This window comes from Mycobacterium sp., assembly GCF_049278535.1.
Taxonomy (GTDB): domain Bacteria; phylum Actinomycetota; class Actinomycetes; order Mycobacteriales; family Mycobacteriaceae; genus Mycobacterium.
Map to the genome: position 1 here is coordinate 1 of NZ_JBAPMI010000326.1, position 43,282 is coordinate 43,282.

42 protein-coding genes are annotated in these 43,282 nt (G+C 66.6%); 18 read left to right on the plus strand and 24 right to left on the minus strand.

The annotated features are described in order from the left end of the window. The coding region (gene disA / locus WAO18_RS21430; RefSeq protein WP_422208241.1) for a DNA integrity scanning diadenylate cyclase DisA at window positions 1-1,069 on the plus strand (1,069 nt) is incomplete at its 5' end. A 16-nt stretch (window positions 1,070-1,085) separates the two neighbouring features. Here the strand turns inward: disA and WAO18_RS21435 are convergent. Genes WAO18_RS21435 through WAO18_RS21445 form a run of 3 tightly spaced genes read right to left on the minus strand, consistent with a single transcriptional unit; the run spans window position 1,086 to window position 5,129 of the window. Further along, window positions 1,086-1,874 (minus strand): hypothetical protein, encoded by a 789-nt coding sequence (locus WAO18_RS21435; protein WP_422208242.1) that lies wholly within the window; start codon window positions 1,872-1,874, stop codon window positions 1,086-1,088. A gap of 20 nt (window positions 1,875-1,894) precedes the next feature. Next, entirely contained in the window at window positions 1,895-4,783 is a 2,889-nt protein-coding gene (locus WAO18_RS21440) for an RND family transporter (protein WP_422208243.1), read from the minus strand. Beyond that, a complete protein-coding gene (locus WAO18_RS21445) occupies window positions 4,776-5,129 on the minus strand; it encodes a hypothetical protein (RefSeq protein ID WP_422208244.1) in 354 nt (117 codons plus the stop codon). The genes WAO18_RS21440 and WAO18_RS21445 overlap by 8 nt, the downstream gene beginning before the upstream one ends. A gap of 133 nt (window positions 5,130-5,262) precedes the next feature. Between WAO18_RS21445 and WAO18_RS21450 the strand changes: the two genes are divergently transcribed. After that, window positions 5,263-6,465 (plus strand): sensor histidine kinase, encoded by a 1,203-nt coding sequence (locus WAO18_RS21450; RefSeq protein WP_422208245.1) that lies wholly within the window; start codon window positions 5,263-5,265, stop codon window positions 6,463-6,465. A gap of 1 nt (window position 6,466) precedes the next feature. After that, a complete protein-coding gene (locus tag WAO18_RS21455; protein ID WP_422208246.1) occupies window positions 6,467-7,138 on the plus strand; it encodes a response regulator in 672 nt (223 codons plus the stop codon). Here WAO18_RS21455 and WAO18_RS21460 read toward each other — a convergent pair. Further along, window positions 7,135-7,764 carry a carbonic anhydrase gene (locus tag WAO18_RS21460; protein ID WP_422208247.1) on the minus strand — a complete coding sequence of 210 codons (630 nt, stop codon included), beginning with the start codon at window positions 7,762-7,764 and terminating at the stop codon, window positions 7,135-7,137. The two genes, WAO18_RS21455 and WAO18_RS21460, sit on opposite strands and share 4 nt — an antisense overlap. A gap of 25 nt (window positions 7,765-7,789) precedes the next feature. Between WAO18_RS21460 and WAO18_RS21465 the strand changes: the two genes are divergently transcribed. Further along, complete coding sequence (locus tag WAO18_RS21465) at window positions 7,790-8,671, plus strand: A/G-specific adenine glycosylase (RefSeq protein ID WP_422208248.1); 882 nt, start codon at window positions 7,790-7,792, stop codon at window positions 8,669-8,671. Here the strand turns inward: WAO18_RS21465 and WAO18_RS21470 are convergent. Then, on the minus strand, window positions 8,668-9,426 hold the full coding sequence (locus WAO18_RS21470; RefSeq protein ID WP_422208249.1) for an alpha/beta fold hydrolase: 759 nt from the start codon (window positions 9,424-9,426) through the stop codon (window positions 8,668-8,670). The genes WAO18_RS21465 and WAO18_RS21470 overlap by 4 nt on opposite strands. A 109-nt stretch (window positions 9,427-9,535) precedes the next feature. On the opposite strand from WAO18_RS21470, the gene mhuD reads away from it, so the two are divergent. Both mhuD and WAO18_RS21480 read left to right on the plus strand, forming a co-directional pair. Further along, window positions 9,536-9,853 carry a mycobilin-forming heme oxygenase MhuD gene (gene mhuD / locus WAO18_RS21475; protein WP_422208250.1) on the plus strand — a complete coding sequence of 106 codons (318 nt, stop codon included), beginning with the start codon at window positions 9,536-9,538 and terminating at the stop codon, window positions 9,851-9,853. Next, complete coding sequence (locus tag WAO18_RS21480; RefSeq protein ID WP_422208251.1) at window positions 9,828-11,189, plus strand: serine hydrolase; 1,362 nt, start codon at window positions 9,828-9,830, stop codon at window positions 11,187-11,189. Before mhuD ends, WAO18_RS21480 begins: the two co-directional genes overlap by 26 nt. Before the next feature lie 47 nt (window positions 11,190-11,236). Here the strand turns inward: WAO18_RS21480 and clpC1 are convergent, their stop codons facing one another. The 14 genes from clpC1 to ftsH form a co-directional block, all read right to left on the minus strand. Then, entirely contained in the window at window positions 11,237-13,783 is a 2,547-nt protein-coding gene (clpC1, locus tag WAO18_RS21485; protein ID WP_422208252.1) for an ATP-dependent protease ATP-binding subunit ClpC, read from the minus strand. A gap of 250 nt (window positions 13,784-14,033) precedes the next feature. Then, window positions 14,034-14,372: a histone-like nucleoid-structuring protein Lsr2 gene (lsr2, locus tag WAO18_RS21490; protein WP_422208253.1), complete on the minus strand. Its 339-nt coding sequence runs from the start codon at window positions 14,370-14,372 to the stop codon at window positions 14,034-14,036. A gap of 120 nt (window positions 14,373-14,492) precedes the next feature. Further along, complete coding sequence (gene lysS, locus WAO18_RS21495; protein WP_422208254.1) at window positions 14,493-15,992, minus strand: lysine--tRNA ligase; 1,500 nt, start codon at window positions 15,990-15,992, stop codon at window positions 14,493-14,495. Window positions 15,993-16,035: 43 nt separating this feature from the next. Then, window positions 16,036-16,851, minus strand: a complete 816-nt coding sequence (locus WAO18_RS21500) for a type III pantothenate kinase (protein WP_422208280.1) — start codon at window positions 16,849-16,851, stop codon at window positions 16,036-16,038. A gap of 13 nt (window positions 16,852-16,864) precedes the next feature. Next, window positions 16,865-17,272: an aspartate 1-decarboxylase gene (panD, locus tag WAO18_RS21505; protein WP_422208255.1), complete on the minus strand. Its 408-nt coding sequence runs from the start codon at window positions 17,270-17,272 to the stop codon at window positions 16,865-16,867. Further along, complete coding sequence (gene panC, locus WAO18_RS21510; RefSeq protein WP_422208256.1) at window positions 17,272-18,216, minus strand: pantoate--beta-alanine ligase; 945 nt, start codon at window positions 18,214-18,216, stop codon at window positions 17,272-17,274. The genes panD and panC overlap by 1 nt, the downstream gene beginning before the upstream one ends. After that, window positions 18,213-19,124: a Rossmann-like and DUF2520 domain-containing protein gene (locus WAO18_RS21515; RefSeq protein ID WP_422208257.1), complete on the minus strand. Its 912-nt coding sequence runs from the start codon at window positions 19,122-19,124 to the stop codon at window positions 18,213-18,215. Before WAO18_RS21515 ends, panC begins: the two co-directional genes overlap by 4 nt. A 111-nt stretch (window positions 19,125-19,235) precedes the next feature. Then, window positions 19,236-20,882, minus strand: a complete 1,647-nt coding sequence (locus WAO18_RS21520) for a DUF6779 domain-containing protein (RefSeq protein ID WP_422208258.1) — start codon at window positions 20,880-20,882, stop codon at window positions 19,236-19,238. 121 nt (window positions 20,883-21,003) lie between these two features. Continuing rightward, window positions 21,004-21,480, minus strand: a complete 477-nt coding sequence (locus WAO18_RS21525; protein ID WP_422208259.1) for a DUF3180 domain-containing protein — start codon at window positions 21,478-21,480, stop codon at window positions 21,004-21,006. Beyond that, window positions 21,480-22,022: a 2-amino-4-hydroxy-6-hydroxymethyldihydropteridine diphosphokinase gene (gene folK / locus WAO18_RS21530; RefSeq protein ID WP_422208260.1), complete on the minus strand. Its 543-nt coding sequence runs from the start codon at window positions 22,020-22,022 to the stop codon at window positions 21,480-21,482. The genes WAO18_RS21525 and folK overlap by 1 nt, the downstream gene beginning before the upstream one ends. Window positions 22,023-22,074: 52 nt before the next feature. Continuing rightward, the gene (gene folB / locus WAO18_RS21535) at window positions 22,075-22,476 is read right to left on the minus strand and encodes a dihydroneopterin aldolase (protein ID WP_422208261.1); all 402 of its coding nucleotides are present in this window, start codon (window positions 22,474-22,476) and stop codon (window positions 22,075-22,077) included. Next, complete coding sequence (gene folP, locus WAO18_RS21540) at window positions 22,469-23,311, minus strand: dihydropteroate synthase (RefSeq protein WP_422208262.1); 843 nt, start codon at window positions 23,309-23,311, stop codon at window positions 22,469-22,471. Before folP ends, folB begins: the two co-directional genes overlap by 8 nt. Further along, window positions 23,308-23,916 carry a GTP cyclohydrolase I FolE gene (folE, locus tag WAO18_RS21545; protein ID WP_422208263.1) on the minus strand — a complete coding sequence of 203 codons (609 nt, stop codon included), beginning with the start codon at window positions 23,914-23,916 and terminating at the stop codon, window positions 23,308-23,310. The genes folP and folE overlap by 4 nt, the downstream gene beginning before the upstream one ends. Window positions 23,917-23,934: 18 nt before the next feature. Next, window positions 23,935-26,247, minus strand: coding sequence for an ATP-dependent zinc metalloprotease FtsH (gene ftsH / locus WAO18_RS21550; RefSeq protein ID WP_422208264.1), 2,313 nt, complete (start codon window positions 26,245-26,247; stop codon window positions 23,935-23,937). 265 nt (window positions 26,248-26,512) lie between these two features. Here ftsH and WAO18_RS21555 point away from each other — a divergent pair, with 265 nt between their 5' ends. The 7 genes from WAO18_RS21555 to WAO18_RS21585 all read left to right on the plus strand — a co-directional run bounded on the left by WAO18_RS21555 (window position 26,513) and on the right by WAO18_RS21585 (window position 34,392). Further along, entirely contained in the window at window positions 26,513-27,502 is a 990-nt protein-coding gene (locus tag WAO18_RS21555) for an alpha/beta fold hydrolase (protein ID WP_422208265.1), read from the plus strand. After that, on the plus strand, window positions 27,499-28,692 hold the full coding sequence (locus WAO18_RS21560) for an LLM class flavin-dependent oxidoreductase (RefSeq protein ID WP_422208266.1): 1,194 nt from the start codon (window positions 27,499-27,501) through the stop codon (window positions 28,690-28,692). Before WAO18_RS21555 ends, WAO18_RS21560 begins: the two co-directional genes overlap by 4 nt. Continuing rightward, entirely contained in the window at window positions 28,692-29,708 is a 1,017-nt protein-coding gene (locus tag WAO18_RS21565) for a zinc-binding dehydrogenase (protein ID WP_422208267.1), read from the plus strand. The genes WAO18_RS21560 and WAO18_RS21565 overlap by 1 nt, the downstream gene beginning before the upstream one ends. 387 nt (window positions 29,709-30,095) lie before the next feature. After that, the gene (locus WAO18_RS21570) at window positions 30,096-30,872 is read left to right on the plus strand and encodes a polysaccharide deacetylase family protein (protein WP_422208281.1); all 777 of its coding nucleotides are present in this window, start codon (window positions 30,096-30,098) and stop codon (window positions 30,870-30,872) included. Between the two features lie 323 nt (window positions 30,873-31,195). Beyond that, the gene (locus tag WAO18_RS21575; protein ID WP_422208268.1) at window positions 31,196-32,644 is read left to right on the plus strand and encodes an APC family permease; all 1,449 of its coding nucleotides are present in this window, start codon (window positions 31,196-31,198) and stop codon (window positions 32,642-32,644) included. Between the two features lie 10 nt (window positions 32,645-32,654). Further along, on the plus strand, window positions 32,655-33,374 hold the full coding sequence (locus tag WAO18_RS21580) for an SIMPL domain-containing protein (RefSeq protein ID WP_422208269.1): 720 nt from the start codon (window positions 32,655-32,657) through the stop codon (window positions 33,372-33,374). A gap of 58 nt (window positions 33,375-33,432) precedes the next feature. Then, the gene (locus WAO18_RS21585; protein ID WP_422208270.1) at window positions 33,433-34,392 is read left to right on the plus strand and encodes a hypothetical protein; all 960 of its coding nucleotides are present in this window, start codon (window positions 33,433-33,435) and stop codon (window positions 34,390-34,392) included. 4 nt (window positions 34,393-34,396) lie between these two features. Here WAO18_RS21585 and hpt read toward each other — a convergent pair whose 3' ends face one another. The 4 genes from hpt to dacB are packed head-to-tail and all read right to left on the minus strand — an operon-like array spanning window position 34,397 to window position 38,453. After that, window positions 34,397-35,014, minus strand: a complete 618-nt coding sequence (gene hpt / locus WAO18_RS21590) for a hypoxanthine phosphoribosyltransferase (RefSeq protein ID WP_422208271.1) — start codon at window positions 35,012-35,014, stop codon at window positions 34,397-34,399. Between the two features lie 12 nt (window positions 35,015-35,026). After that, window positions 35,027-36,046 (minus strand): tRNA lysidine(34) synthetase TilS, encoded by a 1,020-nt coding sequence (gene tilS, locus WAO18_RS21595; RefSeq protein ID WP_422208272.1) that lies wholly within the window; start codon window positions 36,044-36,046, stop codon window positions 35,027-35,029. Further along, window positions 36,025-37,077: a zinc-dependent metalloprotease gene (locus WAO18_RS21600; protein ID WP_422208282.1), complete on the minus strand. Its 1,053-nt coding sequence runs from the start codon at window positions 37,075-37,077 to the stop codon at window positions 36,025-36,027. The genes tilS and WAO18_RS21600 overlap by 22 nt, the downstream gene beginning before the upstream one ends. Continuing rightward, window positions 37,065-38,453 carry a D-alanyl-D-alanine carboxypeptidase/D-alanyl-D-alanine endopeptidase gene (dacB, locus tag WAO18_RS21605; protein WP_422208273.1) on the minus strand — a complete coding sequence of 463 codons (1,389 nt, stop codon included), beginning with the start codon at window positions 38,451-38,453 and terminating at the stop codon, window positions 37,065-37,067. Before dacB ends, WAO18_RS21600 begins: the two co-directional genes overlap by 13 nt. A 112-nt stretch (window positions 38,454-38,565) precedes the next feature. On the opposite strand from dacB, the gene WAO18_RS21610 reads away from it, so the two are divergent. Together WAO18_RS21610 and WAO18_RS21615 are read left to right on the plus strand one after the other, a co-directional pair. Further along, entirely contained in the window at window positions 38,566-39,054 is a 489-nt protein-coding gene (locus WAO18_RS21610; RefSeq protein WP_422208274.1) for an inorganic diphosphatase, read from the plus strand. Between the two features lie 71 nt (window positions 39,055-39,125). Continuing rightward, window positions 39,126-39,815 (plus strand): hypothetical protein, encoded by a 690-nt coding sequence (locus WAO18_RS21615; RefSeq protein WP_422208275.1) that lies wholly within the window; start codon window positions 39,126-39,128, stop codon window positions 39,813-39,815. Between the two features lie 6 nt (window positions 39,816-39,821). Here WAO18_RS21615 and WAO18_RS21620 read toward each other — a convergent pair whose 3' ends face one another. Continuing rightward, window positions 39,822-40,784, minus strand: a complete 963-nt coding sequence (locus WAO18_RS21620; RefSeq protein WP_422208276.1) for a TerC family protein — start codon at window positions 40,782-40,784, stop codon at window positions 39,822-39,824. Window positions 40,785-40,985: 201 nt separating this feature from the next. Here WAO18_RS21620 and WAO18_RS21625 point away from each other — a divergent pair, with 201 nt between their 5' ends. From WAO18_RS21625 to WAO18_RS21635, 3 genes are all read left to right on the plus strand, one after another. Next, entirely contained in the window at window positions 40,986-42,254 is a 1,269-nt protein-coding gene (locus WAO18_RS21625; protein WP_422208277.1) for a hypothetical protein, read from the plus strand. A 34-nt stretch (window positions 42,255-42,288) separates the two neighbouring features. Then, a complete protein-coding gene (locus WAO18_RS21630; RefSeq protein ID WP_422208278.1) occupies window positions 42,289-42,981 on the plus strand; it encodes a glycosyltransferase family 2 protein in 693 nt (230 codons plus the stop codon). Next, window positions 42,978-43,282: DUF2304 domain-containing protein (locus tag WAO18_RS21635; protein ID WP_422208279.1), on the plus strand; the 305-nt coding region annotated here is incomplete at its 3' end. The genes WAO18_RS21630 and WAO18_RS21635, both read left to right, overlap by 4 nt.

Genomic DNA, 43,282 nt, shown 5'->3' on the forward strand with positions numbered 1-43,282 from the left:
ACGCCCCACCCTGCGTGAGGCGGTTGCCCGGCTGGCGCAGGGCACCGCACTGCGCGACGGCCTGGAGCGCATCCTGCGCGGCCGGACCGGTGCACTGATAGTCCTCGGCTGCGACGACAGCGTGGAAGCGATCTGCGACGGCGGGTTCTCCCTCGATGTGCGGTACGCGCCGACCCGGCTTCGAGAGCTGTGCAAGATGGATGGCGCCGTGGTGTTGTCCACGGACGGCAGCCGAATCCTGCGGGCCAACGTGCAACTGGTGCCGGACCCGTCGATACCCACCGACGAATCCGGAACCCGGCACCGCTCGGCCGAGCGGGCCGCCAGCCAGGTCGGCTATCCGGTGATCTCGGTCAGCCACTCGATGAGCATCGTGACCGTCTACCTCAGCGGCGAGCGCCACGTGCTGGCCGATTCGTCGACCATCCTGTCGCGGGCCAACCAGGCCATCGCCACGCTGGAACGCTACAAGGCCCGGCTCGACGAGGTGAGCAGGCAGCTGTCGCGGGCGGAGATCGAGGACTTTGTCGCGCTTCGCGACGTGATGACGGTGGTGCAGCGACTCGAGCTGGTCCGGCGGATCGGCGTCGAGCTGGATTACGAGGTCGTCGAGCTGGGCACCGACGGCCGCCAACTGCGGCTGCAGCTCGAGGAGTTGCTCGGCGGCAACGATGCCTCCCGCGAGTTGATAGTGCGCGACTACCACGCCAACCCCGAGCCGCTGTCCAAGGCGGAATTGGCGGCGACGCTCGAGGAGCTCGATGCCATGTCGGACGCCGAGCTGCTCGACTTCACCACAATGGCAAAGGTTTTCGGCTATCCGTCGACGGCAGAAGCTCAAGACTCTGTGGTGAGCTCACGCGGCTACCGCGCGATGTCGGAGATTCCGCGGCTACAGTTCGCCCACGCCGACCGGTTGGTCCGCGAGTTCGGCTCGCTGCAGGGCCTGCTGGCGGCCAGCGCGGGCGACTTGGAAGCCGTGGAAGGGATCGGCGAAATCTGGGCCCGCCATGTGCGAGAAGGGTTGTCGCAGTTGGCCGAATCGACCATCGGCGACCCGATCGGCTGAGTCAGCCGAGTAACGGTCAGCCGCCGGGAGCGGGCGGCGGACCGGGCAGCGGCCCAGGTCCCGGCAGGCCGGGAAGTCCGGGCGGAGGCGGCGGCGCGGCCCCCGGGGCTAGCGGCGGAGCCAGGATGAAGGGAACCGCAAGCGAGCGCAGGTTGCCCAACTGCACGACGAGGTTGTAGGTGCCGGGCCCGATCGCCGGCCGCGGCAGCGGGCAATGTGGAGCCGAGCCCATGCCGGTCCAGGTCACCGAGGTGGTCACCTGCTCGCCGGGCGCAAAGGTCTTGACCAGAGTCTCGTTGGACGGCGCGCAGTCCAGGTTCGACCACAGCCGCTTGTTGTCCAGCGAGTAGACGTAGGCCGCCAGGACAGCGGCTCCGACATCGCGCTTACAGGCCACCAGCCCGATATTGGTGACGACCATGACGAATTTCGGCTGGTCGCCGGTGGCGTACTGCGGGGCGTTGGTCAGACCCTTGACCGCCAGCGTGGAGTCGGGGCAGTCGTCGCCCTCTTTGAGTATCGGCGGCGGCTGCACCGCCGCGGTCGGTGTCCCGGCCGGCTGGTCGGTGTTCTCGGCCGCCGGCGGCTGCACCTGAGTGTTGACCTCGGGTCCCTGGTTCTGCTGGCCTTGTGCGGCAGGCTTTTTCGCGGTGCCGGAGGTGTTGGCACCGGCGTTACCGCTCAGAACGGCAACCAAGATCGCGACGACGATGGCGACCACGACGACCGCGATGCCTATCGCCAATCCCCGGCGTCGCCAGTAAATCTCCGGCGGCAGCGGGCCTCGTGGTTCCAGATCCAGCACATTCACACGGTAAGGCCAGGTCACGTCGATAGGGTCGACCCAACCCGGCGTGTCGCCCAGTTAACCGAGGATGTCGATCCAACGGCGACCGGTTGGCTGCGCGGCGCGTCCACCGCTCGGGCGGGCAGACGGGGCCACCAGAACCAGCGACCGAGCAGCGCGACCAGCGCCGGCATCAGAAATGTCCGCACCAGCAAGGTGTCCAGCAGCAGGCCGATCCCGACGGTCAAGCCAACCTGCTCGATGCTGAGCACGGTGCTGCCGGCCAGCGCGAACATCGTGATTCCGAATACGATGCCGGCGGTGGTCACCACGCCACCGGTGGCCGCGAACGCGCGGATGACGCCGGTGCTGATTCCGGCGCGCAACTCCTCCCGGATCCGCATCGCCAGCAGCAAGTTGTAGTCGGCACCGACGGCTACCAATGCGATGAACGCCATCGGCGCCACGGCCCAGTGCAACGGTTGGCCAAACAGGTACTGACTCACCAACACGCTGACGCCCAGCGCCGACGCGTACGACACGATGACGGTGCCGACCACCGCCACCGCCGCGACCGGACTGCGCAACATCATCGCCACGATCACGAAGATCAACGCCAACGTCGCGCCGACCAGCAGGACGATGTCACTGTGCACAAATTCCTGCAGGTCGCGGGTCGCCGGGCCCACGCCGGCCAGGCCGACCGATACCGGGGTCAGCGTCCCCTCCTTGGTCGCCTCGGCGATAGCGGTCTGGATCTGTCGAGCGCGCTGCGCTCCCTCGGGCCCCCACTCGTGTCGATCGCCGTAAGCCAGCAGATACGTCACGCGGCCGTCCGACGAAACCAGATCGTTCAAGGCCTGCCGATACCGCGGGTCGGATAGCGCCCGGTCGGGCAGGTAGAAGCCGCCTGCGGCGCTGCCCCGGAAGCCGGCATCAAGCTCGCGCAGATAGTCCGACACCTGACGCACCTGCGGAGCGATCGAATCGGCGACCCCGCGCAGTTCACCCGTTGCCGCTTTGGCCTGGCTCAGCACGTCGCGCATCGACTGCAGCGTCTGCGGCATCCCCGCGAATGCAGTCGTTGCGGCACCCGATCCGGACGTGAGTTTTCCTGCGCCGCTGGATAACTCGCTCGTGCTCCGGATGACACTGTCGACGGGTTGCACGACACGGGACACCAGTGCGCAGATCGCGTTGGCCGGGCAGTCCGGCGTGCTGTCGACGAAGTTCCGCAACGGGGCCAGGTACCCCGACACCGCGTCGACGTTGTCACGGATGCCGTCGATGCCGGCACGCATATCGTCGGCGCCTGAACCGATCTGACGCAGACCGCCGGCGCTTCCCTGCATCCCCCGGTTGAGCTGATCGAGCGCGCCGGTCATCTGCGACAGGATCGCGTCCAGATCGCCCACTCGGCGGAATCGCTGCACGACAGCGTCCATGTCGTCGCCGAACTGCCGGCCGATCAACCCGGCCTGATAACTCAGCGTGGCCTCCTCGGGAACCGTGCCGGCCGGCCGACTCGCCGACTGCACCATGCGAATCCCGGGAATGGCCATGATCTGGCGGGTGATTCGCTCGACCGCGATAAGGCCGGCCGGATTACGCAGATCGTGGTCGGCCTCCACTGTCACGACGTCGGGCAACAACCGATTTGCCGGAAAGTGTTGAGCCATTGCGGTATAGCCGTCGTTGGATTCGGCTCCGGCCGGTGTGGCGGCCGGCTCGTTCCAGCCGGTATGCATACCGGCCAGCGGCAGGATCAACACAGCGATCAACCCGCCGCTGACCACCAGGACAGGCCCGGGCCAGCGGGCCACGACGACGCCGATGCGTCGCCAGCGGCGGGCAATCACCGACCGCCGCGGCTCCAGCATGCCGCGCCGGCCGGCCAAAGCGATGAGTGCCGGGGTAAGAGTGAGAGCAGCGGCCATCCCGACTAAAACACCTATCGCACAGGGTATTCCGGTGCTGCGGAACATTCCCACCTTGGCCAGGCTCAGGCATGCCAAGGCCGCTGCCATGGTCAGCGCCGAGCCGATGACCACCGGTGCCACACCGCGGTAGGCGTCAACCAGCGCAACGGCCCATTCGGTTCCGCGGCGTCGGCCCTCGTGATAGCGACCGATCAGGAATATCGCGTAATCGGTTCCGGCGCCGAGGATCATCGCCGCAACCAATGCGACCGAAAACAGCGACACCTCGACCACGCCGTGCTCGCCCAACAAGGCGACCAGCGGGCGGGCCACCGCCAAAGCGAGGCCGACCGAGATCAACGGGATGGCCGCGGCCACCGCCGAGCGGTAAACGAGGAGCAGTAGCAGCATGATCACCAGGACCGTCGCCGCGGTGATCAACAGCATCTGATGATCGATCGCGGCGAATTCGTCGGTGAGCGTGCCGCCCGGCCCGGTGACGTAGACGTGCAGGCCCGGCGGCGGGCCGAGCCGATGCACCGTGTCGCGGACGACGGCGACGGAGTCGCTGGCCTGCGCGGTGCCCAGCATGCCGGACAACCGCACCATCAGATCCGCGGCCCGTCCGTCATTGCTCTGCGCCGCCGACCTGGTGATCGGGTCCGCCCACAGGTCGGTGACCGAGTAGACATGTTCGGTGTCGGCCCGCAGGGCCGTCACCACCTTGTCGTAATAGCCGCGGTCGGCCGGCTGCAGCTGCTGATCACGTTCCAGCACAACGTAATCCAAGTTGTTGCTGGGTGCGCCGCCGAAGAGTTCGGCAGAGCGTTTGGCCGCGACCGCACTGGCCGCATCCGTCGGCATGAACGACCGGGCGTGCGTCGCGACGACGCGCTCCAACTGTGGCACCGCAAGGTTTCCCGCGGCGGCCGCGAGTATCCAGCCAAGCACCACGATGACGCCGTAGCGGCTGACGAACCGGGCCGCGGCCGCAAGCAGCTCAGGCAACGGTCTGCTCGCCGAAGACCGCGTCGATTTGCTGCTCATCGCGTTGCAGAGCACGAACCCGGACCGAACGCCGCGCGGCGGCATCGAGTACCGCCCGTAGCCCCGGCTCGCGGGCGGCAAGGTCGGCACGGGCTTGTTCAGCGGGAATATCGTCGTCCAGCCTTGCCGTCAGCGCTGTCAGCCAGCGCTGCTGCAGCGAAAGCAACAAACCCTCCTCGCTGCCGAACAGTCGCTGTACGTCGGCCATGTGGCCGTTGAAATCCAGTGCGGCGTCTGGGTTCTCGACGCCACGACCGATCAGGTCCGCCATGAAAGCCATTCGCTCGTGGTGCTGTGCCCATGTCATGCCAATGACAGTAGGAAGCTTTGGCGGCTCCGACATCGTGCCGCAGTTCGGTTTTCGGCCTGCTACTACGGTCGGAGTAGAACACCGCCCACAGCAGGATGTTTTCGGTGCCGATGCCTTCTACGATGGGCCGATGACGCGGGCCGGCGAGTATGCGCGCAACTGGTTTGAGCGACGCTCAGAGCTGATCCCGGAACCGTACTCATGGCTGTTCGTCGTAATGATCCAGTCGGCGTTGGTACTCACCCTGATCGGGTCGACTTTGCAGCGCGACCAAGCCGACTTGACGGCGGCCGGGGTCGCGGCAGTGTTGGCCCTCGGTCAGCTGGCGCTCTTCGTGCTCGTCGGCGTCAAGTTCAACCCGCCTGTGGTCGCCCTGACGTGGTGGGCATCCACCGCGATCCTGCTGTTCGCGACGTCGACGCCGATTGCAACCGACTTCGCCCCGCTGCTCCTTGTGCTGATGGTCGGCTGTGTCGCATCGCTGACCCCGCCCCGATGGGGCGCATTCGCGTTCGCGTCAGCGGTGTCGCTGTTGGTGGCCGCCTCGGTCACGCACCATCTCGACGGGGTAGCGCTGTACCTGGGGTTCGTCGCGCTGGGCTGGCTGGTCGGCTATCAGATGCGGACGCAACACCAATTGCTGATCAAACAGCAGAAGATGCAGGCCGAACTTGCCGAGCACGCCGCTGCCGTCGAGCGGCGCCGCATTGCCCGCGAGGTGCATGACGTGATCGCGCACTCGCTGTCGGTGACGATGCTGCATGTCACCGGTGCACGGCGGGCGCTGCAGCAGGACAGCGATATCGACGACGCGGTCGGTGCACTCATCGACGCCGAGCGACTGGGCCGTCAGGCGATGGCCGACATCCGGCGCACGGTGGGCCTGCTCGAAGCCGGCCCGACCAAGATGGCCCCCGAACCCGGCATCGCCGATATCCCAGATCTGGTCGACGATTTCGTGTCAGCCGGGCTACCCGTCAGGTTCCACACCGAAGGCCGGCCAGAGCGGGTCTCTGCCGCGGTGGGCCTGGCGCTGTACCGCATCACCCAGGAATCGCTGGCGAATATCGCCAAACATGCTGTGTCCTCTAAAACTGATGTCGGACTTACTGTTTCGGCATCGGTGGCATCTTTGTCGGTGATCAACGAAATGCCGGTAAGCGTTGCGTCGGCGCCACTGTCGCAGAGCGGACGAGGTTTGGCCGGGATGCGCCAACGGGTCGAACTGCTCGGCGGGATTCTCGACGCCGGGCCGTGCCGTCAGGGATGGTCGGTACGCGCCGAGATCCCGCTCAACGATTCGAGCCCACAAACCTGGCGGTGTGCACGCTGAGATGACCGCTCCCGACATCGCGGTACTGCTGGTCGACGACCAGGAACTGGTCCGGTCCGGGCTGCGACGGATTCTGCGCCGCAAGGACGGATTCGTCATCGTCGCCGAATGCGGCGACGGCGACGAGGTCCCGCATGCGATCGCCGAGCACCGGCCCGACGTGGTGGTGATGGATCTACGGATGAAGCGGGTCGACGGCATCGAGGCCACCCGCAGGCTTTCCGCGCCAGACTCGCCGCCGGTGCTTGCCCTGACCACCTTCAACGACGACGAGTTGCTGTCCGGCGCGTTACGCGCGGGCGCATCGGGATTCGTGCTCAAGGACTCCTCGGCCGAGGAGCTGATCCGGGCCGTGCGCGCGGTCGCACAGGGTGACAGTTACCTCGACCCGGCCGTGACGTCACGGGTGCTGACCACCTATCGCCGGGTGGCCGGCGAGCATCGATCCGATCCGGTGGCCGAGGTGACGGCGCGCGAGTGCGACGTGCTGCGGCTGATCGGCCAAGGCCGCTCCAACACCGAGATCGCCGACGAGCTCTGTATTTCCGAGCTCACAGTGAAAAGCCACATCGGCCGAATCTTCGTCAAACTGCAACTGCGCGACCGCGCGGCGGCCATCGTCTACGCCTATGACCACGGCCTCGTCACGCCGCGGTATTCGGCGGAGCGTTAGGCGTCGACCGTTTCGCCGACGTCGCCGATGACGTTGCGCATTACCACCTGCCCGTCGGCGAGGTGATACGTGGCGCCAACGATCGCCAAGTCTCCGGCGGCAACGGCTCGGGCGATGGCCGACGAGCGCTCGTGCAACTGCGTGCCGGTCTCGACCACATGGCGTGCCTCGAACTCGTCGGTACGAGTGAGGCCTTCACGACGGCCCAGCAATATCGACGGCGCCACCCGCTCGACCAGGTCGCGCACGTAGCCGCCCGGCAAAGCGCCGTCGTCCAGCGCCGCCAGCGTCGCCTTCACGGCACCGCAGCTGTCGTGGCCGAGGATCACGATTAGCGAGACACCGAGCGCACCCACCGCGAATTCCAGTGATCCCAATACCGCGGAGTCGATCACGTGGCCGGCTGTCCGGACCACGAACATGTCGCCCAAGCCCTGATCGAAGATGAGTTCGGCGGCCACCCGGCTGTCGCCGCAGCCGAACAGCGCCGTGGTGGGCTTTTGACCTTTGGCCAGGCTGGCCCGGTACTGGACACTTTGGCTCGGGTGCTCAGGCTGGCCCGCGACGAAGCGCTCGTTACCCTCTTTGAGTGCTTTCCACGCAGTTGCGGGATCGGTATTCGGCATGGCGGTCATTCTGCCGTAGCTGGCTATGAAGCTCTCACCAACTCAGCGTGAACTTCTGGACTGGTACGACTGGTCGCGACGCGACCTGCCGTGGCGGGATCCCGAGGTAACCCCGTGGCAGATTCTGGTCAGCGAATTCATGCTGCAGCAAACGCCGGTGTCACGGGTCGAGCCGATCTGGCGCGACTGGATAGTGCGCTGGCCGACGCCGTCGGCCACAGCGGCGGCCAGCGCGGCTGATGTCGTCAGGGCCTGGGGCAAGCTGGGCTATCCGCGGCGGGCCAAACGGCTGCATGAATGTGCCACCGTCATTGCCCGCGATTACGCCGGCGTCGTTCCCGACGACGTCGATATATTGCTGACCCTGCCCGGAGTCGGCAGCTACACCGCGTGCGCGGTGGCGTGCTTCGCCTACCAGCAGGCGGTGCCGGTGGTGGACACCAACGTGCGCCGGGTAGTGGCCCGAGCCGTACACGGGCGGGCCGACGCCGCGGCAGCGTCGGCCGTCCGCGATCATGCCGATGTATCCGCGCTGTTACCCAAAGATGGCTCCGCGCACAGGTTTTCTGCGGCACTGATGGAACTCGGGGCCACCGTGTGCACCGCGCGGAATCCGCAGTGTGGGCTGTGTCCGCTCAGCGTGTGCCGATGGCGCGAAGCCGGCTTTCCTCCTTCGGAGGGTCCGGCTCGCCGGCCACAGGGCTATGCCGGAACCGACCGGCAGGTTCGCGGTCGGCTGATGGATGTGCTGCGCGGCAGCGAGATTCCGGTCACCCGCGCCCAGTTGGACGTTGCGTGGCTCAGCGACACCGTGCAGCGCGACCGGGCGCTGGACTCATTGCTTGCCGACGGGCTGGTGGCCAAGACCAGCGACGGACGCTTCGCCCTGGCCGGCGAGGAGGGCTAGGACGCCGCCAGGAACGACTCCACCGCCCGGCGATACACCTGCGGCGCCTCGTCGTGAACCAGATGCCCGGCGCTGGCCGCATGTAAATAGGTTGTGCGATAGCCGTTTTCGCCCATTGAACGCATTTGACCTGCAGGTGTCACCGAGTTACCGGCCTCGATGAGTAGCACCGGCGAGCGCACCGCCCGCCATTGCGCCCAGTAGTCGCGGGTGCCCCACTCGGCCGCGATCTCGATCCACCTCGACGTATGCCCGTGCAGCCGCCACCCGGTGGCGGTCCGGTCGAAGGCCTCCAGGAAATACCGGCCGGCGAGCTCGCCGAATTCTGCGAATACCTGTTCAGCAGAGTCGAATTCGGCTGGCAAGCTGTGTAGCCACGGCTCCCACGGGCCGGTCGTGCGACCGCGGAAGTCCGGCGCCATATCCTCGACGACCAGCGCCGAGACCAACTCGGGATGCTCGGCAGCCAGACACCAGGAATGCAGCCCACCCATCGAATGCCCGACCAGGCGTACGGGGGCGCCCAGCGCGGTCACGGCGTCACCGAGGTCTTGGACAAAACGTTCGGTGCTGATCGGACACGGATCGGCGACATCGCGACCGCGGTGCCATGGCGCGTCGTAGGTGTAGACAGCGCCCAGCTCGGTCAGCCACGGCAGCTGACGCGACCAGGTGGTCCCACGGCCCATCAGACCGTGCACCAAGACCACCGGCTCACCTCGTCCACCATGATGGGTTAGCAGATCAGCGGCCATGCACCTATCTTTGCGTGCTTTAGGTCGCCAACGGGTTGATTGCTCGGCTCCTCCTCGGGCCGCTAGCGGCCCGCATCGTCGCCTTCGGGCGGCACGGTAGCCTAGCGCCATGCCAGTGGTGAAGATCAACGCGATCGAGGTGCCGGCGGACGCAGGCCCCGAGTTGGAGAAGCGGTTCGCCCACCGCGCGCATGCGGTGGAGAACTCGCCGGGTTTCCTCGGCTTTCAGCTGCTTCGTCCGATCAAGGGCGAAGACCGGTACTTCGTCGTGACGCAGTGGGAATCCGAAGAGGCGTTCCAGGCGTGGGCGACCGGGCCTGCCATCGAGGCGCACGCCGGTCACCGGGCCAATCCGGTGGCGACGGGCGCGTCGCTGCTGGAGTTCGAGGTTGTGTTAGACGTTGCCGGATCCGGACACACGGCGTAGTCCGCGCCAGGGCCGACTCCGCGTCGCGGCACTGACTTCCGCCGCCGTATTGGTCGCCGCCCTGAGCCCGGGTTGCGCACCACCGCCAGCGCCGTCCGCTAACGCGGCGGGCGCCGGCCGGCAGATCAACATGAGTACGCCGGCCGGTCTGCGAGCTCAGCAGACCCTGGACATGTTGAACTCTGACTGGCCGATCGGCCCCGTCGGGGTCGGTACCCTTGCCGCCCCGAAGATGGTCAACCAAGTCCAGACCATGATGGAAAAGCTGTGGTGGGACCGACCGTTCACGTTCCGCGGAGTCGACCTCAAAGCGGGTGTCGCCACCTTGCAGTTGACGACGTCGTACGGTGCGCAGCAAGAGATTCGGATACACACCGCCGATGACACCTTGGTGGACGGGTTCGATCTCACCACGCTGGCCCCGAAAATCTCGTCATGGCGTGACGTCGACACGACATTGAGCAAGACCGGCGGCCGCTACTCATGGCAGGTCTCCAAGATCGATGACGGCCAGTGCGATCGGGTCGCCGGCACCAACTCCGATTTATCACTCCCGTTGGCGTCGATCTTCAAGTTGTACGTGCTCTATGCCGTGTCGGATGCCGTCAAGGCCGGCACGGTGTCGTGGGACGATCAGCTGACCGTGACCCAAAAAGGCAAGGCCGTCGGTTCAAGCATGGATTTGCCGGTGGGAGCGAATATTTCGGTACGCACCGCGGCCGAGAAGATGATTGCCACCAGCGACAACATGGCCACCGACATGTTGATCGGGAGGGTCGGCCCACAGGCCGTCGACAACGCGCTGGCCAACGCCGGCCACCATGATCCGGCCGCGATGACGCCGTTCCCGACCATGTACGAACTCTTTTCGGTCGCGTGGGGCCGACCGGACGTTCGCGAGAAGTGGAAGCAAAGCAACCCGCAGGAACGCGCTGCGATGCTAGAGGAAGCGAACTCCCGTACTTACCAACCGGATCCGTGGCACGCTCACGTGCCCGCCTCGATATACGATGCGGAATGGTATGGCAGCGCCGAAGACATCTGTCGGGTGCACGTGGCACTGCAAGCCGGCGCGGTGGGCGCAGCCACACCCGTCAAGACGATCTTGGACGCCTCCCCGGGTGTGAACCTCGATCGCAACAAATGGCCGTATATCGCCGCGAAGGCCGGCGGCCTGCCGGGTGACCTGACGTTCAGCTGGTATGTGGTGGACCGGGCCAGGCAGCCATGGGTAGTCAGTTTCCAGTTGAACTGGCCTCGCGATCACGGGCCGAGCATCACCGGTTGGATGCTGCAGGTTGCCAAGCAGGTCTTCGCACTGATACCCACCCAATAGCAAAGGGGCGAACACCCGATTGGTGACCGCCCCTTTGTTTTGTCGATTTACTCGGTGGTGGCCGCCGGGCTGCCGGCGGCATGGGCTCCTGCGTTCGCCAGGTCGGCCTGCTCGGCGGGCTTGCGGGCACCGGTGAAGGTGAACACCGCATCCTCGCCGGAACCCTCCCCGTCCCAGTTGTCCACGTCGACGGTGACAATCTGGCCCGGGCCGACCTCTTCGAACAGGATCTTCTCGGACAGCTGGTCCTCGATCTCCCGCTGAATGGTGCGCCGCAGCGGACGAGCACCCAACACCGGGTCGAAGCCACGCTTGGCCAGCAGTGCCTTGGCCTTGTCGGTGAGCTCCATGGCCATGTCCTTGGCCTTGAGCTGCTTGCCCACCCGGCCGATCATCAGGTCGACCATCCGGATGATCTCGTCGCGAGTCAGCTGGTGGAAGACGATGATGTCGTCGATACGGTTGAGGAACTCGGGCCGGAAGTGCTTCTTCAGCTCGTCGTTGACCTTCTGCTTCATCCGCTCGTAGTTGTTGTCGCCGCCCCCCTGAGTGAAGCCCAGCCCGACCGCCTTGCTGATGTCGGACGTACCCAGGTTGGACGTGAAGATCAGCACCGTGTTCTTGAAATCGACGGTGCGACCCTGCCCGTCGGTGAGCCGGCCGTCCTCGAGCACCTGCAACAGGCTGTTGTAGATCTCCTGGTGCGCCTTCTCGATCTCGTCGAACAGCACCACACTGAAGGGCTTGCGCCGCACCTTTTCGGTGAGCTGGCCGCCCTCCTCGTAGCCGACGTACCCGGGAGGGGCACCGAACAGCCGCGAAGCGGTGAAGCGGTCGTGGAACTCACCCATGTCGATCTGGATGAGCGCGTCGTCGTCGCCGAACAGGAAATTGGCCAGCGCCTTGGACAGCTCGGTCTTACCCACACCGGACGGGCCGGCGAAGATGAACGAGCCGGACGGGCGCTTGGGGTCCTTCAACCCGGCGCGGGTACGGCGGATCGCCTTGGAGACCGCCTTGACGGCGTCGCTTTGGCCGATGATCCGCTTGTGGATCTCGTCCTCCATCCGCAGCAACCGGGTGGTCTCGGCCTCGGTGAGCTTGAACACCGGGATACCGGTCCAGTTGCCGAGCACTTCGGCGATCTCGTTGTCGTCAACCTCGGCAACAACGTCGAGATCACCTGAGCGCCACTGCTTTTCGCGCTCAGCACGCTGGCCTACCAGCTGCTTTTCGCGATCGCGCAGGCTGGCCGCCTTCTCGAAGTCCTGCGCGTCGATCGCGGACTCCTTCTCCCGGCGGGCGTCGGCGATCTTCTCGTCGAATTCGCGCAGGTCTGGCGGAGCCGTCATCCGGCGAATCCGCATCCGGGCGCCGGCCTCGTCGATCAGGTCGATCGCCTTGTCAGGCAGGAACCGGTCGTTGATGTAGCGGTCGGCCAGGGTGGCCGCGGCAGTGATCGCGGAGTCGGTGATGGACACCCGGTGGTGCGCCTCGTAGCGGTCCCGCAGACCCTTGAGGATTTCGATGGTGTGCTCCACCGTGGGCTCGCCGACCTGCACCGGCTGGAACCGTCGCTCCAGGGCGGCGTCCTTCTCGATGTACTTGCGGTACTCGTCGAGGGTGGTGGCACCGATGGTCTGCAGCTCGCCACGGGCCAGTTTCGGCTTGAGGATCGATGCCGCGTCGATCGCGCCCTCGGCCGCTCCGGCACCGACCAGCGTGTGCAGCTCGTCGATGAACAGGATGATGTCGCCGCGGGTGTTGATCTCCTTGAGCACCTTCTTGAGGCGTTCCTCGAAGTCACCGCGGTAGCGGCTGCCGGCCACCAGAGAACCCAGGTCGAGGGTGTAGAGCTGCTTGTCCTTCAGCGTCTCGGGAACCTCGCCGTGCACGATCGCCTGCGCGAGACCTTCCACGACCGCCGTCTTGCCGACGCCGGGTTCGCCGATCAACACCGGGTTGTTCTTGGTGCGCCGGGACAGCACCTGCATGACCCGCTCGATTTCCTTCTCGCGGCCGATGACCGGGTCGAGCTTGCCCTCCATGGCCGCAGCCGTGAGGTTGCGACCGAACTGGTCGAGCACCAGCGACGTCGACGGGCTGCCCGACTCGCCGCCGCGGCCACCGGTGCCGGCCTCCGCGGCCTCCTTGCCCTGGTAGCCGCTCAGCAGCTGGATTACCTGCTGGCGAACCCGGGTGAGCTCGGCACCCAGCTTGACCAGAACCTGCGCTGCGACGCCCTCACCCTCACGGATCAGACCGAGCAGAATGTGCTCGGTGCCGATGTAGTTGTGGCCGAGCTGCAGCGCCTCGCGCAGGCTCAGCTCTAAGACCTTCTTCGCGCGCGGAGTGAACGGGATGTGGCCGGACGGAGCCTGCTGGCCCTGTCCGATGATCTCCTCGACCTGGCTGCGGACACCCTCGAGCGAGATGCCCAGTGATTCCAGCGACTTGGCCGCTACCCCTTCGCCTTCGTGGATGAGACCCAGCAGGATGTGCTCTGTGCCGATGTAGTTGTGGTTGAGCATCCGGGCCTCTTCTTGCGCCAGGACGACAACCCTGCGGGCACGGTCCGTAAAACGTTCGAACATTGGCGGTTACCTGCTCTCCATCACCATCGGTACTTCGTCATTCTCGGCTCAGGGGCCGACACCGCGTACCTGTCGTCCACTGTAGTGCGCGACCGGCCGGGCCACCTACCTCGCGGTTGGACTACCCCGTCCCGCAGTTCCCGGCTACAACGCCGTTGCACCAGTGCAACGCGGGAAAACTGAGATTCGTTTCCCGCTTGAGTGATCGATCAGTTCGCCACCAGCGAAAGCGCGTCCACCCGCGCTCGGCCTAGGTCGCGGCGTGGAATGCGTCGATCACGTCGGCCGGGATCCGGCCCCGGGTCGAGACGTTGTGGCCATTACGACGGGCCCAGTCCCGAATTGCCGCGCTTTGCTCGCGATCGATGGCTCCACGGCCGCGACCGGAGCTGGAACGTCCACGCCTACGACCGCCCACCCGACGGGAGGCTTCGACCCACTGCTTCAGGTCGTGGCGGAGTTTCGTCGCATTCTTGGCCGACAGGTCAATCTCATAGGTCACGCCATCGAGTCCGAATTCGACTGTTTCATCGGCGGCCCCTTCGCCGTCGAAATCATCAACAAGGGTGACGGTCACTTTTTTCGCCATTGGCTGAGCCTTCTGCTTTCTTCTTAGACACTTGCCATACAGGACAAGTGGTCGGACCGCCCCCGTCGCACTAATCTGCCATACCCCGACGGGTTATTCAATACAGCGCGTCAACCGTGCTCAGTTGCTATGCGGGCGGACAATAGGAAACAATACAGTCTCTCTAATTGACAGGCCGGTCAAAGCCATCAGCAAGCGATCGATGCCCATTCCGGTTCCCGTGCACGGCGGCATAGCGTGCTCCAGGGCAACAAGAAAATCCTCATCGAGCAGCATTGCCTCGTCGTCGCCGGCCGCCGCGGCCCGGGCCTGCTCAGCGAACCTTTCCCGCTGCACCACCGGATCGACTAATTCCGAATATCCGGTGGCCAGTTCGAACCCGCGAATATACAGGTCCCACTTCTCGGTAACACCGGCGATGCTGCGGTGCTGACGCGTCAAAGGCGTTGTCTCGACCGGAAAATCCTTCACAAACGTGGGCGCCGTCAGCCCGTCGCCGACGGTGTGTTCCCAAAGTTCCTCGACCAGCTTGCCGTGCCCATACCCACGATCGGTGGGTACCTCTACTCCGAGTCGTGCGGCGACAGCAAGCAAGTGATCGACGCTGGTGTTTGGTGTGATCTCTTCGCCAAGAGCCGCCGATAGTGACGGATACATTTCAATCGACGCCCATTCTCCGTCGATGTCATAGACGCTGCCGTCGGGTAGTGGAAGTTGTCGTGTACCGATCGCGTCGTCCGCCACCTGTTGAATAAGCTCGCGGGTTACAACAGCGGAATCGTCATACGTTCCATACGCCTGATAGGTCTCCAACATGGAAAATTCAGGCGAATGCGTGGAATCGGATCCTTCGTTTCGGAACACCCGATTAAGTTCGAACACCTTGTCAAACCCGCCGACGACGCAGCGCTTCAGGAACAGTTCCGGAGCGATCCGCAGGTAGAGGTCGATGTCGAGCGCATTGGAGTGCGTGACGAACGGGCGCGCGGCCGCACCGCCTGCCAATGTCTGCAGCATCGGCGTTTCGACTTCCAGAAAGCCGCGTTGCTCCAGAGCATTGCGTAATGCGCGAATGACGGCAATCCGCTGGCGGGCGACCGTGCGGGCCTGCGGGCGCACAATCAGGTCGACGTAGCGTTGCCGGACCCGCGACTCTTCGCTCATGTCCTTGTGTGCCACCGGCAGCGGTCGAAGCGCCTTGGAGGCCATCTGCCAGCTGTCGCCGAGCACCGAAAGCTCGCCGCGCCGCGAGCTGATCACCTCGCCGTGGATGCCGACGATGTCGCCGATGTCGACGTCGGCCTTCCATTCGTCGAGGGCTTCCTGGCCGACGCTGGCTAGGCTGAGCATCACCTGCAGCTGGGTGCCGTCGCCTTCTTGGAGGGTGGCGAAGCACAACTTGCCCGAGTTGCGGGCGAATACCACGCGGCCGGTAACCGCGACGATGTCACCGGTGACCGAATCTGCGGGCAGATCGGGATATGCGGCGCGGATCTGCGCCAGGGTGTGGGTGCGCCCGACTTCGACGGGGTAGGGGTCGCGGCCCTCGGCGGCAAGGCGGGCGCGTTTGTCCCGGCGTATCCGGAACTGCTCAGGGATATCTGCGTCGCCGGCGTTCACGACCTGCCAGCTTAAAGGACTGAAGATCGCCTCCAGTGCGCGGTCAGCGTGCCGTCTTGAGCCGTCCCCGCTGGCTATCGCGGTTGCGCTCGAACACCAGCCTCAGACCCTGCAAGGTCAGGTGCTGGTCGTAGTGATCGACCGAATGCAACTCGGCCAGCAGCAGCGGCGCCGTGTGTCCGGTCGCGACCACCGTGACGTTGTCGCCGGCGAACCCGTCGACATCGTTGCGGATCCGGCCGACCAGGCCGTCGACCAACCCCGCGAAGCCGAACACCGCACCGGCCTGCATGCATTCGACGGTGTTCTTACCGACCACGGAACGAGGGCGGGCCAACTCGACGCGGCGTAAAGCGGCCGAGCGCGCCGCGGCGGCATCGGACGACACCTGGATGCCCGGCGCGATCGCGCCGCCCAGGAACTCACCTTTGGCGGACACCACGTCAACGCAGATGGAGGATCCGAAGTCGATCACGATCGCTGGGGTTCCGTACTTCTGAAAAGCCGCCAGACAGTTGACGATTCGATCGGCCCCAACTTCTTTCGGGTTGTCGACCAGGAGCGGAATGCCAGTGCGAACACCCGGTTCGATCAGCACGTGCGGCACCGTCGGCCAGTATTGCTCGAGCATCAGCCGCACCTCGTGCAGAACGGATGGCACCGTGGACAGCGCTGCCGCGCCGGTGAGCTGATCCGAATCGTCGCCGATCAAACCGTCGAGGGTCAGCGCAAGCTCGTCTGCGGTGATCTCGGATTCGGTGCGAATCCGCCACTGCTGCACGACCTTCGCCTGTTCCTTGGAACCGGAGATCAGCCCGATCACGGTGTGGGTATTGCGGACGTCGATGGCCAGCAGCACGACTAGAAAGCCTTCATCGCGGCGAGACCAACTCGCCCGCATCGGCAGGAACGAACGCCGGGTCACTGCCCAGATCGATCGCCCGGTTCTCGGCGTCGACGAACACGATCTTCGGTTGGTAGCTGCGCGCCTCGGCATCTTCCATCTGGGCGTAGGCGATCAGGATCACCAGGTCGCCGGGGTGCACGAGATGTGCGGCAGCCCCGTTGATTCCGATCACACCACTGCCGCGCTGACCGGTGATCGCGTAGGTGACCAACCGCGCGCCGTTGTCGATGTCGACAATGGTCACCTGTTCGCCCTCGAGCAGGTCGGCGGCGTCCATCAAGTCGGCGTCGATCGTCACCGAGCCGACATAGTGCAGGTCCGCCTGCGTGACGGTGGCCCGGTGGATCTTCGACTTGAGCATGGTTCGTAACATCAATTCCTCCAATGTGATTCGAGGGAATCAGCCGAGACGGCGGGCACTCGCCCGTCGACGCCGACGGTAGTTCCGATTTCTATTGCGACGTTGTCGAGCAGCCTGGTTTTGCCGAGTCGGGCGGCGACCAGTAAGCGTCCGGCGCCGCTGACCGGGGCCGGCCCCAGGGCGCTGTCGCGGACCTCCAGGTAGTCCACGTCGATCGCGGGTACCGCCGACAGCACCGCGCGGGCCGCGTGCAAAGCGGCGTCCGCGCCACCGGGGGCGGCGTGCGACCCGGCCAGCAGGGCTGCCGACAGGATGCCGGCCAGCTCGCGGTGCGCGGCGCTGAGATAGCGGTTGCGCGAAGACATCGCCAACCCGTCGGTCTCCCGCACGATCGGCACACCGACCACCCGGACGTCGACGTTCAGGTCGGTGACCATCTGGCGAACCAGCACGAGTTGCTGATAGTCCTTCTCCCCGAGGAAGATTCGGTCAGGTGTCACGATCTGCAGCAACTTCAAGACCACGGTGAGCATGCCGGCGAAATGTGTAGGACGGGCCGCACCCTCGAGCTCGGATCCGAGCGGGCCGGGATACACCGTGGTACGCCGGCCGTCCGGATACATCGCCGCAGCGCTTGGGGTGAAGGCTATTTCGACCCCCTCACCACGCAGCAGCGCCAAGTCATCGTCAAGGATCCGCGGGTAGGCGTCCAGATCCTCGTCGGCGCCGAATTGTAAGGGGTTGACGAAGATCGAGACCACCACCACCGACCCCGGGACTCGCTTGGCCGCACGGACGAGCGCGAGGTGTCCGTCGTGCAGTGCGCCCATGGTCGGCACCAGCATCACCCGTCGACCGGTGTGCCGCAGGGCGCGGCTGACCTCGCCGACATCGCTGAGGTCGGCGTAGACGTTGAGTTCGCCGGCGTTGAACTTCGGCGGCCGTTGGATACTCACCGGGCAAGCACCTCGAGCACCTCGTCGGGTGCGTGCACCCGCTCGGCGGTGCGCATCGCGTTGACCCGATATGCCTGTGCCAGTTGCGGATCGACCGCCTCCAGCGCGCTCAGGTGATCGGCCACAGCGCCGGCATCACCGCGCGCGATCGGGCCGGTCAGCGCCGCCTCGCCGCGCTGCAGCGTGTTCTCCAGGGCCGCGCGCGCCAGCGGTCCGAGAATGCGCTCGGCGATGCCACCGGGCTGATTGTCGACGAGTTGCTGGCCGAGCAGTTCGGTGCCCGACACCGCGGCCCGCAAAGCGTCAAGAGCGTCGGCGACCACCGTGACGATGTGGTTGCCGGCGTGGGCCAACGCGGCGTGGTAGAGCGTGCGGGCCCGCTCCGGAACGCGGAACGGCTCGCCGCCGATCTCGAGCACCAGCGACTGCGCGATCGCATAACCGACCTCGTCGGCGGCGGTGATCCCGAAGCAGGTATCGGCCAGCCGCGCGATGTCCTCGTCGGAGCCGGTGAACGTCATCGCCGGATGAATGGCCAGCGGTATGCAGTTTTGGGCGCTCAGCGGTGCCAGCACGTCGACGCCGTTGACGCCCGAGGTGTGCGCGACGATGGTGCCCGGTCGCACCGCGGATGTTGCGGCCAGGCCCGAAACCAGGCTCGCCAGCTCGGTGTCCGGCACGGCTAACAGCAACAACTCTGCGTTGCCGGCGACGTCGGCAACCGGCGCCACCGGAGTGTCCGGTAGCCATCGGTGGGCACGCCGACGGGATGCGTCGGACACGGCGCTGCACGCGACCACCACGTGGTCGACACGCTCGAGCGCGACACCCAGCGCGGTGCCGACCCGGCCAGCGGAGATGATCCCCACCTTGAGCCGGGCGGGCCGTAATCCGTCGAACTGCACCATCGCAGACGACCCTCACAAGTCTCTTGTTTCGTTCCAGTCCCGCGTAGCGGGTACCGGACGGTCGTAAAGACTTTACCGCGGCACGGCAGCTATGAGGCTGTGGTGTTCGCCTCAGTCTTCGCGACGCCGGCGCCGGCCGCCCTCAGATGGGGCGCTTTGCAAACGTGCCAGCAGGTCGGCGACCGACTGGCCGCCTGACTGTGGCTCGTCGGTCTCGGAGAACTCGTCGTTGCTGCGATGGCGGGCGCTCGGCGGCGGCGACATCGCAGGCTCCTTGTCCTGCGGTGGCGGCATCGACGGTGGTGGCGGAGGCGGAGGAGGCGACATCGTCGGCGCCGGAGTCGCCGGTCCGTCCACGCCGGGGTCGGGGTAGTCGGCGGAATGACGGGATCGGGCCCGGCGGCCTGACTCGCCCCAGTCGGCTGCGGGCTCGCCGGACGGGGAATCGGCGGGGCCGCCGGAATGCCGTCCACGCCGTTCAACCGGCGAGGACGGCGGCACCGACGGCGGTTCGCCGATGCTCGGCGAGCGATGTGAAGCCCTGTCGCGTGATGGCGCGTTGTCGTACGCCCACGAGGCCGACCCCGCGCTGTCGGCCGGGCCGGCGTTCCAATTGCTGCCGGGCGCACCGGGCGGCAACCACTGCCCCTCGGAACTGACCGGCTGCCAGGACGGCTGCTCCTGCGGGCGGGGCGCTTCCGGGGACGGCGGCCAGGGAATCCGCGCCCTTACCGGGGGCGGCTCGGGCTGTGGGGGCGGCTCGGGCTGTGGCTCGGGCTGTGGCTCGGGCTGCGGGGGCGCCTCGGCCCGGCGATGCGAACGTCGCGGGGGCGGTGGCTCGGATCGCTCAGGCCGGGGGGTGGACGCAGGGGGCGCCCATCCGCCGGGCTGGGGTTGCAGGTCCGGTGGCGGCCAGCTCTGGCCTTCGTGCGGACGCTCGGCGGCAGGAGCGGGCGGCGGGCCCGGTGCGGCCCAGGCACCCGGCTGTCCGGTGTCGCTGCTTTGACGCCAATGCGCACCCCGTTCCGCTTCGGGGGGCTGCTGTGGCTCGGGCGTCCGGTTCTGCCGGTGCTCCGCATACGCGTCGACGGGCTGCTGCTGGGCGTATGTCGGCTGATAGCTCTCCGCCGCGGGCTGTCGTGGCGGGGTCGGGACCAGCGGCTCCTCGTGCACGTCGATGATCGTGTCGTCGACGCGCCGAACCGGCTCTTCGGCCCGCACCGACGCGACCCGGTTGACTCGTTCGCGCGCGCTCTCGTGGTCGCGTTCCCATTCGCTATAGCCGCGCACGGTCTTGCGTTCGCTCTCCAACGCCGGACGCTCGCTGAGCTCGGCGTCGAACAGGATCTCCAGGTTGGTACGCAGCGCGGCGAGCTCGGCCCGCAACTCCGACACCTCGTCGGAGGCCTGCGCCCGCAGCTCGCTGGCCAGCTCGCGGCGCAGCTGGGACTCCACGGTGAGCTCATACTCGCGACGGGCGGAGATCTCCCGGTCCAATTGCAGGTCGTAGACCAGCTTCAGGTCGCGGGCCCTTGCCTGATCCACATCGCTCTGCCTGCGGTAGAGCACCGATACGAACGCGGCAACCACGGCGGCCCACAAGGCGAGGATCACCGCCAGCTTGAGGAGCTCTACCCGGCTGGTGAAAACCAGCGCGGAACTGGCACCGATCGCCAGGACCAGCAACGTGGTCAGTAGCACCCAACCCGGCCTGCGGCCGCCGCGCCGAACGCGGACGCCGCGGGACAGATCGGTCATGGCCCAAATGTACCGGCCCGAGGTCGCTCCGCGTGTCGCCGTGCTTCGGCGTTTCTCACCTGGACTAATCGCCTTTCGGGCCGTCGGATCGGGGCACGATGCCGGCCGTCAACCGACCGGGCTAATTTTCCGCGGCCTCGCCGTCGTCGCTCGGATCCCCCGGCGATTTACAGCAATGCTGCAACCACAGCCCGGCAATCACCAGAGTCAGCGCGCTGATCGCCGCGACAGCAGTCCCGGCGGTGTCCTCGGCCGCAACCCTGAGCCATGACCGCCTGGGCAGCAGGTAAATAAGGACACCGACCCACCAGCCCAGCGCCAACGCCCCGACCCAGGCCGACGCCTGGGCGATGACCAGGCTGCGGGCCACCGAGAGCGGATGCAGCCAGCCGGGACCGTCACCGATCTCGCCGTCGCCGATCTTGGTTCGGACGTAGCGCCCCCACCCAGCCTCGGCAACGCCGACCGCGAACAGCGACAGCCCCGTCCAGATCGTGATCGGCGGAAACCACCGGTAGAGCATCATGACCAGCAGGTATCCCGCCAGCGCCGTGCCAAGCACCGCGCCGGTCAGGTCACGTTTTCGGGTGGGGCCCATCAGTTTTCCGGCGTGCGCCGTTGGAGTACCGAATCGGTGAGTCGCACGCCGGCGCGATCGGCCACATCCAATTCGGCAAGCAACTCGGCGAGCGGCCGTTTTCCGCCCGCCACCGTCAACGCCGCGTCGGGGTCGACGGCCAGCCACGGAATCAACACGAAGGCGCGCAGGTGGGCCAGCGGGTGCGGCAGCGTCAGGCCATCGTCGAGGGAGAACAGCTCGGCATCACCATCCAGCGACGTCAGGTGGCAGCTGACCAGGTCTACGTCCAAAGTGCGCGGGCCCCACCGCTGTCCCCGCACACGATCCGCGGCCACTTCCATCTCCTGAGCAAGTCGTAGCCAGCCGTGACCGTCAAGCGTCGGGTCCTCCGCGATCAGCACCGCGTTCAGAAACGGGCCCTGTTCGACGCCACCCCAGGCCGCCGTCTCGTAAACCGGGGAGACCGCTTGCACCGTGTCGCCCAACCGGTCGAGCACCGACTGCAGCCGGGCCAGCCGGTCGCCGAGGTTGGATCCGATCGACAGCACCACCCGAGTCATTGGCGCCACTCCTCCACCCCGGCTTCGCCGGCGTCATCGTCGTCGGCGCGCGTCATAGGGCACCTCCCGCGGGAACCACCTGACCCCGACCGCCGCGACGTGAGCGCCGGGCCACCACGGCGACATCATCGAATTTCTGCGGAATCGGAGCTTGCGGCTTGTGCACCGTCACCTCCACTGCGTGCACCCGTTGGTCTTTCATGACGTCCTCTGCGATCTCACCGGCCACTGTTTCGATCAAATCGCGGGCCGGACCGGCGACGACCGCCGCTGCCCGCTCGGCCAGTACGCCGTAGTCGTAGGTGTCAGCCAAGTCATCGCTGGCCGCGGCGTCCGCCAGGTCGATCCAGACGGTGATATCGACGACGAAATCCTGGCCGGCGGTGCGCTCATGGTCGAACACCCCATGGTTGCCGCGAACTGTCAAGCCGCGCAACTTGATTCGATCAGCCATCCGAGCCTACCGCCCCACCTCTCGTCCACGCCTCGACGACTTTGACCGCGTCGATGGAGGCCCGCACGTCATGTACCCGCACGCCCCACGCGCCATGCAAAGCGGCCAGCGCCGACACCACCGCGGTTGCCGTCTCACGACCATCCGGCGGCCGGACCGCACCGTCGGCGCCGGCCAACAAACTACCGAGAAACCGCTTTCGCGACGCCCCGACCAGCACCGGGATGCCGCCGGCCACCAACTCCGGCAGCGCGTGCAGCAACGCCCAATTATCTTGACCGGACTTGGCGAATCCCAGACCGGGGTCGACGATCAGCTTCGACGGATTCACGCCCGCGGCGACCGCGTCGTCGACGCAGGCCAACAGCTCGGCGCGTACTTCAGTCACCACATCGCGATAGTCGGGCAACTCATGCGGCCGATCGGCCGATACCGAACGCCAGTGCATCAACACCCACGGCACGTCGGCCTCGACGAGCAGGTCCGCCATCGCCGCGTCGGCGCGTCCGCCGGACACATCGTTGACCATCGACGCGCCGTTTTCCAGCGCGGCCCGCGCCACGCCGGCGTGCATCGTGTCAACGCTGACGATAATTCCTTGGGATGCAAGATCTTTGACGACGGGAACCACACGGGCGATCTCCACCCGTGGATCGACGCGGACCGCGCCGGGACGGGTCGACTCGCCTCCGACGTCGATGATCGACGCGCCGTCGGCGGTCAGCGCCAGGCCCTGCTCGACGGCACGATCCGTGTCCAGGTAGCGCCCGCCATCCGAGAACGAGTCGTCGGTGACATTCACCACCCCAATGACCCGGAAGTGCGAGGTGCTCACTTGCGCAAGATCAGTTCGAGCGCCTCGGCTCGAGATGCGTTGTTGGACTTGAACTGTCCGCGCACGGCCGAGGTCGTGGTGATAGCGCCGGGTTTGCGGACGCCCCGCATCGACATGCACAGGTGTTCGGCCTCGATTATGACGATGACACCGCGTGGATCGAGTTTGCGTGTCAAGGCGTCGGCGATTTGGGCGGTGAGCCGCTCCTGGATTTGTGGCCGCTTGGCGTAGAGGTCAACCAGCCGGGCGATCTTGGACAGCCCGGTCACCCGGCCGTCGTGACCGGGGATGTATCCGACGTGCGCCACACCGTGGAACGCGACCAGGTGATGTTCGCAGGTGGAATACAGCGGAATATCTTTGATCAGCACCAGTTCGTCGTGCTGTTCGTCAAACGTGGTGTCCAGCACGGTGTCCGGGTCGGTGTAGAGGCCGGCGAACATCTCCTGGTAGCTGCGGGCGACGCGGGCCGGGGTGTCCACCAACCCGTGCCGCTCCGGGTCTTCGCCGATCGCGTAAAGCAACTCGCGGACAGCCGCTTCGGCGCGAGGTTGATCGAAGACTCGTCCGTTCAAGGTCGCGGATTGAGAATTCGGCCGCACCATCGCAGGACTCCGTTCGTTTCAGCCGTGTGTCGACGGGTTGGACGGGCTCGGGTCGCCACCCTGAGGGTCGGCGGCCTGGCCTGCCTCCGGTGCGGGTGTACCGGGCGGCGGGTACGGCGGATACGGCGGGTAGGGCTGACCCGCGTGGTGCTGTGGCGGTGCCGGCCAGTGCGGCGGCGGCTGACTCGGCGCGGGCGGCGGGTACCAGTAGCCCGGCGGCGGCTGTTGCGGCGGCGGCCATCCCGGGGCATGCCAGCCGGCTGGTGCACCGTAGTCGGGTTGGGTGGGTTGCTGCGCAGCGCCATGAGAACCGTTGTTGCCGTTGCTGGTTCGCTCAGCTTCAGCGGCATCGCGCGACGCCGCGGCGATGGCCGCCTTGAAAGCGGGCTCGGGCTGCGGCTTGGGCCACGGTTCGCCACGCTCGATGGCCAGCTCGCCCGGGGTCTTGATCGGCGGTTTGTCTGAGGGGATTCGGCCACCGAAATCGTCGAAAAGCGTTAGCCGCGGCCGCTTTTCGACGTCAGCGAAGATCGCCTGCAGCTCGGCCCGGTGCAGGGTTTCCTTCTCCAACAGCTCGCCCGCGACGGTGTCCAGCACGTCGCGGTACTCGGTGAGAATCTCCCAGGCTTCGGTGTGCGCGGCCTCGATGAGCTTGCGGACTTCCTCATCGATTTCGCGAGCGACCTCGTGGGAGTAGTCCGCCTGATTGCCCATGGTGCGACCCAGGAACGGGTCAGCGGCCTCGGAGCCGTACTTGACCGCACCCAGCTTGGAACTCATCCCGAATTCGGTGACCATCGCCCGTGCAATTTTGGTGGCCTGCTGGATATCTGACACCGCTCCGGTGGTGGGCTCGTGGAACACCAATTCCTCGGCAGCGCGCCCACCCAGTGCCATCACCAGCCGGGCGATCAGCTCCGAGCGGGTGTGCGTTCCCTTGTCGTCTTCGGGCACCGCCAGCGCGTGACCGCCGGTGTTGCCGCGGGCCAGGATGGTCACCTTGTAGACCGGGTCGACACCCGGCATCGCCCATCCGGCCAGCGTGTGCCCGGCCTCGTGGTAGGCGGTGATCTTCTTCTCTTGCTCGCTGATGATCCGGCTCTTGCGCCGCGGACCGCCGACCACCCGGTCGACTGCCTCCTCCAGGGCGGCGCTCGTGATCACCGTGCCGTTCTCGCGGGCCGTCAGCAGCGCCGCCTCGTTGACCACGTTCTCCAGATCGGCGCCGGTCATGCCGACGGTCCGCTTGGCCAGCCCGTCGAACTCGACGTCGGGGCCGAACGGCTTGCCCTTGGAGTGCACCCGCAGCACCGCACGCCGGCCGGCCAGGTCGGGGCTGGACACCGGGATCTGGCGGTCGAAGCGGCCGGGGCGCAGCAGCGCCGGGTCGAGGATGTCGGGGCGGTTGGTGGCCGCGATCAGGATGACGCCGGTGCGGTCGCCGAAGCCGTCCATCTCCACCAGCAGCTGATTCAGCGTCTGCTCGCGTTCGTCGTGACCGCCACCCAGCCCGGCGCCGCGCTGGCGGCCGACCGCGTCGATCTCGTCGACGAAAATAATGCACGGGCTGTTCTGTTTGGCCTGCTCAAACAGGTCGCGCACCCGCGATGCGCCCACACCGACGAACATCTCGACGAAATCAGAGCCCGAGATGGTGAAGAACGGCACGCCCGCCTCGCCGGCGACGGCCCGCGCCAGCAGTGTCTTACCGGTTCCAGGCGGGCCGTAGAGCAGCACGCCCTTGGGGATCTTCGCTCCGAGAGCCTGATATCGCGATGGGTTCTGCAGGAAGTCCTTGATTTCGTAGAGCTCTTCGACGGCCTCGTCGGCGCCGGCCACGTCGGCGAACGTGGTCTTGGGCATGTCCTTGTTCAGCATCTTGGCCCGCGATTTACCGAAGCCGAAGCCCATCCGGGCGCCGCCCTGCATGCGGGAGAACATCATGAACAAACCGACCAGCAGCAGCAGCGGCAGCACATAGATCACCAGCGAGCCGATGATGCTGCCCTGGTTGACCACGGTGCTGACCTGCGCGTCCTTGCTGTTCAGCTGGTCGAACAGCGGGACGGCATAGCCGGTCGGGAAGTGGGTGATGATCTTGTCGGAGCCCTCGGTGCCGGTGGCGGCACTTTTCAGGGTCAGCCGGACCTGCTGCTCGCGGTCGTCGATCTGGGCGCTCTTGACGTTGCCGCCCTTGATCTGGGTCATCGCCACCGACGTGTCGACCGGCTTGAAACCCCGGGTGTCGTTGCTGAAGTAGAAGAAGGACCAACCAAGCAGCAGCACGACTGCGATGGCCGTGAGCGTGCGGATTACATTTTTCCGGTTCATCAATCATCGGCCGTGGTCGGCCAGGTCCTTCCCGATACACGCAGCTGGAATAGTCCAGGTTACCGCCCGTGGTGATCGCAAGCTCGGCCGCAGCCGAGCGCAGCGGGTCACCACCATCCGGCCCCGTGACGATCGCCGACTCGGCCGCAGCCGTGAGCCGTGAATCGCCTCGGTCATGACAACGAACCGCGGTTCCCGAGATCGTCACCTGCACACCCGGTCGAACACCTATCGGGCGGAGGCGGGGTTGTGCTTTGGTGAGACTGTGTCGGACAGCCCCCCAGTTACCGAGCGCGTCATCGAAACCAATGGCGTGCAACTGCACACCGTCGAAGCCGGCGAGCCCGGCGCACCGGTCGTGGTGCTGGCTCACGGCTTCCCCGAGCTGGCCTACTCGTGGCGCCATCAGATCCCGGTGCTGGCCACCGCCGGCTACCACGTGCTGGCTCCGGACCAGCGCGGCTTCGGCCGCACGACCCGACCGGATGACATCGCCGCCTACAACGTCGCCGACCTGTCCGCCGACCTGATCGGTCTGCTCGACGACGTCGGCGCCGACAAGGCGGTGTTGGTCGGCCACGATTGGGGCTCTTCGGTGGTGTGGGGTTCGGCGCAGCTACACCCCGACCGGGTGGCGGCCGTCGTGGGCATGAGCGTTCCGCCGGTACCGCGCGCCCAGGTCCCGCCGACCAAGGCGTTCCGGGCGATCTTCGGCGACAACTTCTTCTACATGCTCTATTTCCAGGAGCCCGGGCCGGCCGACGCCGAACTGTCCGGCGATCCGGCCAAGACCATCACCCGGATGTTGGGTGGCCTGACCCGATCCGACGACCCGGCGGTGGCACTGCGGATGATCCAACCGGGGCCGGCCGGCTTCATCGAGCGGCTACCCGAGCCCGAAGGGCTGCCCGACTGGATCAGCGCAGAGGAAATCGACCACTACGTCGCCGAATTCACCCGCACCGGATTCACCGGCGGACTGAACTGGTACCGCAACCTGGACCGCAACTGGGAGATCATGGCCGACCCGCCGGCCGCCACCATCGACATGCCGGCCATGTTCATCGGCGGTACCGCCGACCCGGTGCTGAGTTTCATGCGGCCCGACCGGGCGCCCGAGCTGGTGACCGGCCGCTACCGCGAGGAGCTGATCGACGGCGCCGGGCACTGGCTGCAACAGGAAAAACCGGACCGGGTCAACGAGTTGCTGCTCGACTTCCTATCGAGCCTCAAGACCGGCGTCCAGCCATCATGAGTCGCCCATTGAACTTCGGTGTCTTCATCACACCGTTCCACCCGACCGGCCAATCCCCCACGGTGGCACTGGAATACGACATGGAGCGCGTCGTCGCCCTGGACCGCCTCGGCTTTGACGAGGCGTGGTTCGGTGAGCATCACTCCGGCGGTTATGAGCTGATCGCCTGCCCCGAGGTGTTCATCGCCGCGGCCGCCGAACGAACCCGGCACATCCGGCTGGGCACCGGTGTGGTGTCGCTGCCCTATCACCATCCGCTGATGGTGGCCGACCGTTGGGTGCTGCTGGATCACCTGACCCGCGGGCGGGTGATGTTCGGCGCCGGCCCGGGCGCGCTGCCCTCCGATGCCTACATGATGGGTATCGATCCGATTGAGCAGCGCCGGATGATGCAGGAATCGCTCGAGGCGATCCTGGCGCTGTTCCGCGCCGCGCCCAGTGAGCGGATCAGCCGCCAATCGGACTGGTTCACCCTGCAAGACGCGCAGCTGCACATCCGGCCCTACACCTGGCCCTATCCCGAAATCTCAACGGCGGCAATGATTTCGCCGTCCGGCCCCCGACTGGCCGGGTCGATGGGCACCTCGCTGCTCTCGCTGTCGATGTCGGTTCCCGGCGGCTACGCCGCCCTTGACAACACCTGGGAGGTGGTCGAAGAACAGGCCGCCAAAGCCGGCCGAGACGGGCCCGATCGCGCTGACTGGCGAGTCTTGTCGATCATGCACATCGCCGACACGCGTGAGAAGGCGATCGACGACTGCACCTACGGCCTGCAGGACTTCGCCAATTATTTCGGCGCCGCCGGGTTCGTCCCGCTGGCCAACTCTGTCGATGGATCGCAGACACCGTACGAGTTCGTCGAAGACTATGCGGCCAAAGGCAATTGCTGCATCGGCACTCCTGAGGACGCGATCGAACACATAGAAGACCTGCTGGAGCGCTCCGGCGGGTTCGGCACACTGTTGATGCTCGGCCACGACTGGGCCTCGCCCGAGGCTACCCACCATTGCTATGAACTGATGGCGCGCAAGGTCATTCCGCACTTCAAGGGCCAGCTCGAAGCGGCCCGGTCATCGCACGAGTGGGCCAAGGACAAGCGCGACGATTTGATCGGGCGGGCGGGCCAAGCCGTCGTGAAGGCGATCACCGAGCACGTCGGCGAACAGACGGCGGAAACCGGGACGAACTGATGCGCGCTTCGGTATTGCGGGAAGGCCGCATGGTGTACCGCGACGACGTGCCGGACCCGGTGCCCGGCCCCGGCCAGGTTTTGGTTGCGGTGCGCTCGTGCGGAATCTGTGGTACTGACTTGCATTTCGCCGCTCACGGTGCCGAGGTGCTCTCGCTGACTGGCCAGATGTCGAGCGGGGCCGGCGAAGGAATGAGCGTCGACCTGGGCCACGACGTCTTCATGGGCCACGAGTTCAGCGCGGAGATACTCGAAGCGGGGCCCGACACCGAAACCCTGCCGACTGGAACCCTTGTCACGTCGATCCCGGTCCTGCTGTCAGGCAACAACATCGAACCGATCGTCTACAGCAACCGGACGCTGGGTGCTTACGCCGAGCGGATGCTGCTGTCGGCCCCGCTTCTGCTACCCATTCCCAACGGACTGAGCCCGCAACACGCCGCGCTCACCGAGCCGATGGCCGTCGGGCTACATGCCGTGCACAAATCCGGCGCCCAGCCCGGCGAGACCGCGCTGGTGCTCGGCTGCGGCCCGATCGGCATCGCCGTCATCGCCGCGCTGCGGTCCCGCGGAGTCGAGTCGATTGCGGCAGCAGACTTTTCACCGATGCGGCGCGAACTCGCCAGCACGATAGGCGCGCACCAGACCGTGGACCCCGCGCAGGGGTCCCCATTCGACACCGTTCGCCCGTCGGTGGTGTTCGACGCGGTCGGCGTGCCGGGCATCATCGACGACGTGATGCGCCGTGCCCGGCACGGCACCCGGCTGGTCGTCGTGGGCGTCTGCATGCAGGCCGACGCCGTGCATCCGTTCTTCGCCATCGCCAAGGAGATCAGCGTCCAATTCGTGCGGGCCTACGACCCGAACGAGTTCGGCGATTCACTGCGGGCGATCGCCGAGGGTGACATCGACGTCACGCCGATGATCACCGGTGACGTCGGCCTCGAGGACGTCGGCGCGGCGTTCGACGATCTCGCCGACCCCGAACAACACTGCAAGATACTGGTGACCCCCTAAGGCAATGAAATAGCCGAACTCGGCCAGAAAATCGACCCGCCGCGGCCCGTCATCCTGTTTGGGAGCTCGCATCGCATGGACGGGTGGCTGCCTGGGTACCGGGGGGTGAATCGTTTCGGTTACAGCATGGAACGACGCGGCGGGCCGTTCACGGATTGTGCAGTTGCCCGTGGCACCATGTAGTGCTGTGTGTCAGAACGATCGACGACCTGGTGAGGTCGCGTCCCTCCCTCCCAAGGGTCGGCGAACACGGCGGCGCAGTGACGAGGCTGGCTTTGAGCTCCGCGTAGGGTCGACCACCACCGTCCTCCGACACCGCGGCGCGTGGTGTCCGACCTAAACCGGCGCCGCTTTCTCGGGGCTGTTTCTGCCGCCGTTCTCGGCGGTATGGGCATGGCGTCCGGCGTACCCGGCGATCCGCCACACACACCCACGGCCGCGGCTGCTGCCGCCTCGCCGCCCCCAGCGAGCGGCAAGGTTGCTCCTGCTGGGTTGTTGTCGCAGCCCGCCCCCATCGCGCGGGTGCCGCTGCCCGGTGGCGGCGTGCTCAACAAGCTGCCTGGGGACGGCAATCTGCTGGCACTGACCGTTGATGACGGCGTGAACACCGACGTAGTGCGCCTCTACACTCAGTTCGCCAAAGATACCGGCGTTCGGCTGACCTATTTCGTCAACGGCACGAACCGCTCGTGGACCGACAATCTGGCATTGCTGCGGCCGTTGGTCGAATCCGGCCAGATTCAGCTGGGCAACCACACCTGGTCGCATCCGAACCTGACAAAGGTGCCAGTAAGTCGAGTGGCCCAAGAGATCTCCCGCAACGACGATTTCTTGAAAAAAACCTTCGGGGTGGACGCGAGGCCGTACCTTCGGCCCCCCTACGGCAGGCACAACTCGACCGTTGATGCTGTGGCCGCCGATCTCGGCTACACCGCAATCACGTTGTGGTCGGGTTCGCTGTCGGATTCCACCGTGATCACCGAGGACTACATCGTCCAGATGGCCCGGCAATACTTTACTGGGCAGTCGATCGTGATCGGACATCTGAACCACCTGCCGGTCACCCACGTCTACGGGCAACTCTGCGATCTGATCCGCGCCAGGAACTTACGCACCGTCACCCTGAACGATGTCTTTTTCGCACCGCAGCAGGCCACGCGTTGAGAGCAACAGAGTTTCATCGGGTGACCGGTGCCCTGGCTTGAGCAGCCCGGCCGGCAGCGGCGGGCTCCAACTGAGTTAGGGGCTCCCCAAACTTACACACCGCGTGCGGCACCGATAAGCGCGCCTTCATGCAAGCGCGTACTACGCTAAAGCCATTGTGCCACAAAGTAATAGACCCGTTTGGCAGGCGTCACGGCCCTGCGCTGGTATATCTTGATCCAAGCTGGCTAACTCACCACGCCCGTGCATGACGTGGAACAGCTGTCGGCCAAAGCAGTCCACCGTCCCGGCGTGGCGACCACAGATGCTCTCGAGGAGGCACCATGCCAACGCCGGCGCTGAGCCTGCCACAGCAGATGTTCCGGCGCCGCCCGGTGAGCGGGGCCCCGGTCGCCGGCGGCGCCTCCGATCAACTACAGCGCAGCCTCGGCGTGTTCCTGCTGACCATGTTCGGTGTCGGCGAGACCGTCGGATCCGGGATCTTCATCGTGCTCTCGCAGTCGGTACCGCAAGCCGGGCCGGCGGTGGTCATCTCGTTCATCATCGCCGGCGTCGCAGCGGGTCTGGCCGCAATCTGCTACGCCGAACTGGCCTCGGCGGTACCGGTTTCCGGGTCGGCCTATTCGTACGCCTATGCCACCCTCGGGGAATTCGCAGCGATGGGGGTCGCGGCCTGCTTGCTGCTCGAGTATGGCGTGTCCACCGCCGCTGTAGCGGTCGGCTGGAGCCAGTACCTCAACAAGCTGCTCGGTAATATCTTCGGAGTTGCTCTGCCACAGGCTATTTCGGCGGCGCCGTGGGATCCCGCACCAGGCATCATCAACCTGCCGGCAATTGCGCTGGTGGCCATGTGCGCACTGCTGTTGATCCGCGGCGCAAGCGAATCCGCGAAAGCCAACGCGGTGATGGTGGTGATCAAGATAAGCGTTCTGGTGTTGTTCTCGGCCATCGCGTTCACCGCTTTCAACGCCGGCAACTTCAAGGATCTGGCGCCTTACGGCGTATCCGGCATCAGCTTGGCCTCTGGCACGATCTTCTTCGCCTATATCGGTCTCGACGCGGTATCCACCGCAGGCGACGAGGTAAAAGACCCGCAACACACCATGCCGCGCGCGATCATAGCCGCCCTGCTGATCGTCACCGCGATCCATCTGCTCGTCTCGGTGGCCGCCGTCGGCGCTCAGCGGTGGCAGGATTTCAAAGGCCAGGACGCGGTGCTGGCGGTGATCCTGGATCACATCACCGGAAATACCGCGGGCAGCACCATTGTCGCTGCGGGAGCAGTGATTTCGATCTTCTCGGTGACGCTGGTGACGTTGTACGGCCAGACCCGCATTCTGTTCACAATGGGTCGCGACGGGTTGTTGCCGGCGACGTTCGCGAAGGTGAGTCCGCGCACGATGACGCCGGTGCGCAACACCATGATCGTGGCGTTCGTGGTGGCGGTGCTCGCGGCGGTGGTGCCCTTGGACCGGCTGGCGGAAATCGTCTCGATCGGCACGCTGACGGCCTTCATCGTGGTGTCGGCGGGCGTGATCATTCTGCGAATCCAGGAGCCGGATCTGCCTCGCGGCTTCCGGGTACCCGGATACCCGGTGACCCCGATTCTGTCGATCGCCGCCTGCGCCTACATCCTGGTCAGCCTGCATGGATACACCTGGATCGCGTTCAGCGGATGGTTGGCGGTGGCGCTGGGCTACTACCTGATGTGGGGCCGCCGGCACAGCGCCCTCAACGGCGAGGCCACCTCGACGCCGATCAGCCGCGACTAGGGTGCCAGGCATGCCCGTCAGCCAACGCGCCAAAGCGCCGGTCCGTCTCGTGCTCGCATTGGGTCTCGCCGCAGCGGTATCCGCGTGCGACCACAGCCCGGAACGGGTCGGCGACAATCCGCGCCAGGTGACCGTCGTCGGCTCCGGCCACGTGCAAGGCGTGCCGGACACGCTCACCGCCGATGTCGGCATCGAATTCACCGCCCGCGACGTCACCGCGGCGATGGATCAGACCAACACCCGCCAGCAGGCGGTCATCGACGCGCTGGCCAACGCCGGCGTCGACCGCAAGGACATCAGCACCACCGACGTCAGCCTGCAACCGCAATATGACAATTCGGGCGCCATCATCAGCGGATATCGCGCCGCCAACTCGATCCGGGTCAAGATCCACCCTGCGGGCACGGCGTCGCGCCTGCTGGCGGTCATCGTCGGTGCCGGCGCCGACGCGGCCCGGATCAACTCGGTCAGTTACTCCATCGCCGACGATTCTGCGCTGGTGAAGGACGCGCGGGCACGCGCTTTTCAGGACGCCAAGGACCGGGCAGCGCAGTATGCGCAGCTCTCCGGGCTCGGGCTGGGCAAAATCATCTCGATCTCGGAGGCATCGGGCGGGGCAGCACCGGCCCCGCCGCCGATCCGAGGGGGCGCGATGCCGTCGATGGTGCCGCTGGAGCCCGGCCAGCAGACGGTGAGCTTCTCGGTGACCGCGGTGTGGGAACTGCGCTAAGAGCGGCACCCATGACGTTCTTTACACACGAACCCGCCGACCAGCGAACGCACGCCTCATGAAGGTCCGGTTCCCTGAGGTCGCCATCGCACGACCTCACTACGAAAGCGTCTACTGCACCCTCGTCCACCCCACTGAACCCGAAGCCCTCTGGATCCGGACCACCGTTCAAAAGCGTCCCGGCAAGGGGCCGACCGGAGCGCTCTGGGTCACCTGGTTCAGCCAGGCGGGAGTTCTTGCCACCAAGATCAACGACCTCCCGGTCAGCCCGGGCGGTCACGGTCTCAGCTGCGGGCCAGCCACCCAGGGACCAGCGGGCACCCGCGGGTCAGTCGAGTCCGATCAGCTCTCCGCGCGGTGGGACCTTGGCTTCGCTCCCCGGACACACAGTCTCGAGCACCTTCACTCCGCGGTCCTCTACCGCGCGCCCCTCCCACGCACCAAGGCGACGTCACCCGTGCCCGACCTCGACGTCGAGGGAACCCTGGTCGTCAACAACAAACCCGTCGACCTGACCGGGTGGACTGGCATGCTCGGCCACAACTGGGGTACCGAGCACGCAGCACGGTGGATCTGGCTGCGGGCAAGCGGTCTCGGCGACGACGGCACCGGCTGGCTGGACGCCGTTCTCGGCCGGGTGCGCGTCGGCCCTGTGCTCGCGCCGTGGACCTCCTTTGGTGCCCTCGAGCTCGACGGCACCCGCCACCATCTTGGCGGGCTGCTCGCCAGGGGCACATCCGTCGCCTTATCCGACAACGGCGCCACCATCGGGCTCAGCGGTTCCGGTCTCTCGGTACACATCCGGGCCGACGTCTCACTCGCGGCGACTGTCGGCTGGGAGTACTCCGACCCCGCGGGCCATCGCCACGAGGTCGTCAACAGCTCCGTTGCCGACATCTCGCTCGCCGTCGACCGCGGACGGTCTCGGGCCGCCTTCCACCCGACTCGGCGTGGGGTCCTCGAGATAGGAGGCGACCGACGCGCCCTCGACGTCCCGTTACAGGCCTACCCGGACTGACCCGCTAGTCCTGGTAGACCCGCGGGTCCAGCGTTCCGATGTAGGGCAGGTCGCGGTAGCGCTCGTCGTAGTCCAGCCCGTACCCGACCACGAACTCGTTGGGGATGTCGAAACCCACGTAGGCGATGTCGGTGTTGGCGCGCAGCGCGTCGGGCTTGCGCAGCAGCGTGCACACCCGCAGCGAGTGCGGATGCCGGGTGTTCAGGTTGCGCAGCAGCCAGGACAACGTCAGCCCGGAGTCGACGACGTCCTCGACGATCAGCACATCGCGGTCGTTGATGTCGCGGTCGAGGTCTTTGAGGATCCGCACCACCCCCGACGAGGACGTCGACGATCCGTAGGAGCTAACGGCCATGAACTCGAACTGGGTCGGCAGCGGGATCGCGCGGGCCAGGTCGGTGACGAACATGACGGCGCCCTTGAGCACGGTGATCAGCAGCAGGTCCTGATCATCGGTGGCGGCCCGCTCGCGGTAGTCGGCACCGATCTGTGCGCCCAGTTCGGCGATGCGGCTCTGGATCTGCTCTTCGCCGAGCAGGACTGACTTGATGTCCCCCGGGTAGAGCTCCGGCGATTCCGCTGCCACGAGCACAGCGTGCCATGCCGTCGAGCCGGAAACCAACGGTGGCCGGGCTCAGGTTTGATTGCCCGGCTTCTTCTCATCGCGCTGCGCGCTCTGCATCGTCGCCGGGCTTACCGGCTCCCGGTGTAGCGTCAACAGCCTGCCGCTGCGGCCGGCGACCAACCGCTGATTACGCAACGACGAGCCGACCGCCACTCCGCCCTGGCCGCGCCAGGCGATGACCAGTGTGTCCACCCCGCGGATCTGCTTGTCGGTCAACCCGATCGCCCCGCCGGCAAGCAGCCAGCTGCGGATGACGCCGCGACGCACCGGATCGGGCAGCGCCGTCAACGCCTCCGCGTCGAGCCCGTCTGCGGTCGCCGCCGCCGACATCGCCTGCGCGATCAGCGAATCGATCAGCTCGGTGTCAGCACGCAACGAGGTCGCCGTGCGAGCCAGCGCCTCGGTAACACCGCCGCCGAGCACCTCTTCCATCAGCGGCAGTACCTCTTGGCGCAGCCGGGTCCGGGTGAAGCGGCGATCGGTGTTGTGCGGGTCATGCCAGACGTTGAGCCCCAGCTCCGCGCAGGCGGCATGCGTCACCTCACGTCGCACACCCAGCAGCGGCCGACACCACGGCGGGTCGTTGGGGCGCATGCCGGCAATCGACCGGGCACCGGAGCCCCGGCCCAATCCGAGCAACACCGTTTCGGCCTGGTCGTCGAGGGTGTGGGCCAGCAGCACCGGACGATTGTGACGAGCAGCCTCCAGCGCGCCGTAGCGGGCGGTGCGGGCGGCGTTCTCCGGACCACCGTCACCACCTACCTGCACGCAAAGTACTTGAGCATCAACACATCCCAAGTACTTGGCCTGTCGCTGCGCGGTGGCGGCCACCGCGGCCGAGTCGGCCTGCAAGCCATGGTCGACGATCAGCGCAGTGGTCGGCAGTACCGTCGCCGCGACGCCGGTGAGCGCCAACGAATCCGGTCCTCCCGATAACGCCACACACCAGTGATCGGCCGTGCCGAGGTATTCCGCTGCGAACGCCGCCACCGCCACGCGGAGTTCGGCTACAGCACCCGGTCGATCCATCGCTGCGGGTATTCGATCTCAATCGGCCGGGGCAGGGTTTCCGGACTCGTCCAGATGGTGTTGAACCGTGCCATCCCGACTCGGTCCACCACATGGTCGACGAACGCCTTACCCCGGGTGTACTGGCTCAGTTTGGCGTCGATGCCCAACAACGCGCGCACCAACCGTTGCAGCGGCGGCTGTTTGCGGTTCCGTCGCTCGTCGAACCGGGCTCGGATGGTAGAAACCGTCGGAATCACCACGGGCCCAACGGCATCCATCACGTGATCGGCATGGCCCTCCAACAACGTGCCGAGCACCAGCAGCTGATCTAGCGCTTCGCGCTGCGGGTCGGACTGCACGGCACGCAGCAGACCGAGGATCCCACTCGAGTTCGGATCGCCCATCGACGAGTCGCCACGACCGCGAGCGAATTCGGCCAGCCGGCCCACCACCTGGGCAAGGTCGTCGCTGCCCTCCCGGGTCAGCACGCCCAGCGCTTGGGACATGTGGCCGGACAGCCACGGGTTGGCGGTGAACTGCACCCGGTGGGTGACCTCGTGCAAGCACACCCAAAGCCTGAAATCCGAAGGGTCGAGCCGTAATTGGCGTTCAACCGCGATGACGTTCGGGTAAACCAGCAGCAGGCAACCGCCGTCGTTAAACGGGTCGTATTGGCCGAGGATGCCGGAGGCGACGAAGGCCAGCACCGCGCCGGTCTGCGCACCGGTCACCCGTCCGCTGATCGCGCCGCGCGGCTTGTCGGTGCCACCCGTCATCACCCGCATCGACTCGGCCGCCGCCTTGATCCAGCCCGGCCGGTCGACAATTCGGGCCTCGGGCACGGCGCCGTCGGTGTGCAGACCGGTGACGTCACGGACCGGCGGTTCAGCGGCCTTGGCGGCGCTGGCCAGGTTGTCGATCACCTGGCGCCGGGTGTAGTCGGTCGACGGCGGACCCGGGCGGGCCAGCCACTGGCCGACCGTCGCCGCGAATCCCCAATCGACCGTGCGCCCGACCGTCAGGTCCGCCGGGGCGGTCACGCGACGCATCCGCACGACCACAGCGTCGCGGCCACCGCGTCGATTGCCGTGCGGCCGGACATCCCGGCGTCGTTGGAGATCAGCGCGAAGCTCAACACCCGCCCACTGCGGTCAGTCACCACCCCAGCTAACGCGTTAATAGCGGTCAGCGAGCCGGTTTTGGCCCGCAACCACCCGGCCGGTCCTGAGCCGGCGGGGGTGCCGTCGAGGAAACGGTCGGACAGCGTGCCGCTGCCTCCCGCGATCGGCAACACGTCCAGCAGCGGCCGCAGCGTCGGTTGATCGGGCCCGGCTGCCGCCTGTACGACGGACTCGAGGGTCTTGGCGGTCAGGCGGTCCTCCACCGACAACCCGCTGGAGTCCCGCAAGATCGCACTGCCGGTGTCGACGTGCGCGGTGCCCAGCCGATTAATCACCGCGTCGACAGCACCGCTGAAGCTCCGCGGCCGCTGCATGGAGTCGGCCACCTCGCGCGCGATGCACTCGGCCATCACGTTGTCGGAGACGTTCATCATCTCGTTGAGCCGGTCGATCAGCGGGGCCGACTGGACCGCGGCCAGTTGTCGCGCGCCGGAATCGACGGAGTCACCGTTGACGGTGACCTGCTGCGGGTCGATGCCCAGCGCGGTGGCCAGCGCGCGTCCGGCGTCCAGAGCCGGCGTCACCGACCGTCGCGACTCGTCGGTTGCCGGCTGGATGCGTCCGGCGTCGAGCATGACCGATTCGATCGGCGCGATGTCGCCGCCGTCGATGTCGGCCGGGTCCCAGCCGGGCGCGAAGGTCGGACCGCTGAACAGCGAGGTGTTCACCTGGATGGCGCTCGCGGTCACTCCGCTGCGGCGGACCTGGTCGGCGAGGTCGCTGATCCGCGCTGCGCCGTGATACCAGGTGCCCTGGCCGGGAGCGGCCCCCGACAACGTCGGATCGCCGCCACCGACCAGCACGATGGTCCCGGGCTGGGCGCCGGCGACGACGCGGGTGGTCACCCGCGCCTCACGGTTTAACGCCAACAGGGCAGCAGCGCTGGTCAGCGTCTTATTGGTCGATGCCGGCTGCAGCAGCACGTCATCGAACTGCTGCCAAAGTTCTTCCCCGGTCATCGCGTCGGTGACCCGAGCGCCAAGCTTGCCCAGGTTGGGGTCGGCCGCTACCAGCGCCAGCGCCGCCGCCAGCGCCGAGGGGCTGGGCATCGGGGCGTTGGCTGCCACCGGGACAACGCCCGGTTTGACGGCAGCGACCGCCGGCGGGGGCGGAACCTTCGCGCCGCCGGTGCCGCGACCGCTCGCGGTGAGCAGTGCGGCCGCAACCACCACGGCGGCAACCACCGCCAGTACGCCCACTCCCACGATCAAGTGTGTAGACGTACGCCACCGAGTGGGACGCATGGCTCTCCTGACTTCTTTGCGCCCATTGTGCCGAAACCCCCGCGGATGGCCACACTGCGGGAGCCCTACGATCAACGCCAAGCGATATTTCTCAGGCGAAGGAGCCGGGCCGGTGCAATTCGACGTGACCGTCGAGATCCCCAAGGGTCAACGCAACAAGTACGAAGTCGACCACGAGTCAGGCCGGATCTACCTCGACCGCTACCTCTACACGTCGATGGTCTACCCGACGGACTACGGCTTCATCGACGACACACTCGGCGAAGACGGCGACCCGCTGGACGCCCTGGTGCTGCTTCCCCAGTCGGTGTTCCCGGGCGTCGTGGTGAAGGCCCGGCCGGTCGCCATGTTCCAGATGACCGACGAGGCCGGCGGCGACGACAAAGTGCTGTGCGTGCCCGCCAAGGACCCTCGTTGGGACCACATTCAGGACATCGGCGACGTCCCGCAGAACGAGCTCGACGAGATCAAGCACTTCTTCTCGCAGTACAAGGCGCTGGAGCCGGGCAAGTTCGTTAAGGCCGCCGACTGGGTGGGCCGCGAGGAAGCCGAAGCCGAAGTGCTGCGTTCGATTGAGCGGTTCAAGAAAGAGGGTCACTGACCCTCGGCGTTCGGCTCTGAGCGAACGCTTTCGGGGTCGAAGCCGCCGTGCCGCGGTGGCATCCTGGCTAGGTGGGCCCGCTTCATTTCGCTGCGAACTTCTGGTGGCTGATCTTCCCGCTGGGCGGCGTGATCGGTGGTGGCGTGCGAGCGATCGCCGCGGCCAACGAACGCCGGGCTGACCGACGACTCGAGCGGTATCGGCTGAAGCAGCAGGCCAAGATCGCGATCGCGGAAGCATCCGGGCGTGGACGCGACAATAAAGACAGCCAGCGCCGCGAGATCGTCAAAGTCCTTGCCGCGCACGATCGGATCGACGCCCGGTGGCTGGACTACGAGGTCGACGTCGCCAGATTGCTCGACTTCCCCCTGATGACCGATATGCGTAGTCCGCTGACGGTCGCCTTCCACAAGGCCAGGCAGCGAGCCGACCTACTGCGCCCGGAACGGCCCGACGACTTGCTCGGCGATCGCAGCGCGCACCTCGAATACCGCGACGCCGTGCACGAGTACGTCGGCGCGTTCGAAATCGCCGAGACCGAAGCGATCCGCCGGCGGCGCAGCGACTTTTCCGAAGACGACCAACAACGGCTGGCGCGAGCCCAGAACCTGCTGCGGCTGGCCCAAGACGAGGCCGCATCTCCACAGGAACGACAAAGCGCCTACACCCGGGCTGGCCGGGAACTCGACGGGCTGATCGCGTTGCCGGCCGCCGCGCGGGCCGGCATCGAGCGACGCATCGCCGCCCAGATCGAGGCCTAGCCGGCCTCAGTCGCGACGGCGGGTGGCGTAGATGCTGGCCGCCCCGGCGACGACGAGCGTTGCCGCGATCACCGCCAGGCTCAGCATCGTCGGAATCTCGGGTACGTCAATGTGCTTGCCGCCGTTGATGAATGGCAGACTATTCTCTCTCAGCGCGTGCAGGATCAGCTTGATACCGATGAACACCAAGATCACCGCGAGCCCTTTGGACAGGTAGACCAGCCGCTGCAACAGACCCTCGACGATGAAGTACAGCTGCCGTAGCCCCATCAGTGCAAAGACGTTGGCGGCCAACACCAAATACGCCTCGGACGTGAGGCCGTAGATCGCCGGAATGGAGTCCAGCGCGAAGACCAGATCGGTGGCGCCGAGCGCCAGGACGACCAGCGCCATCGGCGTGATCGACCACCGCCCGCCGTCTTTGACGGTGAGCTTGCGACCGTGCCAGCTGTCCGTGACGTTCGCGTGCCTGCGCGCGAACCGGACCAACGCATTCTCGCTATCGGCGGCGTGCGTCGCGCCGCGCGCCAGCCGCGCCGCGGTGTACACCAGGAAAGCGCCGAAAATGTAGAACACCCAAGTGAATCGCTGGATGGCCGCCGCCCCGAGCGCGATGAACACGCCGCGGAAAATCAGTGCGATCACGATGCCGATGAACAGGGCCTCACGCTGATACGCCCTCGGCACGCCGAAGCTCGCCATGATGATGACGAAGATGAACAGGTTGTCGACGGACAGGCTGTACTCGGTGAGCCATCCGGCGAAGAACTCGACCCCGTACCGATGGCCGTGAAAAAGCCAAATCCAGATTCCGAAGCACAGCGCCAGACCGATGTAGGCCGACAATGCGGCGACTGATCGGCGCATCTTCGGTTCCCCGGACCGTCGCGCCATCACCAGCACGTCGAACAGCAGCACCGCGATGGTCACGCCCAGGGTGACGATCCACTCCAGCAGGGTGACGTGCATGGCGATACCTCCGGTCGTTGACAACCAGAGGTCTCTTCCACCGCTACGGGCACAATCGCAGCGGCCCGCGGGCCGGTCACCCGAGATGGGCGACGTGATGACGACTCCGCGGCCGAGGAATACTCCCCTCTGCCAGCAGTCTGTCAGGTCGCGGCCGTCGCAGCATGCTGGGGTGAGGACGGCTGTGAGTATTTTCAAACCGTGACCGAAGTGGGCGGCGGCCCCAGCGTCGGAGCCTTCGCCGGCCCGATCGCGCGCAGCAGCGTGGCCCGCGTGGGTATCGCGACCGCAGTGACCGCGGTGTGCGGCTACGCGGTGGTCTACCTGGCCGCGCGCGACCTGGCGCCGGCCGGATTCTCGGTCTTCGCGGTCTTCTGGGGGGCATTCGGGTTGGTCACCGGCGCGGCGAACGGCCTGCTCCAAGAGACCACCCGGGAAATCCGCGCGGGGGGCTATGAAAGCCGAGCCGAGGTGCTGCCGGACCGTCGCACCCATCCACTGCGGGTGGCGGGCATGGTCGGGATCGCCGCCGCTCTGGTAATCGCCGGCAGCTCCCCGTTGTGGAGCGGCCGGGTGTTCGCGCAAGCGCACTGGCTCTCGGTCGCCCTGCTCAGCGGCGGGCTGGCGGGATTCTGTCTGCACGCCACCTTGCTGGGCATGCTGGCCGGCACCAACCGCTGGACTCAGTACGGCGCGCTGATGGTCACCGACGCCGTGATCCGGGTGGCGGTCGCGACGGCAACAGTCCTGGCCGGCTGGGCGCTGGTGGGGTTTCTGTGGGCCACCGTCGCGGGCGCGCTGGCTTGGCTGATCATGATCGGGGCTTCGCCGGCCACCCGGGCGGCAGCACGATTGCTGACCCCGGTCGGGACGGTGACCTTCCTGCGTGGGGCCGCGCATTCGATCACCGCGGCGGGTGCCAGCGCGATTTTGGTGATGGGCTTTCCGGTGCTGCTGAAAGTCACGTCGAGCCAACTCGGCGCCCAGGGCGGCGTCGTCATCCTTGCGGTCACTCTGACCCGCGCGCCGTTGCTGGTGCCGCTGACCGCGATGCAGGGCAATCTGATCGCGCACTTCGTCGACCAACGAACCGAGCGGCTGCGGGCCCTGATCGCACCGGCCGCGCTTGTCGCCGGGATCGGTGCAGTCGGAGTACTGGCGGCGGGCCTGGTCGGCCCATGGCTGCTGCGGGTCGGCTTTGGGCCGGACTATCACGCGGCGGGCGCGCTGCTGGCCTGGCTGACCGCGGCGGCGGTGGCGATCGCGATGCTGACGCTCACCGGCGCCGCGACGGTCGCCGCCGCGTTGCACCGCTCCTACGCGCTGGGCTGGGTGTGCGCGACGGTGGCGGCGACGCTGTTGCTGTTGTTGCCGGTGTCGCTGGAGACCCGGACCGTGGTCGCGTTGCTGTGCGGCCCGCTGGTGGGCATCGGCGTGCACCTGGCCGCCCTTGCGCGTCCGGGCCGCTGATCTGCGGTGACCGCGTGTACGTTGTGGGCTTGAAATGCCCAGTGAAATGCTCGACGTCTGGATCGTCGTTCCGGCCTACAACGAAGCCGGTGTGATCGGCGACGTGATCACCGATCTGCGATCGGTTTTCCCGCACGTGGTCTGTGTTGACGACGGCAGCGGCGACGGCACCGGCGACATCGCCCTGCGGGCCGGCGGGCATCTGGTGCGGCACCCGGTAAATCTCGGCCAGGGCGCCGCGATCCAGACCGGCGTCGAGTACGCCCGCAGCCGGCCCGGGGCGCAGGTCTTCGTCACCTTCGATGCCGACGGCCAGCACCGCGTCGCAGACGTCGTCGCGATGATCGGCCGGTTGGCCGCCGGGGACGCCGACGTCGTGATCGGCACTCGATTCGGCCCGGGTGTCAGCCGGCCTCCGCTACTGAAACGGGTGGTGCTGCAGACCGCTGCGCGGCTGAGCTCGCGCGGCCGCAGGCTGGGATTGACCGATAGCAACAATGGGCTGCGGGTGTTCAACAAGACCGTCGCCGATCGGCTGGACATCACCATGAACGGGATGGGCCACGCCACCGAATTCATCATGCTGATCGACGAAAACCGTTGGCGCGTAGTCGAACAGCCTGTTGAGGTGCTCTACACCGAGTATTCGTCGGCTAAGGGACAGCCGCTGCTCAACGGCGTCAACATCATTGTCGACGGATTCCTGCGAGGAAGGATGCCGCGGTGAACTGGATTCAGGGCCTGCTGATTGCCTCGATCGTCGCGTTGCTGGTCTTCTTGCTGCGGTCCCGTCGCAGCGCCCAATCGCAGGCCTGGGTCAAGGTGGGCTTCCTGTTGTTCGTGCTGGCCGGCGTGTACGCCGTGCTGCGGCCCAACGACACCACTGTGGTCGCGCACTGGCTGGGGGTGGCCCGCGGCACCGACTTGATGCTCTACGCGCTGATCATCGCGTTCAGCTTCAGCACGCTCAGCACGTATTTGAAGTTCAAGGACCTCGAAGTGCGTTACGCGCGACTGGCTCGCGCCGT

What these genes read in the sequence shown, in the direction of transcription:
- WAO18_RS21445 (WP_422208244.1), bottom strand. Translation starts at nt 5,129, where the DNA reads ATGACATGGGCACAGCACCACGAGCGAATGGCTTTCATGGCGGACCTG.
- WAO18_RS21450 (WP_422208245.1), top strand. Translation starts at nt 5,263, where the DNA reads ATGACGCGGGCCGGCGAGTATGCGCGCAACTGGTTTGAGCGACGCTCA.
- WAO18_RS21455 (WP_422208246.1), top strand. Translation starts at nt 6,467, where the DNA reads ATGACCGCTCCCGACATCGCGGTACTGCTGGTCGACGACCAGGAACTG.
- WAO18_RS21460 (WP_422208247.1), bottom strand. Translation starts at nt 7,764, where the DNA reads ATGCCGAATACCGATCCCGCAACTGCGTGGAAAGCACTCAAAGAGGGT.
- WAO18_RS21465 (WP_422208248.1), top strand. Translation starts at nt 7,790, where the DNA reads ATGAAGCTCTCACCAACTCAGCGTGAACTTCTGGACTGGTACGACTGG.
- WAO18_RS21470 (WP_422208249.1), bottom strand. Translation starts at nt 9,426, where the DNA reads ATGGCCGCTGATCTGCTAACCCATCATGGTGGACGAGGTGAGCCGGTG.
- mhuD (WP_422208250.1), top strand. Translation starts at nt 9,536, where the DNA reads ATGCCAGTGGTGAAGATCAACGCGATCGAGGTGCCGGCGGACGCAGGC.
- clpC1 (WP_422208252.1), bottom strand. Translation starts at nt 13,783, where the DNA reads ATGTTCGAACGTTTTACGGACCGTGCCCGCAGGGTTGTCGTCCTGGCG.
- lsr2 (WP_422208253.1), bottom strand. Translation starts at nt 14,372, where the DNA reads ATGGCGAAAAAAGTGACCGTCACCCTTGTTGATGATTTCGACGGCGAA.
- panD (WP_422208255.1), bottom strand. Translation starts at nt 17,272, where the DNA reads ATGTTACGAACCATGCTCAAGTCGAAGATCCACCGGGCCACCGTCACG.
- WAO18_RS21515 (WP_422208257.1), bottom strand. Translation starts at nt 19,124, where the DNA reads ATGGTGCAGTTCGACGGATTACGGCCCGCCCGGCTCAAGGTGGGGATC.
- WAO18_RS21520 (WP_422208258.1), bottom strand. Translation starts at nt 20,882, where the DNA reads ATGACCGATCTGTCCCGCGGCGTCCGCGTTCGGCGCGGCGGCCGCAGG.
- WAO18_RS21525 (WP_422208259.1), bottom strand. Translation starts at nt 21,480, where the DNA reads ATGGGCCCCACCCGAAAACGTGACCTGACCGGCGCGGTGCTTGGCACG.
- folK (WP_422208260.1), bottom strand. Translation starts at nt 22,022, where the DNA reads ATGACTCGGGTGGTGCTGTCGATCGGATCCAACCTCGGCGACCGGCTG.
- folB (WP_422208261.1), bottom strand. Translation starts at nt 22,476, where the DNA reads ATGGCTGATCGAATCAAGTTGCGCGGCTTGACAGTTCGCGGCAACCAT.
- folE (WP_422208263.1), bottom strand. Translation starts at nt 23,916, where the DNA reads ATGGTGCGGCCGAATTCTCAATCCGCGACCTTGAACGGACGAGTCTTC.
- ftsH (WP_422208264.1), bottom strand. Translation starts at nt 26,247, where the DNA reads ATGAACCGGAAAAATGTAATCCGCACGCTCACGGCCATCGCAGTCGTG.
- WAO18_RS21560 (WP_422208266.1), top strand. Translation starts at nt 27,499, where the DNA reads ATGAGTCGCCCATTGAACTTCGGTGTCTTCATCACACCGTTCCACCCG.
- WAO18_RS21565 (WP_422208267.1), top strand. Translation starts at nt 28,692, where the DNA reads ATGCGCGCTTCGGTATTGCGGGAAGGCCGCATGGTGTACCGCGACGAC.
- WAO18_RS21570 (WP_422208281.1), top strand. Translation starts at nt 30,096, where the DNA reads ATGGGCATGGCGTCCGGCGTACCCGGCGATCCGCCACACACACCCACG.
- WAO18_RS21575 (WP_422208268.1), top strand. Translation starts at nt 31,196, where the DNA reads ATGCCAACGCCGGCGCTGAGCCTGCCACAGCAGATGTTCCGGCGCCGC.
- WAO18_RS21580 (WP_422208269.1), top strand. Translation starts at nt 32,655, where the DNA reads ATGCCCGTCAGCCAACGCGCCAAAGCGCCGGTCCGTCTCGTGCTCGCA.
- WAO18_RS21585 (WP_422208270.1), top strand. Translation starts at nt 33,433, where the DNA reads ATGAAGGTCCGGTTCCCTGAGGTCGCCATCGCACGACCTCACTACGAA.
- tilS (WP_422208272.1), bottom strand. Translation starts at nt 36,046, where the DNA reads ATGGATCGACCGGGTGCTGTAGCCGAACTCCGCGTGGCGGTGGCGGCG.
- WAO18_RS21600 (WP_422208282.1), bottom strand. Translation starts at nt 37,077, where the DNA reads ATGCGTCGCGTGACCGCCCCGGCGGACCTGACGGTCGGGCGCACGGTC.
- dacB (WP_422208273.1), bottom strand. Translation starts at nt 38,453, where the DNA reads ATGCGTCCCACTCGGTGGCGTACGTCTACACACTTGATCGTGGGAGTG.
- WAO18_RS21620 (WP_422208276.1), bottom strand. Translation starts at nt 40,784, where the DNA reads ATGCACGTCACCCTGCTGGAGTGGATCGTCACCCTGGGCGTGACCATC.
- WAO18_RS21630 (WP_422208278.1), top strand. Translation starts at nt 42,289, where the DNA reads ATGCCCAGTGAAATGCTCGACGTCTGGATCGTCGTTCCGGCCTACAAC.